This window comes from Buttiauxella warmboldiae (assembly GCF_003818135.1).
GTDB classification, from domain to species: domain Bacteria; phylum Pseudomonadota; class Gammaproteobacteria; order Enterobacterales; family Enterobacteriaceae; genus Buttiauxella; species Buttiauxella warmboldiae.
In genome coordinates this window covers 1-57,671 of the sequence record NZ_RPOH01000033.1, presented here as the reverse complement: position 1 = coordinate 57,671, position 57,671 = coordinate 1, and the positions used below count along the sequence as shown (strand labels likewise).

The window sequence follows — 57,671 nt, the reverse complement described above, 5'->3', positions numbered from 1 at the left end:
TGTCTTGTCGGTGCCGCTGCGGCTGATGCCATGGGCGCCGCAACGGAGGTCCGTACCCGCCAGCAGATCCGTGAGTATTTCGGCGGCTGGGTGACCGGATTCGAAAAACCGCCCGCCGATACCTTTGGCCGCTGCAACGAGGCCGGGATGTGTACGGACGACTTTATCCAGGCAAAATATATTATGGACGCGCTGTTAAAGCACGACCGCCGGGTCAGTGATGAAGCCATGCGCGAAGCCTTTCAGCGCTGGCTGGAATACCCGTTTTATGCCAACTTTACCGGCCCCACCACCCGTGCCGCGATGAGAGCCCTCTTTAACGACACGCGGGGTTCACTGCAGGGGGAGCTGGAAGGCGAGAAGCAGTCCGTCGCGATTATTAACAGAGGCAATGCCGAAGCCACCAACGGCGCGGCAATGAAAATATGGCCGGCTGCCGTGCTGCATCCCGGCAATACGGAAAAGGCCATCCGCTGTGCGCTGGATATCTGCCGTTTCACTCATAATAACGTCCTGGCGATGTCAGGGGCGGCCGCAATGGCTGCAGCCACCAGCGAGGCGTTACAGAGCGTGACCAGTGCAGACAGTATTATCGCCGCCGGGATTTACGGCGCAGACCGGGGCTATGCGCTGGCCATTGAGCAGGGCGCTATGATGGTGGCCGGGCCGTCCGTTGCCCGCCGGATTGAGCTTGCCGTCAGCCTCGGTAAACGTCACACCTGCTGGGAAACCGCCATTGTCGACATCGCGGATATCATCGGCTCCGGCCTGCATGTCAGCGAGGCGGTACCGGCAGCCTTTGGTCTGTTCGCCTGCAGCCCTGATTCAGCCGTGGATGCGGTTATCTCCGCCGTGAACATCGGCAATGATACCGACACCGTCGCCACCATGGTGGGCGCACTGACGGGTGCCTTCCACGGCGTGGCGGCTTTTCCTGCCGATTATTTAACCACCGTAGACCGTATGAATCATTTTAACCTGGCTGAACTTGCCAGACAGATTACAGGGTAGCGTAACGCCCTGCGGGGACGGCAGCAGCCGCCCCTGGCTCACCGGCTTTTATTGCAATATTCGATGTATCGCTAGTATTGACTGGCATTAAGGCCAGCTCATTGGTGGATGCAGGACACTGCATGATAGCGAGCCACCGCAGCCGGGAGCAGGTACTGGGCAGCCTGTGGTATATTTTCCCGGCTACGACTGGACCTGGCGCGAAGTGGCTGAGTTTGCTGGATGTGAAACTGAACCCCCCTGCGTGTCAGCAGGGAAGTGCGCCAGGCTGGTATTCTTGACGACTCACAGCGCCGTCTGCATGTAATTTCCCCGAAAAAATTACGCATCCTGTTATAAACCAGTCATTGCAGTTAATCCTCCAAATATCGTATGGATAGCATTTCAACACATGATAACTCATGTTATAAAAATCATTATAATCAACCAATTACATAAATAAACCGTTTGTTTTCAAAGCTAAAAATGCGTATTCTTTTCCTAACGAGACAGCCCATGACCTTACGGGGCTATAACTGTTCCACAGGTTCAGACAAGGTCACCCATAACCCCGCATCCGGCACTGAAAATCGGGGAGGTTGCATCAAAACCGGGCCGGTCGCTTCACATTACCCTCATTGCCTGCGCCAGTTCAGCGCACGATGAATGTTCCACTGCGCCAGTCAACAGGCTACCTGAAACAGCGGCGCGTCACTTTGGAGGCGAAGCAAAACAAAGTGACGCCGACGCACACCGCTGCGCCAGCCGCCGTTTTATCAGGCTTATCGTTATATTTACCCTCTGACGCCGCAATTTCTGCGTCAATCAAGATAAAAAGGAGGAATGAACAGTACCGGAGGCGGATCACGACGATCCGGGGGCATTCCTGCTGACGCAGGCGGCCTGCACACCATGCAGCACCGTACCCCGCTATACCTCAACTCTTGCCTTCCGGCGCACCGGTACCGTTTAGCATGGCGCAATCTTCTCTGCCAGTGCATTCCCCACGCGCCGGAAATATTGCTACCGCATCAGGCAGAGGAGTCAGCATGTCACGTCTGGCGCAGGATATGAAAAAACTGGCGCACCGCGCGGGCGGTAGCCATAAAACAGTCCACGACCGCGAACAGATGGCGCAGCGTTTTGCGCATCATCTGCTGGCGCAGAATATACAGATAACCCGAACCGACCATATTAAGGCCAGGCATATCGCAGGATATATCCATGAACGGCTGGCGCAGGGTATTTCGCTGCGAACGCTACAGAACGAGATGGCGATGGTACGCACAATTCTGACCGAAGCCGGACGAGCACAACTCAGCCAGTCTGAATTAATCAGCAACCAATCACTCGGTATCAGCGGAGCCAGCCGCGACGGAACGCACCGTGCTATTCCGGATGCGCTTTACCAGCAGGTACTGAAGCAGATACAGCAAGCCGATGCAGGTCTCGCGGCCAGCCTGAGACTGGCACGGGTCATGGGACTACGTGGTCAGGAAGCAGTACAGTGCTGCCAGTCGTTGAAAACCTGGGACAAACAGCTGGAGAAAGGGGCTGAACGTCTGCCTGTGATCTTCGGCACCAAAGGTGGACGGCCGCGCATGACGCAGGTGATTGACCGAAAAGCAGTCCGTCAGGCCGTGAAAGAAGCACTGGAGATTGCCAGGGAGCGTAACGGGCATCTTATTGATAAACCAGATCTGAAATCCGCAATGGACTACTGGCACAACCATCTCCGTGATGCAGGGTTGACGGGCGAATACTCGCCCCATTCCCTGCGCTATGCCTGGGCACAGGACGCGATCCAGTATTACGAAGAGCAGGGTCTGAGCCACAAAGAGGCGCTGGCGGTGACATCAACGGATCTGGGACATGGGGATGGGCGGGGAAGGTATATCGAGCAAGTTTATGGCAAAATATAATTAGCTCGATATCCATCTTAAAAAAAATAAAAATAACGACATAACTTCTCGTATCAACCATTTTAAATGCTAGTGTTTTCTCTTTGTGAGATACCAAATAATTGCAGATATTGCTAAAACTAAAACAGAAGAGATCCCAAAGGAAATAAAAGGTGCTATAACTTTATTTATTCCACTCCATTTATTAAGAATTAGTGGATTAACTGCAAACTCAGCAAAACTTGTAACACCAACCAAACCGAAGACAAATGTCAACCAATAATTGCTAGAGTTCCTTGCTGAATCTGATCTATATTTAAGTTCGTCCATACGAAATCTAGCCATCTCTTTTGCAGAAGCAATTAAACCCTCTGTCCCAAAAGATTTAATGAGATATGAAAGTGTATCCGAAACTTCCCCAGATATACTACTGTGATGAACATTATTTTCTGTTTCTGCTAATGTTGTATATGAGATGAATAAATGCTGTTCAGATGGAGGGTTATTAGCCCAAGAGCATGCCCTAGAAATACTCATATTATGATATTCAACCTGCTCAACTCTTGCCTGATTTTCAAGTATTCTTGACGAGGTATTTTTGTCGTCCCAAATATCATCTGACTCATTCTCTCCTCTTAACCAAGTCCATAAGTAAATGGATCTATTGGCATGTAGACAATAATCATTAAACTTCCGTAAATCTGGCGGCAAGGAATTTTTATTTTCGCTGACATCAGCTCTATTCAATAACTTAGCCAAAGCTTCAGAAAAATTTTTCAACAAAACATTCTTATCCTGAGGTTGCTTATCGAAACGCAAAAGAGAAACAGAAGGTCGCCCGTGCCAGAGGTAACTATATGACTTATTTTTATTAGTTTTATATTGTGGAACCAACATGCAACTAATAACGTTTGAATATATAGAACGACATATTTCAATCGTAGATTCCCATGATTCATTCTCCTCTGTTCCTGCAATCTGGTGCAAAACCCATTCTCTATGATTATCGAACGAAAATGTGCAACCTTCTTTTTCCAAAGACTCCGTTAATACTTTCATGCTATCATCTCGCATCTTTTGTTTTAATTTCCTTATTTTCCTCCCATCCAGACAATTTCCACCAATTGAAAAAACATCTTCAAAACTATTTTCTAAAACAGCTTCACCATCCAACATTTGAAGTTTCGCATCAATCCATATTTTATCAAAATATCTTTGATTCATATTTATAATTGATGATAAGAAACTGTCATCATCAATCCCATTCCATTTGCCATCAAATTGAAAATAAATAATAACGATTCCATCACGGTACATCTTTACCCCCGGGTGCATAAGGTACTGCTCATTATTTATCTCCAGAACAAAGGGAGGTAATGATGTTCTTATGTAAGCCTGATTATCATTCACGAGCCTATTTTCATGGAAAAACAATTCGGAATGAATCATTAAATCAGGAATTATTCCTTTTGGTATATCATCGTAAAAATTTATTTCCCATGAAGAATCCCAATTTCTTCCTTCTGGATTCAAATTACTATATTTTATTTGATGATTTTCATTAAGATATAAAAACTTAAAATCTGAAAAACAAACACATTTAGAAAACCCTGACTTTAGCAGTTTATTAGCAGTCTTCAATAAATCTACCGAAGGAATTTCAAAGCCTAACGAGTAATTGTAAAACACATTTGCTTGATTAATAAAAAGGCATTTTTTGCATTTATTGTTAAGCATATTAAAAAACATAATCAAACCCGCTAATTTTTATAAAAATTTTATATTAATCGTGCAATAAACCATTACATATCAAGGTTCATCCACTCCTCATACTTCCTCGGCGAAAACGGAGTGAGCGCCATTGTTGTTCCGGCAATCCAACCATCAACCATATTCGCCCACTGCTGCAACATGTAAGCACGCTGCTGCGCGTATTTCGCTTTGTTGTAAACTGCCCTCACCCCTCTTTGCTCATGCGCGAGGCATTTCTCTATCCAGTCTGATGGATACCCAGCCTCATGCAATAAAGTGCTGGCGGTTCGTCGCATGTCATGGACGGTAAAATGCTCCAGCGCCTTCCCCTGCGACTGTGCAACTTTTACCGTCGTGGTAATAACCCCGTTGAGGGCGGCATTAGACAGCGGTTTATTGATGCTATAGCGCCCGGCAAGTAAGTAAGGACTTCCTCCTGCGCACATTTGCAACCCTACCAATAGGTCGCTAGCCTGACGTGAAAGATAGATGACATGAGCCCTACCACCTTTCATACGATCAGCAGGTATCGTCCATTGATGGGTACTGAAATTCACTTCATCCCACGTAGCCTGAGTAAATTCACTTTTGCGCACCAGCGTCAGAAAAATCAGCTTCAGGGCCAGTTTTAGCGTAGGCATACCTGCAACGGTATCCAGCGTATTAAAGAAAATTCCAATCTCCAGCGGAGAGAGGCTCCTGACACGAGGGAGAAATGTGGCTATCGAACTTGCCTTGATATCCTGAGCAGGGTTCTTAAAATCATGCCCTCGATTTTTGGCATAAATGTACACGCTACTGATGATCTCACGCACCTGCACTGCCGTGGCATTTCCGCCACGATCCAAGATACGATCACACAGAGTCCGAACCATTGACGGCGTAATCTCCGCCATTCGCTTATTACCCAGAACTGGAATGATATCCCGATCAATAACTGCCTGCTTCATGGCTCGCGTACTGTCTGCCAGCGCAGCATGCTTCATGTAGTTGACGGTAAAAGTTGCGAAGGATTCAGCGTTTCTGACTCGATTTTTACCGTCACGTTTCTTTGCAGCAGGCGACACGCCTGACTTGAGCAGTTTTTTGGCGGTATTGAGTTGTTCACGCGCTTCGGCCAGCAAAATACCGTCAGCGCCATACTTACCAATTGTCAGCGTCTCACGTCGGCCATTAATCCGATAATCATAACGAAATGAAAGTGTTCCGGTGGGAGACACGGCCACGTAGAGCCCATCCCGATCGGGAATTTTGTAGGTTTTTTCCTGCGGTTTAAGTTTTCTAAGCTGGATATCGGTAAGCATATGCCCTCCTGAAATACCGTCAGAATCGAATAACTAACTGTACGTAATTCACCATAGAGAACTGTCTGCTTTTTCAACGATACCGTCAAATTTACCGTCAAAAAATGTGCGCTACATAGAAAATTCATGAATGCACAAAAAGAAAAACCCTCTGTAAAAACAGAGGGTTGATTGTAGTTTTACCTGTTCATGAAAATTCAGGAAGGGTTATCGGCTTATTCCCACTCAATAGTCGCTGGCGGTTTACCAGAAATATCGTAAACCACACGGGAAATACCGTTCACTTCGTTGATAATACGGTTGGAAACGCGGCCAAGGAAGTCGTATGGCAGATGTGCCCAATGCGCGGTCATAAAGTCGATGGTTTCAACCGCACGCAGTGAAACAACCCAATCGTATTTACGCCCATCGCCCATTACACCAACCGAACGCACCGGCAGGAACACGGTGAACGCCTGGCTAACTTTGTTGTAGAGATCGGCTTTGTGCAGCTCTTCAATAAAGATGGCGTCGGCGCGACGCAGCAGGTCGCAATACTCTTTCTTCACTTCGCCCAGCACGCGTACCCCAAGGCCCGGGCCCGGGAACGGATGGCGGTAAAGCATGTCGTACGGCAAGCCCAGCTCCAGACCAATTTTGCGCACTTCGTCTTTGAACAGCTCACGCAGTGGCTCAACCAGCCCCATCTTCATCTCTTTCGGCAGGCCGCCCACGTTGTGGTGAGATTTGATAACGTGCGCTTTACCGGTTGCAGATGCAGCAGATTCGATAACGTCAGGGTAAATAGTCCCCTGCGCCAGCCATTTCACTTCTTCCAGTTTCAGCGCTTCTTCATCGAACACTTCGACGAACACACGGCCGATGATTTTACGCTTCGCTTCTGGATCGTTCTCGCCCGCCAGCGCGGACAGGAAGCGCTCTTCGCCTTCAACGTGGATGATGTTCAGGCCGAAGTGGTCGCCAAACATGTCCATCACCTGCTGGGCTTCGTTCAAACGCAGCAGGCCGTTATCCACGAATACGCAAGTCAGACGGTCGCCAATGGCGCGGTGCAGCAGCATGGCGGTAACGGAAGAGTCCACGCCGCCGGACAAGCCCAGAATCACTTTATCGTCGCCAATTTGTTCACGCAGGCGAACAATTGCATCTTCGATAATTTTTGCCGGCGTCCACAGCGCTTCGCAGCCGCAGATCTCCAGAACAAAACGCTCCAGCAGACGCAGGCCCTGGCGGGTGTGGGTCACTTCCGGGTGGAACTGCACGCCATAAAAACGTTTTTCTTCGTGCGCCATAATCGCGAACGGGCAGGTTTCGGTACTGGCAACGGTCACGAAATCTGCAGGGATGGCGGTGACTTTATCGCCGTGGCTCATCCAGACATCCAGCAGCGGTTTGCCATCCGCACTTAAAGAATCTTCAATGCCGCGCACCAGCGCGCTGTCAGTTTTCACTTCCACCTGTGCGTAGCCGAACTCACGTTCGTTAGAGCCTTCCACATGGCCGCCAAGCTGCATCGCCATGGTCTGCATGCCATAGCACACGCCGAATACCGGCACGCCTGCTTCAAACACGTACTCAGGAGCACGCGGGCTGTTCAGCTCGGTGGTGCTTTCCGGGCCACCAGACAGGATGATACCGCTTGGGTTGAAATCACGAATCTGTGCTTCCGTGACATCCCATGCCCACAGCTCGCAGTAAACGCCCAGCTCACGCACGCGGCGCGCCACCAGTTGGGTGTACTGAGAACCGAAATCAAGGATAAGTATGCGATGTTTATGGATATTTTCCGTCATTAACGCTAATTCCGAGGCAAGTGAAACAGATGAAGTAAATCGCCCGGCGCAGGGCCGGGCGAGAAGGATCAGGAACCCATGCGATAGTTCGGGGACTCTTTGGTGATCGTCACATCGTGAACGTGACTTTCCTGAATACCCGCACCGCTGATGCGTACAAATTCAGCCTTAGTGCGCAGCTCATCGATAGTGCCACAGCCGGTCAGCCCCATGCATGAACGCAGGCCCCCCATCTGCTGGTGAACGATCTCTTTCAGGCGCCCTTTGTAAGCCACGCGGCCTTCAATACCTTCCGGCACCAGTTTGTCCGCTGCGTTGTCCGTCTGGAAATAACGGTCCGAAGAGCCTTTAGACATCGCCCCCAGAGAACCCATACCGCGGTAGGATTTGAAAGAACGGCCCTGGTAAAGTTCGATTTCACCCGGAGATTCTTCGGTCCCTGCCAGCATCCCGCCAACCATCACCGCAGAAGCGCCCGCCGCGATAGCTTTGGCAATATCGCCAGAGAAGCGGATGCCGCCGTCAGCGATAACAGGAATGCCGGTACCTTCCAGCGCTTCAACCGCGTCTGCAACCGCAGTGATTTGCGGTACGCCCACACCGGTAACGATACGTGTGGTGCAGATGGAGCCAGGGCCGATGCCCACTTTCACCGCACTCACGCCAGCATCAGCCAGCGCACGCGCGCCGCTAGCGGTTGCTACGTTGCCGCCAATAATTTGCAGGTCAGGATATTTAGCGCGAGTTTCACGAATACGTTGCAGAACGCCTTCGGAGTGACCATGAGAGGAGTCAATCAGCAAAACATCGACACCAGCGGCCACCAGAGCGTCGATACGCTCTTCGTTGCCCGCACCTGCGCCAACTGCTGCCCCAACGCGCAAACGGCCCTGGTCGTCCTTACAGGCGTTAGGTTTACGTTCTGCTTTCTGGAAGTCTTTTACGGTGATCATACCGCGCAGATGGAAGTTGCCATCGACAACCAGCGCCTTCTCAACGCGTTTCTCGTGCATTTTAGACAGCACAACCTCACGCGCCTCGCCTTCTTTCACGGTAACCAGACGCTCTTTCGGGGTCATGTAGACGCTAACAGGCTGGTTCAGATCGGTAACAAAGCGAACGTCACGGCCGGTAATGATACCGACCAGCTCGTTGGCTTCTGTCACAACAGGGTAACCCGCGAAACCGTTACGTGCGGTGAGCTCTTTAACTTCATGCAGAGTGGTGGTCGGCAGCACGGTTTGTGGGTCAGTCACAACGCCACTTTCGTGTTTCTTCACGCGTTTGACTTCGAAAGCCTGGCGCTCAATCGACATATTTTTGTGGATGAAACCAAGTCCACCTTCCTGAGCCAATGCAATGGCCAGACGGGCTTCCGTTACGGTATCCATAGCTGCGGAGAGCATAGGGATATTTAAACGAATAGTTTTGGTCAGTTGGGTGCTGAGATCGGCCGTGTTAGGCAGAACTGTAGAGTGAGCTGGAACGAGGAGAACGTCATCAAACGTCAGTGCTTCTTTAGCGATTCGTAGCATGGCAATATCTCAACCTGGGGTGAATGAGAACAGATAAAATATTGCCGCGGCATTATACAGAGCGTAATCGATTGCATCCACACTTTTTTTAGAAAACTCCTTGCCATGTACGCGATGAAAGATACTATTGACCGAATAACTTGCTGATTTAGAGTTTGATCCAGGTCACATGTCAACGATAAATACCCCTGCAATTTTTACCGTCAGCCGCCTGAATCAGACGGTCCGCATGCTGCTGGAACAACAGATGGGGCAGGTCTGGATCAGCGGTGAAATTTCCAACTTCACCCAACCGGCTTCCGGCCACTGGTATTTCACCCTCAAGGACGATACCGCTCAGATTCGCGGCGCGATGTTCCGCAACAGCAATCGCCGCGTGACCTTCCGCCCACAGCATGGGCAGCAGGTTTTGGTGCGTGCGACTCTTACGCTGTACGAACCACGCGGTGACTACCAGATTATTGTTGAAAGCATGCAGCCTGCGGGTGAAGGACTGTTGCAGCAGCAGTACGAAGAACTAAAACAGCGTCTCACCGCCGAAGGCCTGTTTGAGCAAATTCATAAACAGCCATTGCCAACGCCTGCGCGCCAGATTGGGGTTATTACTTCAAAAACCGGTGCCGCGCTGCATGACATTCTGCATGTGCTTAAACGCCGTGACCCTTCCCTGCCGGTAATTATTTATCCCACCGCAGTCCAGGGCGCTGATGCCCCGATGCAAATCGTGCGCGCCATCGAACGGGCAAACTTACGCAAAGAGTGTGACGTGCTGATTGTCGGGCGCGGCGGCGGTTCGCTGGAAGATTTATGGAGCTTTAACGATGAGCGCGTTGCACGGGCGATTTTCGCCAGTGCGATTCCGGTCGTTAGCGCCGTAGGGCATGAAACTGACCTCACGATCGCCGATTTTGTGGCGGATGTCCGCGCACCAACGCCTTCAGCCGCCGCAGAAATTGTCAGCCGTAATCAGCTCGAATTATTGCGTCAGCTACAGTCTCAACAGCAGCGTATGGAAATGGCGATGGATTACTATCTCGCCCAGCGTACGCAGCATTTCACCCGCCTGTATCACCGTTTGCAGCAACAGCATCCGCAGCTGCGTCTGGCGCGCCAGCAAACGACCCTTGAGCGTTTACAGCAGCGTTTGACCGTGGCGATGGACGCAAAACTGCGCCGCAGTTCGCAACAGCAGCAGCGCCTGATGCAGCGTTTGAACCAGCAACAACCACAAGCTCGAATTCATCGCGCGCAGACTCGTTTACAGCAGCTGGAATATCGTTTATCACAGGTTGTTACCGCGCGACTGAGCCACACTCGTCAGCGCTTTGGCACAGCTATCGCGCAGCTTGAAGCGGTCAGCCCGCTGGCAACGCTCGCGCGTGGCTATAGCGTAACAACGGCGACAGATGGCAAAGTGCTGAAAAAACCAAACAAGTGCAATCCGGGGATACGCTTACTACGCGTCTGGAAGATGGTTGGGTGGAAAGCCAGGTCACCGGCATTACGCCGGTGAAAGCGGTACGCAAGCGCAAATCGCCAGCGAAAAGCTAGAAGTTAGCTAGCAACGGGCACGAATTCGACGCGTTTCTTCGATATCAATCCGTGGCCGTTCTGGCAGAAATAGTCGATGGCGCCGCAGGCTTTTAAAACTTCCAGCGGCTTATGGCACTCCGGGCAGCGGGCTTGCAGATGAAAATCCTGCTGGCAGGATTCGCAGCGCGCGCCTGAATCTGTTTGCTGTAGCTGTTTTTCACATACCGGGCATTTAGTTTCCATCATCACTCCTTAACAACCATTCGCTGAACGTCTTGATCCTGATGATAAAGACAAACATGCCATTAAGCATCAACAACGCTCCGTTCCTGTCTGCCTTTACCGGGTAATTACCGCCCTGTCTCCGATCGGGTGATATACTACAAAACATTCCTGGCGTTGATTTTCCTCTGGAGTTTGCAATGAAAAAATTAATTTTACTCGCACTGTCGCTTATTCCACTGGCCTCATTCGCAGCGCCTCCTCAGCCCTTCAATTTCAGCTGCGGAAAAACCGGTGGCGTGTACAGCGATGGCAAAGGTGGAGTCTGGGTCGATGGCCAGAAAGCCGCCGTGAAACAGAGCAGCCCAACCTACTGGGAAGCCACCAGCGGGAAAACCGTCATTAGCATTATGCGCACGGCTGATGGAAATCCTGAAATCTCCTTCACGCGCCCAAACCGCGTTCATGGGGTTTGTTTAGCCGAAGATGAGGTGAGTTTTGCCCCTGCCGCGCAGAAAAAAACGTCCGCAACATCAGGCCCATCATTCTCTTGCGCTGCAGTCACTCAAGGCAGCATGGAAGAGCTTATTTGCCAGAGCGGCACATTGTCTGCCCTTGACGTTAAGCTGGCTGCAACCTATAAAAAGGCGCTGGTGAAATCCAACAATAACTCTATGCTGAAAGCTGAACAGCGCGGCTGGATTAAAGGAAGAAATGAGTGCTGGAAAGAAGACGATAAAAACGCCTGCCTGCAGGATGCTTATCAGCAGCGTATCAGTGAGCTGCAAAATAAATACGGTGTGAAGTCATAATTATAAAAAAACCCGACGCAAAGTCGGGTTTTTATTTTTCGGAAACAGGTTATCCCCGCAAGCAATTATTTGCTTTTCTTGATGTGCTTGATCAGGCGCTTACGTTTACGCATTTGGTTTGGCGTCAGGGTGTTACGTTTGTTGGCAAACGGGTTCTCCCCTTCTTTGAACTGAATACGGATTGGCGTACCCATCACATCCAGCGATTTGCGGAAGTAGTTCATCAGATAGCGCTTGTAGGAATCCGGCAGGTCTTTGACCTGGTTGCCGTGGATCACCACGATTGGTGGGTTATAACCACCGGCGTGCGCATATTTCAGCTTAACGCGGCGGCCACGAACCAACGGTGGCTGGTGATCTTCTGCCGCCATAGTCATGATGCGAGTCAGCAACGCAGTGCTTACGCGACGCGTGGAGCTGTCATACGCTTCACGAACGGATTCGAACAGGTTACCTACGCCGCTGCCGTGCAGTGCGGAGATGAAGTGCACTCGAGCAAAGTCGATAAAGCCAAGACGGTAATCCAGCGTCTCTTTAACCTGCTCTCTGACTTCGTTGCTCAGGCCATCCCACTTGTTGACCACAATCACCAGTGAGCGCCCGCTATTGAGGATAAAGCCGAGCAGAGAGAGATCCTGGTCAGAAATACCTTCGCGCGCATCAATCACCAGCATCACAACGTTGGCATCTTCAATCGCTTGCAGCGTCTTGATTACCGAGAATTTCTCAACGGTTTCGGTGATTTTGCCACGCTTACGCACCCCTGCGGTGTCGATAAGAATGTATTCACGCTCGTCGCGCTCCATCGGGATGTAGATGCTGTCGCGTGTGGTCCCCGGCATGTCGTAAACCACCACGCGGTCTTCGCCAAGAATACGGTTGGTAAGCGTTGACTTACCAACGTTTGGACGGCCAACGATCGCCAGTTTGATAGGCAAATCGATAGGGTTGAAGGCCTCTTCTTCTTCCTCTTCAGGAATTTCATCGTCTTCAGAGACAATGCCATGTTTAGCATTGAATGCCGCCCAGTAGGCAGCATCTTCATCGATCTCTTCTTCCGGTTCACGCGGATTTTTATCATCGATAAAGGGGATCATAACGTGCTCAAGAAGGGTTGTCACGCCACGGCCATGAGAAGCGGCAATAGGGTGAATTTCACCTAAGCCCAGGGAGTAGAAATCAATTACCGCCTGATCGGGGTCCATACCGTCAGTTTTGTTGGCCACCAGGAAGGTAGGCTTCTGACGAGAACGCAGGTGCTTAGCAATAGCTTCGTCGGCAGGCATCAGCCCTGCACGCGCATCCACCATAAACAGCACCACATCGGCTTCTTCAATCGCCAACAGCGATTGTGCAGCCATGTGGGTTTCCACACCATCTTCCGTGCCATCAATACCGCCGGTATCAATAGCAATAAATTCGCGACCTTCCACTTCAGCACGACCATACTTGCGGTCGCGAGTCAGCCCCGGGAAATCCGCGACCAGCGCATCTCGGGTACGCGTCAAGCGGTTAAACAACGTGGATTTTCCGACATTAGGGCGCCCGACGAGCGCAACCACAGGTACCATGATTAAAACCTCATAACTCAAAATTCATCATCAAACGACGTTAAATCACATCGTTTCTAAAAACAGCAAACGGCTCCCGGACTACGGGAACCGTTTTGCACTTATTACTTCAGGCAAGTTTAGCGCTTGAGAGCGTATAGCGTACCGTCTTTTGCCTGAATCAGCAGCTTGTCGCTGGCAACAACCGGCTCGGTCTGGAAACCGGAGCTGTCCACTTTTTGTTGGGCAACAAAGCGACCATCGTCAGCATTGATCCAGTGCATATAACCTTCGCTGTCGCCGACAACCAGATAGCCGTTGTACAGAACAGGAGAGGTCAGATTGCGGTGCAGCAAATCGCTTTGCGTCCACAGCGTCACGCCGCCATCCGCGTTCAACGCCACAACGCGGTCATTCTGATCGACAAGGAAAATACGGTTCGCATCAACGATAAAGTCGTTTACCGAACCCAGTTCACGTTTCCACATCACCTGGCCTGAACGTAAGTCCAGCGCCGTCAGGTTGCCGTTATAGGCCAGGGCATAAACCACTCCGTTAACGATAACGGGCGTAGTATCAACATCGCTCAGGCGGTCAATTTCCGTAGCGCCGGTTGCCTGAGAGATACGCTGTTGCCAAATCATCTGGCCCTGCTTCATCAGCACGGCGCTAACGCGGCCGTTATCACCACCCACAATAGCCGCACCAAATGCCACCGCCGGAGCGGATTCGCCACGCAGAGACAGCGCTGGCATATCCAGGTTGACGGTCCATTTCACCGCGCCGTCAGCCTCGTCGAACGCCTGAAGCTGACCGTTGCTGGTGTGTACCAGAACTAAACCATCGCTGACCACCGGGCGAGAGAGTACTTCACCTGCGGCTTTGCTTTGCCATGCGATACTTCCGTCAGAGGTGTTAAGCGCATAAAGCTGGGCTTTCTCACTGCCAACGTAAACATGTGCGCCATCAACCGTTACGCCACCAGAAAGCTGTGCTGGCAGGTTGCTGGAGTAGAAATTGGTCTTTTCAGAAAGATCGACAGACCAGATCTCTTTACCATCGTCCGCGTTAACGGCTTTCACGGTACCACGACGATCGGCGGCATAGATATTGCCATCCAGCCAGGCTGGATGCAGATTGGAGTAGAAATCACCAATACCGCTGCCAACGGAGGTGCTCCATGATTTTTCCGGTTCGAACTGGTTTTCAACCGTCGGCAGTGGAGACATCTTTACCACGTCTTCTTCACCGCTAAACAGCGAACAACCGCTGAGCAGCGTCAGAGAAAGCAGCCCTGGTACAAATAGTTTACGCAATTGCATCGGGTCCCTCTTAGCTCGACAAATTATTAATTTTCATCTGCATCATTTCACGCAGGGCCGGAGATGCGTCGGTTTGCGAGCCTTTGCTCCACGCATCGCGTGCACCTTGCTTATCCCCTTTGCTGAGCAGCGCTTCACCGCGTAAATCAGCAACAATGGCTACCCAACCTTCGCCTTTAATACCGTCGAGGGTTTTCAGCGCCGCATCTGCTTGCTTTTGTTGTATTTGAATACGTGCCAGACGTGCATTGATCAGCGCCTGCAAATTTTCATCGCCGGTATTGGCAAGACCCTGCTGCAGCTGCGCTGCCGCTTTGGCGAGGTCGTTGCTATCCGCGTACTTCTGAGCCAGCTCCAGCGATGCCAGAGCGCCATAGGTATTTTTGGTGTCGGCGGCGAATTTCTCAGCGGCGTTCAGCGTGGCAGGATTATCGGCACGCACAGCCTCTGTCACCGTTTGATATTCCAGCGAAGACGCCATGGCGCTTTCAGTCTGCTGGCCGTTCCAGTAACGCCAGCCAACCAGTGCGCCAATACCCAGCACCACGCCAACCACCAGCGCTTTGCCGTTTTCCGCAAAGAAGCGTTTTACCGCATCAACCTGTTCGTTATCGTTTTCGTAAATTTCCACGCCGTCCTTCTCCTTAACGATTAATCTCCGGGAAAATTAACCCAGTAGCGCCTGCAAATGAGCCACCGCGTTGGTTTGTTCAACGGTAGTTTGCTCACCTGTGCGCAGATCCTTCACGACAACCTGACCATTGGCAACTTCAGTTTCGCCCAGCACCAGAGCCGCGCGCGCGCCCCACTTATCTGCACGAACAAACTGTTTCTTAAAGTTGCCGCCGCCGTAGTTGGTCATCAGCTTAATAGCCGGGACCCGGTCGCGTAATTGTTCAGCTAACAGCATGGCCGCCGCTTGCGTGCCCTGACCTGACGATATCAGGTAAATATCGACAACAGATTCTGCTTTAAATTCAGGATTAATAGCCTGAACCAGTAAAACAAGACGTTCCAGCCCCATGGCGAAACCAACTGCCGGTGCTGCACGACCACCGAGCTGCTCGACCAGACCGTCATAACGGCCGCCAGCGCAAACGGTGCCCTGAGAGCCCAGGCTGCTCGTCACCCATTCGAAAACGGTACGGTTGTAGTAATCCAGACCGCGCACCAGGCGCTGGTTTACGGTATACGCGATACCGGCAGCATCCAGGTACTGACACAGGCCTGCGAAGTGTTCACGCGAATCTTCGTCCAGATAATCGCCAAGCGTTGGCGCATCATCTAACAGTGCCTGCACTTCAGGATTTTTGGAATCCAGCACGCGCAGCGGATTGCTGTACATGCGGCGCTGGCAATCTTCGTCTAGCTTCTCTTTATGCTGCTCAAGGAACGCCACTAGCGCATCGCGGTAGTTAGCGCGTGCTTCCAGCGAACCAATAGAGTTCAGCTCAAGGCTGACGTGCTGGTCAATACCCAGCGCACGCCACCAGCGCGCCGTCAGCATGATCAGTTCAGCATCAATGTCCGGCCCTTGCAGACCAAAGACTTCAACACCGAGCTGGTTAAACTGGCGATAGCGTCCTTTTTGCGGGCGCTCATGGCGGAACATCGGCCCGATGTACCACAAGCGCTGTTCCTGATTGTACAGAAGACCATGTTCGATACCGGCACGCACGCAGCCCGCGGTGCCTTCAGGACGCAGGGTCAGGCTATCGCCATTGCGGTCCTCAAAGGTATACATCTCTTTTTCAACCACGTCGGTCACTTCACCAATGGCGCGTTTGAATAACGGGGTCTGCTCTACAATCGGCAAACGGATTTCACTGTAGCCGTAGCTGCCGAGCACCTGTTTCAGAATGCCTTCAATGCGCTGCCAGATGGCGGTTTCGCCAGGCAGGTAATCGTTCATGCCGCGGATGGCTTGAATGTTTTTTGCCACGTTTATTCTCTACCGAATTGATACAAAAAATGAACCCGAAATCAGACGGATTGCTTTCACAAAGCGTCTGGCGGGTTCAATCATACACGGGAAGCCGAATGCTTCCCATGTTTCGCACTATTTTTCCAACTGCTGGATGCTAATCCGCTGCGATTCATCGAGCATGGACGCCTTGGCACGAATACGCGCTTCAAGCTGCGCAATCATGTTGTCGTTATCCATTCGCTCGCGCTGGCGCACGCCGTCTTCATAGAAACCGCTTTTCTTATTGCCGCCGGTCACCCCTAAAGTGGAAACCAGCGCTTCCCCCGGACCGTTCACCACGCAGCCAATAATCGAAACGTCCATCGGCGTGATGATATCTTCCAGGCGCTCTTCAAGAGCGTTCACCGTACCGATAACATCGAACTCCTGCCGCGAACAGGTTGGGCAGGCGATAAAATTAATCCCGCGAGCGCGGATGCGCAAAGACTTCAGGATATCGAAACCGACTTTGATTTCTTCAACCGGATCGGCGGCCAGCGAAACGCGCAGCGTGTCGCCAATACCTTCTGAAAGCAGTAACCCTAAACCAATCGCGGATTTTACCGAGCCGCTGCGCATACCACCCGCTTCGGTAATCCCGAGATGCAGCGGCTGATCGATCTGCTTAGCCAGTAAACGGTAAGATTCTACGGCGAGGAAAACATCGGAGGCTTTTACGCTGACTTTGAATTGATCAAAGTTGAGACGATCCAGATGATCCACATGACGCATCGCTGATTCCAGCAGCGCCTGCGGCGTTGGCTCGCCATATTTTTCCTGCAGATCTTTTTCCAGCGATCCGGCGTTAACACCGATGCGGATCGGAATATTTTTATCACGGGCACAATCGACAACGCTGCGAATACGCTCTTCGTTACCAATGTTGCCCGGGTTGATACGCAGACAATCGACGCCATACTCAGCCACTTTGAGAGCGATTCGATAATCAAAGTGGATATCAGCGACCAACGGAACATTAACCTGCTGTTTGATGAGCCTGAACGCTTCTGCCGCGTCCATGGTCGGCACTGATATCCGCACGATATCCGCTCCGACTCTTTCCAGCGCTCTGATCTGATTAACAGTGGCTTCAACATCCGTGGTGCGGGTGTTGGTCATCGACTGAACGGCGATCGGTGCCCCGTCGCCGATTGGCACATTCCCAACGTAGATCCGCCTGGATTTTCTACGCTGAATAGGGGCTTCATTATGCATTACAAATCTCCACAATTACGCGTCATGCTGGCTGCGATTATTCAGCACTTACCGTCAGACGTGCAACCTGGCTAGTTCTGATAAAACGACTCAGATCGACAGGTTTGCCCTGGAACTGAATCTGCACTGCCGCCGGAGCGCCAATTTTCAGCTTATACGGCGCCTGGCCGGCTAAATTTAAATTGCCATCTTTACGCTGCATACCGCTGAACAATTTTTTACCCGTCGCATCGGTCACTTCCAGCCAGCAATCGGCGTTGAAGTTCATCACCAGCGCATTTGGGTCAGCAACAGCCGTATCCGTTACCGCAGCCTGGTCGGTTGGCAGAACGGTATTGGATGCCGGTGGCGTAGTTGTCTGAGCATTATCAACTGGAGCCTGGCCTGGTGCTACCACAGCGGAAGAGTCCGCCGGGGTAGTTTGTTGAGCCGTTGCTGCCGGTGCTGGAGTTTGAACGGCATCAGCGGTAGCCGTTTCTGGCATAGCCGGAGTCTGCACAGCGTCAGCCGTTGAGGACTCGCTGGTGTTCAAAGGTACCGACTGTGAATGACCGTTGCTGGCAGAAAGTTCAGCTGAAGATTGATTGGCCATGGTCGAGATTTCTTCCTGCGCTGCCTTATGGTTTTGCCACCACCAGGCGCCGGTCAGACCGACAACAACAAACAACACAAGCCAGGTAAAGCTCATCAGCCAGCCGTCACGTTTCTTACGGCGTTTCCCCAATGAAAAACTCTGCATCGGAGCGACTTTCGCCGCTCTGATCGGCGCTTGTTTTTCCATCATTGGCAACAGTTCTTCTTCCGGAATATGCACCAGACGTGCATAAGAGCGGATATAACCACGCAGGAAGGTCGACGCTAACTCGGCAGGTGCCTTGTCATCTTCAATATCCCGAACGGTAGAAACTTTCAGGCACAGGCGTTCTGCCACGGCTTGTTGGCTAAGACCGAGTTCTTCACGGGCAACACGTAAACGTTCACCCGTGGTTTTTGCTGCATTTGATTCGTGAGTGGCTTCAGTATTCATTAGCTACAACTGCTGGGACTGTTCGATTGAGGAATTAGCAGGAGCCTTGCAGCACAGCGTTTCCGCCTTACCACACTCCTGCTTCGCGAAACAAATCTGTGTTCTGAAGGCTTAGCCTTCAGGCAACATAACCTTCAGCTCAAACTACTTGTTCACCGAAACAAAGGGCTTGGGGTGAACAACTTCATCACCGGTCAGTTAACCATAGACACCATTTTTAACGTTGTCAGTCAATTGCGACCAGTGATGGCGTAAATAGATGCGCCTAAACTATTGTTGTACCGCTACATACTGCCTTAAAGTCCGGTGAAACGCACCGTAATTATTAATCTTAAAGGCACCGGCTAAACCTGCATAACCGCAAGCAATCACACGCTGTTTTTTGTACCATGCAGCAACCCTGCCGCATGGTAGAACGCGGATAACGCAAACGCTTATCAGACCGCTTTAACTTCAATAGGTTCACCTTGCATACGTTTACGTAACGTACGTTTGGTGCGGTCAATCACTTCGCCAGCCAGCTGACCACAAGCCGCGTCAATATCATCGCCACGCGTTTTACGCACGATGGTAGTGAAGCCATAACTCATTAATACTTTTGAGAAACGGTCGATACGGCTGTTGGAGCTGCGGCCATAAGGCGCGCCCGGGAACGGGTTCCATGGGATCAGGTTAATCTTACATGGCGTATCTTTCAGGCATTCCGCCAGCTGATGGGCGTGCTCGGTGCCATCGTTGACGTGATCGAGCAGCACATACTCCACCGTCACACGCCCCTGGTTGGCATTGGATTTCTCCAGATAACGGCGAACCGCCGCCAGGAACGTCTCGATGTTGTACTTTTTGTTGATCGGCATGATCTGGTCACGAATATCATCGGTCGGAGCGTGCAAAGAGATGGCCAGCGCCACATCAATCATGTCACCCAGCTTATCCAGCGCCGGCACCACGCCTGAAGTAGAGAGCGTTACGCGACGTTTGGAAAGCCCAAAACCGAAATCATCCAGCATAATTTCCATTGCCGGAACCACATTATTCAGGTTCAGCAACGGCTCGCCCATGCCCATCATCACCACGTTAGTGATCGGACGAACGCCGGTCTTCTTCTGCGCGCCGATAATTTTCGCCGCGCGCCATACCTGGCCGATAATTTCAGAAACGCGCAGGTTACGGTTAAAACCCTGCTGGGCCGTGGAGCAGAATTTGCATTCCAGCGCGCAGCCAACCTGAGAAGAGACGCACAGCGTGGCGCGATCTTCTTCCGGGATGTATACCGTTTCAACCAGCTGATCGGCAATTTTAATCGCCCATTTGATGGTGCCATCGGCAGAACGCTGTTCTTCGGCCACTTCAGGCGCGCGGATTTCAGCGACTTCTTTCAGTTTGTTACGCAGGACTTTGTTGATATCCGTCATTTCATCGAAGTCATCACTGCAATAGTGATACATCCATTTCATGACCTGATCGGCGCGGAAAGGTTTTTCGCCCATATCAGCGAAGAACTCACGCAGCTGCTGGCGGTTAAGGTCCAGCAGGTTAATTTTTTCTGACTTGCTGGAAGCGACTGAAACGGAGGTCTCAGGAGTGACAATTTGCTCTGACATAATTTCTTCCGGCCTCGTTGTTACACGTTACGGCCCCAGGTGGATTAAAAAGATACGCCCCGGAGAGCGGGCTCGTCCGGGGCGCAGCATTGTACAAATTCTATGGCGCAGATGCCATGACTGAAAGCGATGTGCCAATAAATAAATGTAACGACCGCTTAACAGTCAGCGCGAATTAACGCGTGCGCGGGCAAATTTCACCTTCGGCGAAGAAGTAGGCGATTTCACGGGCAGCAGATTCTACAGAATCAGAACCGTGGGTGCCGTTTTCAGTGAAGCTGTCGGCATAATCTGCGCGCAGCGTACCCGCCAGAGCGTTAGCCGGGTTGGTCGCCCCCAGAATATCACGGTGGCGCTGAACGGCATTTTCACCTTCCAGAACGCTAACCATGATGGGGCCGGAAGTCATAAACGCTACCAGACCATCAAAGAAAGGTTTGCCTTCGTGTTCAGCATAGAAGCCCTGAGCCTGCTCGGAGGTCAGGTGCAGCATTTTCGCGCCAACAATCTTAAACCCTGCGGATTCAAAACGAGCATAAATATTACCAATAACGTTTTTTGCCACCGCGTTTGGTTTGATGATGGAAAAAGTACGTTCAATAGCCATGATTACCTCTGTGTCTGTTCTGTTTGCCCGGCCCCCTGTCATTGTGCAAGCTGCAGGGAGATCCGGTTATGATTTGGCGCTGATTATAATGAGCCAGGCGCGCGTTGCCTATGGATGCAGATAACATTTTCTTAAAATAAGATGAATATCAGCAACACTTTAGCTCGGGCGCTTAAAAATCAGACTATCGCTCTACTGCACAATCCGTGTAAACAGCGCAATTCATCCGGTCACACCTCTCGCGCCTGAGCAGGGTCGCTTGTCGGTTTGGGAAAAAACGCCGACAATCGGTTAATCAATGATGAACCGGAGGCAACCATGTCCACCACTTTCTTCGTTGCGGGCGACTGGCTCGCAGAACATATTCATGATGCGGACATCCAGATAATTGATGCCCGCATGGCCCCTCCCGGCCAGGAACACCGTGACGTGCCTGGCGAATACCGTGCGGGACATCTGCCTGGCGCGGTATTTTTCGATATCGAAGCTCTGTCCGATCGCACCAGCCCTTTGCCGCATATGATGCCGCGCGCGGAAGCCTTTGCCGTCGCCATGCGCGAATCAGGGATCTGTAGCGATAAACATCTGATTGTTTACGATGAGGGGAATCTGTTCTCTGCCCCGCGTGCCTGGTGGATGCTGCGGACTTTTGGCGTGGAAAAGGTATCGATTCTTGCCGGTGGCCTGGCCGACTGGCAGCGCGAAGGGCTGCCGCTTGAGCAAGGTGATGTGGCTCTGCCTGAAGGTGAATTCGGGATCAATTTTGACCCACTGGTCATTAAGCGCCTGACCGACGTTTTGCTGGTGAGCCACGAAGGTACCGCGCAAATTGTCGATGCCCGCCCTGCTCCACGTTTTAACGCGCAAGTTGATGAACCGCGCCCGGGTTTACGGCGTGGGCATATTCCCGGCGCGCTGAACGTTCCCTGGGGCGATCTGGTGGAGAATGGTCAGTTAAAAACCACCGACGAACTGAGTGAAATTTTCGCCCGCCAGGGCGTGAGCTTTGAGCAGCCGATTATCGCAAGCTGCGGTTCAGGCGTCACCGCTGCGGTAGTGGTGCTGGCGTTAACTACGCTGGGCGTGAATGGCGTTTCATTGTACGACGGCTCGTGGAGTGAGTGGGGCGCACGCGCTGATTTGCCTGTCGAACCCGCACCGTCTCTGTAATGGAAAGCCGCGCTCGATAAGAACGAGGTAATCCACGCTGCCGCAAAGCGGCGGGGATTGCCTCGTTGGGCCAGGCTCTGGTTATACCAATCGGTTTATTGCTGCTGCGGGCCACAGCCTAGATCGTTAAATAATGCGGTTGGTTTTAAAATCGCGCAGGAAGCTTCCCCAGCGGCGCTCGTAGAATGGCGTAATGTGCGCCATCATAAAGTGGCTAATGCCCTTCTCGCCTTCAACAACCTGGCAAATATCAACGGGTTCATCGCCCGGTAAAGTATCGGTCGCAACGCTGCCCGCCTGGCGAATAATCGCTTCAACATCCCCTTCGGCTTCAATACCAATCAATAAGTTAGGCTGCTCGTCTGCCCGCTCTTTGATGGAACAAATAAACGCGCGCTTCACGGTTTTCAGGTTTTTAAACAGCGTGGTGAGTGAATCGACCATTTGCGCCGGGGGTTGTGCCACCTCGGAAAGCAGCAAAGAGGTGCCGCCGTCCAGCACTTCCTGCTGGGTTAAAGGGTCGCTTTCTTCGCTGATCAAATGGGTGATTTCACGCGGGGTAAATTCTTTGCCAGTCGGCAATTTCGCGTTCAGGAACAGCGTCGCGCCCTGCGTCATTTCAAATAGCGTGCGCACTGGCATCACGACAAATGCCTGCTCGTGGCTGATAGCTTGTTGCAGCGCTTCAACTGAGGTGAAAAATGGAATGACTGAGGTGCCATCGTCTTTTTCCCAGTGCTGCAATTCGACTGAACTGTCTGGATCAAGCGCTTCATCTTGTGGTGCTTCGCCTGGTACCCAAACGGTGGATTCCAGCAACACGCGGAAAAAGGCCGGGCGGTGAGCCGGTTCAGTAGCAGCCTGCTCAAGTAGGGTTTCGAGTTCGTTTTTGGGTTCTGACATGTTAGTTCCAGGGAAAGGATTTTGTCCCTCTGGTAAAAGAGGGACAAAATAAATTACTTACCAGTCAACAGATTAGCAATTGCACGCACGCCAATGCCCGTTGCGCCCGCAGACCACTGCTCAACCGCGCTTTTGCGGTAGGTTGCCGAACAGTCAATGTGCAGCCAGCCTTCGCGATAATTCTCCACGAAGTGAGAGAGGAAACCTGCCGCCGTGCTGGCCCCCGCCGGGAAAGAGGCGTTAGAGGTGTTGTTGAGCTCCGCAAAGTTAGACGGCAGCTGGCTACGGTGGAACTCGGCCAGCGGCAGGCGCCAGAACGGCTCATTTTCCGCCGTAGCGCTTGCCATCAGGCGGTTTACCAGCCCATCGTCAAAGCTGAACAGGGCATGGTAATCGTTGCCCAATGCGGTTTTCGCCGCACCCGTTAGGGTTGCACAGTCGATGATAAGCTCAGGTTTTTGTGCGCAAGCGTCAATCAGGCCATCGGCCAGCACCAGGCGCCCTTCCGCATCGGTGTTCATCACCTCAACGGTTTTGCCGTTGCGATATTTAATGATGTCGCCCAGTTTGAACGCGTTGCCGCTCACCAGGTTATCCGCACAGCACAGGAACAGCTTCACGCGCTTATCCAGACCGCGAGTGATAGCAAACGCCAGCGCGCCGGTAATGGTGGCCGCACCGCCCATATCAGATTTCATGGAGTCCATGAACGCGCTTTGTTTCATGCTGTAGCCGCCGGAATCAAAGGTGATGCCTTTACCGACCAGACATGCGTAAACCGGGGCATCCGGGTTGCCCGTTGGGTTGTAATCCAGCGCCAGCAATACCGGTTGGCGCTCAGAACCACGGCCCACGGTGTGAATACCCATGTAATTCTGCTCGCGCAGATCTTCGCCTTTGGTAATGCGGTAAGAGACTTTGTCGCAGGCCACGTCACACAGCAGGTCAACAGCGCGGGAGGCCAGCTGTTCCGGGCCCAGCTCTTCGGCTGGGGTGTTGATGGTGTGGCGAACCCAGTCGATGATTTTCAGGCGGTTATCCAGCTCTTTTTGCTGCGCATCGCCAAGCTGCGCCCATTCAACTTTGCGCTCGCCTTTTGGTGCGCGATAGCCCTGCCAGAAGGCCCAGCTTTTTTCGACATCCCAGCCTTCGCCCGCAAGCTGTACGTGCTTTAAGCCCTGCCCGTCGATTTTACGCGCCGCGCGCTGGATTAACCCGAGGTCATCTTTGCCTGTCAGGTGCAGGGTAATCCCTTCATCGTTAATACTGTAAGCGGCTTTTTCGCCCCAGCGCGCATCGGCAGGCAACGTGGATAGCGTGATTTTCATGGCTTCTGACATTTTCTTTTCCTTATACTTTTCAGCTCATGCTTCATAGAAAAACGGGCCGCCAGAGGCAGCCCGTTTATTTTTATTCTGCTTCATCTAACCAGACTAACAGAATCGCTTCCAGAATTTTTTCACTGGATGCGCTCGGGTCATCGTCAAACGCTTCCAGATCGCAGATCCACTGATGCAGATCGGTAAAACGCACCGTTTTCGGATCGAGTTCCGGGCGGCTGTCATACAGCGCTTCACCGATTTCGCGGCTGTCGGTCCATTTCAGTCCCATTAAGCCTCCTGTTAGTGCTCACGCGCGTGGTTGATGGTGTAACGCGGCATTTCAACCACCAGGTCTTCATCCGTTACGCGAGCCTGGCAGCTTAAACGGCTTTCCGGCTCCAGCCCCCAGGCTTTGTCCAGCATGTCGTCTTCGTCTTCCGTGCTTTCAGCAAGAGAGTCGAAACCTTCACGCACCACGCAGTGGCAGGTGGTGCAGGCACAGGACTTTTCGCAGGCGTGCTCAATCTCGATACCGTTGCGCAGGGCAACGTCAAGAATGGTTTCACCGACATTCGCTTCCAAAACTGCACCCTCTGGACACAGGTCCTGATGAGGCAGAAAAACAATCTTTGGCATGTTAAACCTCGTCCACGGAGTGGCCTTTGAGCGCCTTACGGATTGATTCATCCATACGACGAGCGGCGAAATCCTGGGTTTGTTTGTCTACGTTTTTAATGGCTTGTTCAATCGCATCGATATCGTCACCGGCAGCGGCGGCATCAAGCGCCACCATTGCCGCATCGATAGCGGCGCGTTCCGCCGCGCTTAACAGCGCGGCATCGGCAGCTAATGCACCCTGCAGGCTTTCCAGCACCCGGGCGGCATCAACTTTTTGCTCAGCCAGCATGCGCGCTTTCACATCATGCTCGGCAAAACTCATGGAATCCTGAATCATGGTGGCGATTTCGCCATCGCTCAGGCCATAAGAGGGTTTCACCTGAATCGAGGCTTCAACACCGGTAGATTTTTCCATGGCGGTGACACTTAACAGGCCGTCGGCATCAACCTGGAAGGTGACACGAATATGCGCCCCGCCCGCAGGCATCGCCGGAATGCCACGCAGTGCAAAGCGGGCCAGAGAACGGCAGTCCTGCACCAGTTCGCGCTCGCCCTGCATCACGTGAATCGACATCGCGGTCTGGCCGTCTTTAAAGGTAGTGAAGTCCTGCGCGCGCGCCACCGGAATGGTGGTATTGCGCGGAATGACTTTCTCCACCAGGCCGCCCATGGTTTCAAGACCAAGCGATAGCGGGATCACATCCAGCAGCAGCATTTCGCTGTCCGGCTTGTTGCCCACCAGAATATCCGCCTGAATCGCCGCGCCAATGGCGACCACTTTGTCCGGGTCGATGGAGGTCAGCGGCGTGCGGCCAAAGAATGCGCCGACGCGTTCACGCACCAATGGCACGCGAGTAGAACCGCCCACCATCACCACTTCCAGCACTTCATCGGCTTCTACGCCTGCGTCTTTCAGCGCACGGCGACAAGCCAGCAATGTCCGTTTCACCAGCGCGGCAATCAGCTCGTTGAACTGCTCGCGCGTTACCGTACCTTTCCAGCCAGCCACTTCTACGGTTGCCGTTTCGGCATCGCTCAGGGCGATTTTTGCCACAATCGCCGCATCCAGTAACTGACGCTGCACGCGGTCGTCGCTGCGGTCTGCCACACCGGCTTGCTCACGCAGCCAGTCGGCCAGCAGATGGTCGAAGTCATCGCCGCCCAGCGCGGAATCGCCGCCGGTCGCCAGCACTTCAAACACGCCGCGGCTTAACCGCAGAATGGAAATATCGAAGGTGCCGCCGCCTAAATCGTAAACGGCGATAACGCCTTCTTTGCCAGAGTCCAGGCCGTAAGCGATAGCCGCTGCGGTCGGTTCATTGAGCAGGCGCAGCACATGCAGGCCGGCCAGACGCGCGGCGTCTTTGGTGCCCTGACGCTGTGCGTCGTCGAAATAGGCAGGAACGGTAATCACCACGCCGTCAAGCTCACCTTCCAACGCTTCGGTTGCACGCGCGCAAAGGGCTTTGAGGATATCGGATGAGATACGAATGGGGTTTAACAGCCCGGCCGGAGTGTCGATCATCGGCAGGCCGTTTTCACTCGCCTTGAGCGAGTATGGCAAATGCGGGTAACGCGTCTGGATATCGGCAAGCGAACGGCCCATCAGGCGTTTTACCGAGCTAATCGTGTTCGCAGGATCGCTTGCTGCTTGCGCACGCGCATCCCAGCCCACATTCAGGCCCTGTTGCTGGTAGTGCACCACTGAAGGTAACAGGTGACGCCCTTCATGGTCCGGCAGCGTTTCAGCCTGCCCGCTACGCACGGTGGCCACCAGCGAATTGGTGGTGCCTAAATCGATACCCGCCGCCAGCTTGCGCTGATGCGGTGCCGCACTCAGGCCCGGCTCACTAATTTGTAATAACGCCATTTTGAGCTTCCAGTTAAAAATCGAGCAGCTTTTCTTCGAGTTGTTCTATTTGGCTGCGCAGTTTATCGAGAAAACGCAGTTTACGTACGGTATCTGCCGCCTGCGTCCAGTCCTGGTTATCCAGTTGCTGCACCATTTGCGCGATGCGGGTTTTCACCATCGCATTGACGTTGGCGCTGAAGGATGCCAAGCGGTCGCTATCTTTAGCCTGCTCGATAGTATCAAGCTCTTCGCGCAGTTCGAGTTGCTCCATCAAAAACGCGGTGTCGCGCACGGTATGCTGCTCGTTAGCCAGATCAAAACCGTTGAGGGAGAGAATGTACTCGGCGCGCGGCAGCGGATAACGCAGCGTTTGCCAGGCCTGGTTGATGGTCGCAGATTGTTGGACCGCCAACAGCTGTTCCGCCTGTGGGCGGCTGGCGTATTTATCAGGGTGGAACTGGCGCTGCAGCTCCTGGTAACGGGTAGCCAGCCGCTCAGTGTTAAGGGCAAATTCTGGCGGTAACCCAAAGAGGGTGAAGTAATCCATAACAGACTCGGGGTTAACGTGGTAAAGCGTGATACCCCACGGCTGTGGGGTATCAGCTGAAATCAGACGTGGAAGCTTTCGCCGCAGCCGCACTCATCTTTAACGTTCGGGTTAGTAAACTTAAACCCTTCGTTGAGACCTTCTTTCACGAAGTCGAGTTCGGTGCCGTCCAAAAATTGCAGGCTTTTACCATCGATGACCACTTTCACGCCTTTGTCTTCAAACACCGTGTCTTCTGCCTGCGGCTCGTCAACAAATTCAAGAACATAAGCCATACCAGAACAGCCAGAGGTGCGAACGCCCAAACGTAAACCAAAACCTTTACCCCGGTTGGCTAAAAAGGCATTCACACGAGCGGCAGCACTGTCGCTAAGGGTAATCGACATACAACAACCTCAATTGATTTTTCTTCATTCTTCGAGCTGCAGGGGCATTGGCTGCAACTCAAATTATTTTGAAAAGACTATTTAGCTTCACGTTTGCTTTTGTAATCCGCAATGGCCGCTTTAATCGCGTCTTCTGCAAGGATTGAGCAGTGAATCTTCACCGGCGGCAGTTCAAGCTCTTCTGCAATGTCGGTGTTTTTGATGGCCTGCGCTTCATCCAGAGATTTACCTTTAACCCATTCGGTCACCAGCGAGCTGGAAGCAATGGCAGAGCCACAGCCGTAGGTTTTGAAGCGAGCGTCTTCAATAATACCTTCATTGTTGACTTTAATCTGCAACTTCATCACGTCGCCACAGGCCGGTGCACCCACCATGCCGGAGCCAACGCTGTCATCGCTGTTATCAAAAGAGCCCACGTTGCGTGGATTTTCGTAGTGATCGATTACTTTTTCGCTGTAAGCCATTTTTAATTCTCCTGAATCCGATACCGATTAATGATGAGCCCATTCGATGGCGTTAATATCCACGCCCTGCTTAAACATTTCCCACAGCGGAGAAAGGTCGCGCAGACGGCCAATGGACTTACGTACCAGTTCGATGGTGTAGTCGATCTCTTCTTCAGTAGTAAAACGACCTAAAGAGAAACGGATAGAGCTGTGAGCCAGTTCATCGGTCATCCCCAGCGCGCGCAGCACGTAGGATGGCTCGAGGCTTGCTGAGGTACAAGCAGAACCGGAAGAAACCGCGAGATCTTTCAGTGCCATAATCAGCGACTCACCTTCAACGTAGTTAAAGCTGACGTTGAGAATCGTTGGCACGCCATTTTCCAGATCGCCGTTCAGATACACTTCCTCCATATCTTTCACGCCGTTCCACAGACGGTTACGCAGCTGGCGCAGACGGGACATTTCTGTCTCCATCTCTTCTTTTGCGATACGGTAAGCTTCGCCCATGCCGACAATCTGGTGAACCGGCAGCGTACCGGAACGCATGCCGCGTTCGTGACCGCCGCCGTGGATCTGAGCTTCGATACGAATACGTGGTTTACGACGCACGTACAGCGCGCCGATCCCTTTCGGGCCATAGATTTTGTGGCCGGAGAAAGACATCAGGTCCACTTTCAGCGCGCTCAGATCGATAGGCAGCTTGCCCACGCTCTGGGTCGCATCAACGTGGTAGATAATGCCACGCGCACGGCACATTTCGCCGATTGCCGCAATATCCTGCACCACGCCGATTTCGTTGTTCACGTGCATGATGGAAACCAGAATGGTGTCGTCACGCATCGCCGCTTCCAGCACGTTCAGGTCAACGATACCGTTGCTCTGCGGCGCCAGATAAGTCACTTCAAAACCTTCACGCTCGAGCTGACGACAGGTGTCCAGCACCGCTTTGTGTTCGGTTTTCACGGTGATGATGTGCTTGCCTTTCTTCTGATAGAAGTTAGCCGCACCTTTAATAGCGAGGTTGTCTGATTCAGTTGCGCCGGAGGTAAAGACGATTTCACGCGGGTCTGCACCAACCAGTTCAGCGATTTGGTTACGGGCGATATCAACAGCCTCTTCCGCCTGCCAGCCGAAACGGTGGGAACGAGAAGCCGGGTTACCGAAGGTTCCGTCCATAGTCAAGCACTGCATCATTTTCTGCGCAACGCGCGGGTCAACCGGCGTAGTCGCAGAGTAGTCGAGATAAATCGGTAATTTCATTGCTCTTTAAGCTCCGTACATCACTTCAATACCAAGAACCAGGCCGTAAGCTGTCGCCGGGTTCGGGTGCCTCGCACCCGAGCCTGATTCTAAAAATTCGTTTTATTTATGCGCGCAGTTTGACGTCGATCGCGTCCTGGGTGCGCGTACTGCGATGGTTTTCGCTGTGCTGACGGCCGGAGACATCCAGCACTTCCTGGTTGTTCACCAGCTCACCCAGGGTAATGTTATTTAAAAAACCGGTCAGGCGGTCACTCAGATCGCGCCACAGTGCGTGAGTCAGGCACTTATCGCCGCCCTGACATCCCCCTTTACCGGCGCAACGCGTCGCATCAACAGACTCATCCACGGCGCTGATGACTTCACCCACCGCGATGCTATTGGCTTCTTTACCCAGCAGATAACCACCGCCAGGACCGCGTACGCTGGCAACCAGCCCATTTTTACGCAGGCGGGAGAATAACTGCTCCAGGTAGGAGAGAGAGATTCCCTGACGTTCAGAAATATCCGCCAGCGGTACCGGGCCTGATGCGGAGTTCAACGCAACGTCAAGCATTGCGGTCACGGCATAACGTCCTTTCGATGTCAGTCTCATGTCTTACTTAACCTCAAATAGCCCCTCGAAGCGGGGGTTTTTTATAAATGTGATTGTCACATAGCAGGTCGCAAGTCTGACATTCCTGAGTAAATTGGTCAACTATTTAACCCACCAATTTACTCAAGTATTATTTGCCGGATTTTTTCTCGTTATCCATCGAAGAAAGCATCCCGCGCAGGATGTTAAGTTCCTGAGTTTCCGGGCGTGCGCGGTTATATAAGCGACGCAGCTTGCTCATAATCTGGCCCGGATGGCTGGCCCGAATAAAGCCGGTTTTCAGCAAGACCTGCTCCAGGTGAACGTAGAAACGCTCGAGATCGTCAGCCGACGGATAGTGAGTCAGGTCTTCAACCACTGCCGCTTCTTTACTCTCTTCCTGGGTCGCAAGCCAGGCGATTCTTACTTCATAAGCGAGGATTTGCACCGCCATCGCCAGGTTCAGCGAGCTGTATTCCGGATTCGCCTGAATCGCAACGTGGTAATGGCATTTCTGCAATTCGTCATTGGTCAAACCAACACGTTCACGGCCAAACACAATAGCGACAGGCGCATGTTGCGCTTCAGAAATACTCTTTAGACCACATTCGCGCGGATCGAGCATCGGCCAGGGCAGCGTACGGGAACGGGCGCTGGTGCCAACCACCAGGCTGCAACCTGCCAGCGCTTCATCCAGCGTATCGACAATTTTGGCCTCACCGATAACATCACTGGCACCTGCGGCGAGCGCAATAGCCTGAGAATCAGGTTTAACCAACGGATTAACCAACCAAAGATTGGTCAGCCCCATGGTTTTCATGGCTCGAGCGACAGAGCCCATGTTGCCGGTGTGGGAGGTTTCAACCAGCACTATACGTACGTTTTGCAGCATTATTGACTCATTGCCTGAAAAGATTATCGCGATATCCTATCATAACCCTGGGACATATTCCGAACGCTCTGCTATACTCCGCCGCGTTTTCCCGTTCTTTAACATCCAGAGAGAGACCGATGCATCCGATGCTCACCATCGCCGTGCGCGCTGCGCGCAAGGCGGGCAATTTAATTGCCAAGAACTACGAAACCCCTGACGCTGTTGAAGCGAGCCAGAAAGGCAGCAACGATTTTGTGACTAACGTAGATAAAGACGCCGAGCGTCTGATTATCGAAATTATCCGCAAATCCTACCCGCAACACACCATTATCGCTGAAGAATCAGGCGAACTGGCGGGTACCGAGCAGGATGTGCAATGGGTTATCGATCCTCTGGATGGCACTTCAAACTTTATCAAACGCTTGCCGCACTTCGCGGTATCTATCGCCGTTCGTGTTAAAGGCCGCACCGAAGTTGCTGTGGTTTATGACCCAATGCGTAATGAGCTGTTCACAGCCGTTCGTGGTCAAGGCGCACAGCTGAACGGTTACCGTCTGCGCGGCAGCAATGCACGCGACCTCGACGGTACTATTCTGGCAACCGGCTTCCCGTTCAAGCACAAGCAACACGCGACTCCTTATATGAACATCGTGACCAAACTGTTCACGCAGTGTGCTGACTTCCGTCGCACCGGTTCAGCCGCGCTGGATCTGGCCTACGTTGCGGCTGGCCGCGTTGACGGTTTCTTTGAGATTGGCTTAAAGCCATGGGATTTCGCAGCAGGTGAACTGATTGCTCGTGAATCCGGTAGCCTGGTGTGTGATTTCACCGGCGGCCACAACTACCTGACCAGCGGCAATATCGTTGCAGGTAATGCGCGTGTTGTTAAAGCGATGCTGGCAGCCATGCGTGATGAATTGAGCGAAGCGCTGAAGCGTTAATCTCAAATGGCGGGTGACGCTGCGCTTAACCGCCCTACGCTTTTGTAGGGTGGAGAAACAAAGTGTCATCCACCAAAAATGTTTAAAACGGTCTAATCCCACGCATGACTGGTTGAGCACTCAGCCACATCACCCCCGCTGCTAATACCAAAATTCCCCCACCTGCAAACGCCAGTGTTGCCCAGGCCACTTGTCGCCATAAAACCGGGGCTTTATTCCCGCTTAAACGCACCGCCAGCCTGCGGAAGCTGTGAACCAATAATGCCAGGCCAGAAATAGTGACCGATGTGCCCACCGCCATCGTCAACGCAGACAAAATACCCCACGTATAGACGCCAATCACCTTGCTGAACAGCAGTACCATAATGGCCCCGGAACACGGGCGCATTCCCATCGACAATACAATCATCGCCCGCGCTCGCCAGTCCTCGCCCGCTTCAAGTTGCTGTTCAGTCGGCAAATGCTGATGGCCGCAGCCACATTTTTCATCATGAACATGATGCGGTGTAAAAGAGATAAAGCGCACCGGCTTACGCAGCACGCGTCGCAAATTGCGTAATGCGCGCACGCACAGCATCACACCTAAAATGCCCACCAGCAGATAGCTGCCCTTCTCCAGCCAGAAGCTGCTCATATGCAGCTGGCGCGCAGGGAGCGCAAGAATGCCCAGCACCACCGTTACCAGAACAATCGCCACTCCCCCCTGTAGTAGCGATGCGGCAAACGTCAGCCTGAGGCTGCTTTTCAGGCGCGATGGGTGAGTGGCAAGCCAGGTGGTGATAACCACTTTGCCATGCCCTGGCCCTAACGCATGAAGCACGCCGTAGATAAAGCTAAATAACAGCAGCGACCAGCCGGCACGCGCAGGGTTTTCGGCAACCGCGCGCAGCAGCGCGCTCATTTGTTGGTTGATGGATTTCTGCCACATTGCGCTGTTGAGGATAATTTGCGGCCAGTAATACCAGAGGCTGTAGAATGCTGCGGCGCAAACCAGAAAAAAGAACGCCAGCGGCCACAGGTGAAGCCAGCGGCGGGAATGGGGTTTGGCTGAAGGAATTACTGACATTGCACCGTCACCTGTTGAGCAAATTGTTTACCCAGCTCCATGTCTTCCGGCGGCGCGTCAGCTTTATCTAAAGAGAGCGCGAACGCCTGCATGGCTTCCGTAGGCCTGGGCGTTTTCACCGCGATGTTGCACCATGCGGCTAATGTTTCCGGCAATTTGGCATCGCTATTATGGTCGTAACTCATATCGACAAAATAGCTCGGATCGAAGGTGGCGAACCGATAGCTTTGACCCTTTAACGGCTGGGGATGCGCCAGGGGTAAAATAAAAGTCAGCACCGCCTGGTGCCCAACGCGGGCGAGTCCATACTCTGGCGGCAAGTTGTTAAACATTACTTTTTTGCCGTTATGCCAGAATTCAGTGAAGTAGTGCTGCCCCAACACGTTAGCCATCACTTCCGCCGCCAGCTTCTTCCAGACCGGTGAATCGGGTTTGGCATTACCTGCGTCATACAGTAGATCTGCTGAAGTAATTTCATCCATCGTCCACTGCATTTTCAGGCCGTTGAGCTGGCCGTTGTCGGCCATTACCGTGGTCGCAAGGGTAATAAAACTGTGCGGATGAGCCAGGGCCTGCGGGCTAAACAGCGCGCTACTCAAGGCGAAAAACGCAATTATGTTACATATTTTGCTGCTCATTATTCTCTCAGGATTAAAATTCTGTGAGCCAGTCAGAATTCCGTAATTAAAAAGCTCAAATCTGCCGATCCGCGGCAAAAGCTTTAGCTACTCTTAGCATTAATTACTTTGACTCGGTTATGCGGATGATGACACTGCTCTCCTCACCACCATCTGTACTCTCTAGTCCGCAGCGCCGCTGCCACCTGCTGCTGCTGCTTTATTTACCGGACCAAACCGTCACGCCAGAGATCTTAGCCCGGCTCAACGGGGTCGATGACACCAAAGCCCTGCAAGATATAGCCGACACCGCCGATGAAATCCAGCGCTATCACCGGCTGAGGCTTATCACGCAACAGGACGGCAGCTACCGGATTGAAGGCGCGCCTCTGGATAAACGCTTGTGCTTATTGCACTGGTTGCGCCGTGCGCTGCGTCTGTGCCCGCACTTTGTGCAGCAGCATTTTACCCCAGCGCTTAAAACCCGGCTTAAACAGCAAGGCATTCTGACGGCTTTATATGACGAGAAGAATCTGCAAGCGTTGATTAGCCTGTGTGCACGCCGTTTACAGCGCCAGTTTGATGCCCGTGACGTGCAGTTTTTGACGCTATTTTTGCAGTATTGTTTGCATCAGCACCATGCGGGGATCACACCAGAATTCAGCGAGCAGCAACGTGCGTGGACGCAAATCCGCCCGGAGTTTATGGCCGCGCTCGAGATTGCCCGCCACTGGAAACGCCGGGTGCGGCAATCTGCCAATGAAAACGAACAGCTATTCCTGGCGCTATTATTTCAGTTGCTGCGCATGCCCGATCCGCTTCGCGATAACCACCAGCAAGACCTGCGCCTGCGTTCAGCCATTGCCGAAATGATTGCGCGTTTTCGCGACCAGGCGGGAATGTCATTCAGCGATGAACAAGGACTGAGCGACCAGCTCTACATCCATCTCGCCCAGGCCCTCGATCGCTGCCAGTTTGGGATTGGCATTGATAACAGCCTGCCGGAAGAAATCACACGTTTATACCCGCGCCTGATGCGCGCCACCCGTGCGGCACTCACCGGCTTTGAGTCGCACTTTGCCATGCGTTTTTCAGATGAAGAAGTGGGCCTGGTGGCGGTGATTTTCGGGGCGTGGCTGATGCAGGAAAACGATCTGCATGAGAAACAGGTTTTGCTGCTCACCGGTAACAATACCGAACTCGAACAAAAAATTGAACGGCAGCTACGCGAGCTCACGCTGCTGCCGCTGAATATTAAACATTTGACGCTGCACAGTTATCAGCAGGAAGGCGCGCCAAAAGAGGTGGTGTTGGTGATCACCCCCTACTCCACCACTTTGCCGCTTTACTCTCCGCCGCTTATTCACGTTGAGCTGCCGCTGGGTGAGCACCAGCAGCAGCAAATTCGTCAGATTATTGAGCGTTAACGCAATACGAAACCGGGCGTGGGCGAATCAATAATGCGGGAACCGCCACCAAAGCCATAATCCAGAATACCCCGCCCTGCATATGCTGATAAAGGTAGCCGGAGAACATGGTCATAATCGCAATCCCGCCGCCCATCGCCACCGCAGAATAGACGGACTGGAGACGTATGACCTCGCTTCCCTGTCTTGCGGAGATATAGCGCATCGCCGCCAGGTGGCAGAGGGTGAAGCTGCCGCAGTGCAGGATTTGCGCGGCAATCAGCCACGGCAAATCGGAGGTGTAGGCCATCAGGCTCCAGCGCAAAATGCCCGACACGCCGGAAAGCAGCAGCAAATCACGCGCGCTCCAGTTACGGAACAGCTTGTTGCTCAGCGCAAAAATCACGATTTCCGCCACCACGCCCAGCGACCATAAATACCCGACAACCGAGGCGGAATAGCCCGCACCTTGCCAGTAAATAGCGCTGAACCCGTAATACGCCGCATGTGCTCCCTGCAGCAACGTGACGCAGGCCAGGAAGCGCCAGGAGCCGAGCACCAGTTTCTTCCACGCCTGCCAGCCTGCGCCTTCGCTGTGCCTCGCTTCGCCTTGCGGCATCACCGATGGGCGCAGCATCATGCCGATGAGCATCGACGCGACGCCAATGCTCAGCAGCACCAGAATCGCCTGGTAGCTAAACAAGCTCACCAGTTTCCCCGTCATGGCAGAACCAATCACAAACGCCAGCGATCCCCACAGACGCACGCGCCCGTAATCCATGGTGATTTGCCGCTGCCAGGTTCCCGCCAGTGCATCAGTAAGCGGCACCAGAGGCGAGAAGAACAGGTTGAAGCCCACCATGACAATCAGCAGCCAGGCGGCGGTTTGCCCGAACCAGAAAGCGGCAGCGAAAAGTAAAGTGAGTAAGGCAAGGAGGCGTAAAGCAAAAACCAGGCGAGAAGGGTCGGTCACACGAGGTGCCAGAAGCAAGCTGCCGAGGAAACGGGCGATTAATCCAGCCCCTAACAACAATCCTATCGTTTCAGGTGGCAGGCCCACTCCGGCAAGCCAGACGCTCCAGAATGGCAGAAAAATCCCGTAGCTAAAGAAATAGGTAAAATAACTGAGCGCCAGCCAGCGCGTTGAATGCAAAACCATGATCCCTCCCGTTCTGGAGGCGTTAGTGTGTCCGAGCGCAGGCTGGCTTGCAAGCAATCATTAACAGTTTAATAACATGCAATAATTACGTGGTTTTATCATCACGCGACAAAACCACAATCTCCATTTTCAGGCTCGTTAACTCCTCACGCCGCAATAGAACCAGCCCGGGCTGCCCGGCAATATTATGAGCGTTCACCGGGTGAGTTTGTGGCTCAAGACAGATAAAGGACCCATCTTGCGGGCGAAAGACCATTAAGTATGGCGTGGGGCAAATAAGCTGTATGCACATATCGTCGCTCTCAACTCGCGCCGTTCCACTCCAGCCGGAATACCCAACGTTCAGCCACTGGTTGTCCGGTTTTTTTGCATTGATGAAATTGGCTTGCGGCGTTAGCTCTCCACGCCACGGGGTCGGTAAATGGTTTTCCCCCTCCGGCCAGAAACCGGTTGCGCCAAACTGTACGCGCGTGGAAGGCGTGAGAGGGAAAAAAGGATGAAAACCCAGACCATAGACCATTGGCTGACTTCCCCGGTGGGTCAAAACCAGTTCGGCAATCAAGCGCGGCCCTTGCAGGCGATAAGTCAGCTTTGCATGATAATCAAACCCGCAATCATGCTGGCTGTTTAGCGTCAGCACGGTTTTGTGAAGATCATAACTTTCAACCAGCCAGGTTTTCAGCCAGCCGTCGCCATGCAGGAAAAACTGCGAATCCGCCGGACTTTTTGGTAATTCGACGGTTTCACCCTGTAGCTGAAAAGCATTTCCCGCCACGCGATTAGCCAGCGGTAACATGGGAAACAGCGCCTTCTCGCCAGCATACAGAACGGGTTGTTGATGGGTAAGCGAATCCAGATGAAGAATTGCCGCCCCTTGCGGGGCGACGATTAAGCGTAAATATTCGTTTTCAAGCGTCAGCTCTTCCATCGCTTAATGCACCACTCTTTCAGCACGCGCTTTTGCCGCAGCACCATGTTGCTCCGCCATACGTTTTTCCAGCGCTTCCAGGCTCACGCCTTTGGTTTCCGGCACATAATGGCGTATGTAGACAAAACCGGCCGCACAAATCACACCATACAGCAGGAAGCTCCCCGCCGCGCCCAGTCCTGCATTCAATAACGGGAAAGTGTAGGTCAACAAGAAACAAGCCACCCAGAGTGCCAGAGTGCCCAAAGACATCGCAAGTCCACGCACGCGGTTCGGGAAAATTTCAGACAGCAGAACCCAGGTAACCGGTGCCAGCGTCAGGGCGTAAATCGCAATCGCCGCCAGAACCAGAATCAACACCGGCAGCCCCATAATACCAAGCCCGTAAGCCGCGCCAATTAATGCATAGATGATCGTCAGGCCTGCGGCACCAAACAGCATCAGTTTACGGCGACCAATTTTGTCCACCAGCGGCAGCGCTGCGAGGGTAAAGATAAGGTTGACCAAACCGGTTGCGACAATTGATTTCAGCGTGCTGTTGATATCAAACCCGGCGGAGGCGAAGATCTCCTGCGCATAGTTAAAGATCACATTAATCCCGCACCACTGCTGGAACACGGCCAGCACCATCCCAATAATAACGATTGGCTTGACCTGCGGCTGCCACAGCGCGCCCCAGGAGACTTTTTGTGCGTCTTTACTCAGCGTTTGCAGAATGTCATTCAGCGTATCGTCTGCATATTTCTGGTTACCAATACGTTTCAGCATCTGGTGAGCGCGTTCATTTTTACCGGCACGCGCCAGCCAGCGCGGTGATTCCGGCACAAAAAACATCAACACTAAAAACGCCAGCGCCGGAACCAGCTCCGCGCCAAACATCCAGCGCCAGCCAACCTGCCCGTTCCAGGTTTGAGTGATCTCCTGCATTGTCGCTGTACTGGTTACAGGTTCGGCAATCAGCAGGTTGATAAGCTGTGCCGCCAGGACCCCAATCACAATAGTGAGCTGGTTGATAGCAACAAACTTACCGCGCTTTTCCGCGGGGCTGACTTCCGCGATATACATTGGGCTGAGCGCTGATGCGAGGCCAATCCCTACCCCGCCGACGATGCGAAACACCACAAACATGTCGAAGTTGCTGGCCATGGCTGTGCCCCAGGCCGATGCGGTAAACAAAATCGCCGACAGAATCAGCGGCGTTTTACGCCCAAATTTATCGGCACACCAGCCAGAAATTAACGCGCCGAAAATACAACCAACCAGCGCAGAGCTCATCGCCCAACCAGATTGGGCGGGATCGGTAATCGAGAAGTAAGCTTCGTAGAACGGTTTCGCCCCCCCAATAACCACCCAGTCATAACCAAACAGCAAACCTCCGCAGGCTGCGACCAGACAGATTGTCCAGACATACCCCATACGTAATTGTGTCTGTGCAGTGTTCATCATGTTTCCTCGTTAAAATCCTGTAGAGATGCAGAGGAGCGGGATTTATCTCCCGCCGTTTATTGTTATTTCAACGCTCAGGCAAACACGCCGCGCTGCATTGCCAGCTGCAGCAGGTGCGCTTTGTCATGAGCCGGGTTTTGTGACAACAGGGTTTTCAGTGCTGCTTCAAATTCGCTGATTTCCCCAAGCCCCAGATGCCCAAGCGCTGCGACAAACAGACAGTGCTGCCGATGTACTGATTGACGATCGGCATCAAGCGCGACCAAATCGGGCAGGGAGACGGCAAAGAAATCGGGTTCAGAGAGGTCATTCAAGTGCGTATCAGCCCAGGCGATAAAGCTGCGGAATTGCTGCTGTGCCTGCGTGTTGTCACCCAGACGTGCCTGCGCCATCGCTTGATAGAACAGGTAATCGACAGGCTGATCGTTGTAGTAACGCCCGGCCTCCAGAGTGGAGCCACCTGCAAGAGCGCGTTCGAAATACTGCTGCGCACGTTCCGGCTGTTGCAGCTGTTGCGCACACCAGCCAAGCAGATACCAGATATCGTTATCGCTCTGGCCGACTAAGCGCCCTTCACCGAGGTTTTCCGGGTAGCTGAGCGCTTGCTGAAGTAACGCCTCCGCTTTGCCAAAGTGTTTATCGGCAATACACGCCAGCGCCCGGCGCTGCAGGTTAATCAGATACTGCCCGGTGACTTTCCCTTCTCCACCTTCCCACGGGTGAAACTTTCGTTGTGCCAGAACCTGCGCGGCGGCATCAGTTTCACCGTGAATATTCCACAGGCTGAGCAATTCAGCGGTCAGGTCATCACGTTTCAGCACCACCTCGCGGCGAGCGGTAAGGTAAGCCAATCGCTGTTCGGTAGAACGGCCATTGAGTTTTTGTAGATAATCGAGTTCGAACAGGAAACGTGCATTGTCCGGCTCCAGATCCACGGCTCGTTGCAGATACTGCTCCGCCAGTTGGGCATCGTGTTTTTTATTCCAGGCATGGATCCCCATCACGCGCTGAACAGCAGCGAATTCAGGAAGCTGCTGTGCGGTAAACTGCCAGCAGACGACCGCTTCCTGATAACGGCGTTTGCTGTACCAGAAACAGCCCAGCAGATATCGCGCAAAACCAGCGTGCGGCAAACGCTGTAGCATTTGCACTTCGTCCAGCGTGTTCGGGAAGAGAACTTTGCGGGCAAAATTATTCTGCGCCTGCTGCACAAAAGCATGTTGCTGTGCGTGGTCGGTTTCCAGTGCCGCGCGCCACAGAAGCGGCATTGCCTCTTGTGAGTCCAGAACGCGCAGCAGCTCTTTTGCCGCCGACTCCCGGCCTAAACTCACTAACCATCCAGCCAGCACGCTGGCATTCACACCACGTTGCCCGGTGATACGCACCAGTTCAGCCCGGTCAGTTTCGCTTTGCGTGATCGCCCAGCGGGCATAGTGCAGAACATAACTTAGCGGGTATTCCTTGAGCTGCTGCGCAACCCAATCCAATGCCTGTTGTGATGCGCCAGTTTGCTGCAGCACCAGTGCTTTTAGCCCCATTGCCAGATTATTGCTGGCATTGAATTTCAGGCTTTGATTCACAAATGCCAGCGCCTGCACGGCTTCATCTTTGCGCAGCGCCAGGCGAGCAAGCGCGTAAAATGCGGCATCACGGCAATTGCCACTCCAGCTCGCTTTAAAGTAATCGTCAAAAGCCCCGGCGCAGTCGTCCTGCCTCTCTTTTGCCGCCCCACGCAACATGCTGGCATCACCGTTTTGCGGATTTTTGTTCAGACGGTGCGCACGTTTCAGCGCGGCGTCGGCGTACTGTTCGGCAAGCGCCCAGTTTCCCCGGTTCAGCTCGAGCTGACCTAATGCCACGTTACAACGGTAATCCTCCGGGTCCAGCGCCAGCGCTCGTTGGTAATAATCAAACGCTGAACGGCTGGCGTGCAGATACTGCTCGAGATGCTGGCCGATAAAATACAACTCGTCACAATTGCTGATGTCCTGCGGTTTAGCCGGAGCACTTGCAGGCTGCGGCAGAGGTAAATCTTCCGGAACATGCTCGCAGTAGCTGAGAATGAGTTTGCCCTGCGCATCACGCAGATTCAGCGTCAGGCGCTGCGGCCAGCGGTCGCTGATAGCTTCCTGCCACGCCTGCGCGGGTTGCAGGGAAAGCCCAGTTTTCCACAATGTTTTACCCGCTGATTCAATTTCTAACGTAGCGTCTGGCAACGGCGCGATGGCATAGAGTCCGAGGTGTAGTTCACCGTTATGGCGCTCAAGTTTCACCACCGCCTGAGTGTTGGCATTTTGCAAAGTGCCCAACTGGCTGTATGGCAGGAAATTCTGCACAAAGACTTTTTCTTCGTAAGGGGCAAGCCAGGTGAAATCCGGCTGGTTATCGGTAAATACGCCGGTCATAAGTTCGATGTACGGGCCATTTTCGTCGGTCAGATTGCGGTCCCATGCCTGGCCGAAATCACAATTTCCCCACGTCCATTGTTTCTTGCCCGGTGAGACATGGTGATCGGCAATATGCAGCAAACCGCCCTGCTCGCCGTGATGGTAAGCGCCGACAAAATCATATTCTGATTTATCCGCCATATATGACGTTGGCACCGGGATGTTTTTGTAGCGAGAGATATCGACGCCTGCGGAATAGTCGACTTTGTAGTAAGTGCCGTGGGCAATCGGGAAGGCGGAAACATCACGTTTGCCGTGATCGAATACTGCGGTAACATCAGGGGGGAATACGCTTTGGTGATCGTCGCCGCCTTTGACTGCCGGATTCGCCCACCACAGAAAATGGCGCGGCGTGGCGTTGCCGTTGAACACTTTGCCGGTGATTTCAATCAGCGCTTTTTCCGGGTAGAGCGTAAATCCGGTCATGACCTGCAAGCCGCGCATCGGTTCCACTTCGCCAAGCCAGACGGTTTGCGCACCGCTGTCATGCTTCTGGAAAGTGACATCCACTGGCATAAAGGTGGTTGGGCGATGGTGCTGCGGCCAGTTAAATTCGATACCGCCGGAAATCCACGGCCCGACCAATCCCACCAGCGCCGGTTTCACCACTTCGTTGTAGTAAACAAAATCGCGCTCCATCACTTTGTCATAGGCGCGGTGAATACGCCCGCCCAATTCCGGCAGCAGCATCACGCGAATAAAGTCGTTTTCAATCCACACGGCGTGGTAGTCGCGCATCTCCTGCTTGCCGGTGAGCGTGTCGATGACGCCGTAGGGATAAACCGCACCGGAAGACCCCTGGTAGACACGGTTTTCCAGAAACATGGGATTCGGGTCCTCCGCACCGGTCGTCCAGGTGGGTAACGCAATCGTCTCTTGCCAGACGTTAACGGCTCCGTACATTTCGTTTCTCCAGTAAACAAACAACAGTGAAATACGTTATGTTTGCAGTGTAGAGAACTCATTCCACCTCAGAACGCTTAATGCTCACACAATAAAGTTAACGGAGTTTAGTGAAATGTATGATTCAGGGCTGAACAACCAACGCGTGCGGCAGCTCAATCGTCAGACTTTTATCAGGCTGGTGTGGCAGCATAAACGGCTCAGTAAATCACAATTTTCTCAGCACACCGGGCTGTCGATTCCGGCGGTGAGCAAGATCCTTGAAGAGCTGGTGCATGATGGAAAACTAAGCCATTCCAGCGAAAACCTGAGTCAACGTGGGATTAATAGCGGCAGTTACCACATTCCGCCGGATGGTGACTTTATTCTTTGCATGAATGTAACGCCCACCAGTATTGAGAGCCAGCTGTGCGACGCGCAGCTGTCACCACAGGGGGAATTTGAACGTCTTCATGTGAACGCTTCCACACCACAGGCTTTACTTGCTGCAATTGAAAGTATCTGGCGAAACCAGAGCAAAATCAGGCCGAAAAAAACAATCAACCTGGCACTGGGCATTCATGGGCAGGTCGATCCGGTAACGGGCGTGTCACAAACTATGCCGCAAGCGCCGTGGCGTGAACCGGTAGAAATTAAATATCTGCTGGAAGAAAAGCTCGGCGTAACCGTCAGGGTGGATAACGACTGCGTGATGTTGGCCCTGGCGGAGAAGTGGCAGAACCCAATGAATCGCCAGGATTTCTGCGTGATAAACGTCGATTACGGTATCGGCTCATCATTTGTGATTAACGGACAAATTTATCGCGGCAGCCTGTATGGCAGTGGACAAATTGGCCACACGATTGTCAATCCCGACGGTATGGCATGTGACTGCGGGCGTTATGGCTGCCTTGAAACAGTTGCCTCGTTAACTGCGTTAAAAAAGCAGGCCCGCATTTGGTTAAAATCGCAACCGAGTTCACCTAAATTCGACCCGGAATCTATCACATCAAAGCAGTTAATTGCCGCATGGCATGAAGGCGATGAACAGGTTCGCCGCTGGGTTGAAAATTCCGCTAATGCCATCGGACTAAGCCTGTATAATTTTCTCAATATCTTGAATATCAATCAGATTTTATTTTACGGCAGAAGCTGCGGATTTGGCGAAAGCTGGCTTGCGACCATCGACAAGCAAATTGGGTTTAACCCGTTTGATCACGGTGACTCACTCAAATCGAATGCAACACAAATCAGCTTCGGGCGGTTAAGCCGGCCGCAGCAGGTGATGGGAATTGGCTATTTGTACGCCGAAGAGTCGTTAAGCCTGGTGTGATTTGGCTATAAAAAAACAAGGGAAATCAATTTATTGATTTTCAGCTGATAACCACAAAGAAGCAAAAACTACGCTTTTTCCTTCTTTGTCAGCGATATCAAACCCCGGCGAGCCGGGGTTTTCACTATTAGGCGAGATTACGCGTAAACCGGAAGACGCGCGCAGATATCCAGAACCTTCTGCTTAGTACGTTCAATAACCGCTTCGTCGTTGATGCTATCCAACACATCGCACATCCAGCCGGCCAGTTCACGAACGTCCGCTTCTGTGAAGCCACGGCGAGTGACCGCTGGCGTACCGATACGGATACCGGAAGTCACAAACGGGCTCTTCGGATCGTTTGGCACGCTGTTTTTGTTCACGGTGATGTTGGCGCGACCCAGAGCAGCATCTGCTTCTTTACCGGTCAGGTTTTTATCCACCAGATCCAGCAGGAACAGGTGGTTATCAGTACCACCAGACACCACTTTGTAACCACGGTCCAGGAACACAGAAACCATCGCTTTTGCGTTTTTAGCCACTTGCTGCTGGTAAGTTCTGAACTCGGGTTCCATTGCTTCTTTCAGCGCAACAGCTTTACCCGCGATAACGTGCATCAGCGGCCCACCCTGCGCACCCGGGAAGACGGCGGAGTTCAGTTTCTTATACAGCTCTTCGCTGCCGCCTTTCGCAAGGATCAAACCACCGCGCGGGCCAGCCAGCGTTTTGTGCGTAGTGGTGGTGACAACGTGCGCATGTGGAACCGGGTTCGGGTAAACGCCTGCGGCGATAAGACCCGCAACGTGCGCCATATCCACGAACAGATAGGCGCCAACCATATCTGCGATTTCACGCATTTTTGCCCAGTCAACCACGCCGGAATAAGCAGAGAAGCCACCGATGATCATTTTCGGTTTGTGCTCTTTCGCCTGTTTTTCCAGATCTGCGTAGTCGATATGACCCGTTTCATCGATACCGTAAGGAACGATGTTGTACAGCTTACCGGAGAAGTTTACCGGGGAACCGTGAGTCAGGTGGCCGCCGTGTGCCAGGTTCATCCCCAGAACGGTGTCGCCAGGCTGCAGCAGCGTGGTGTATACCGCGAAGTTAGCCTGTGAACCAGAGTGCGGCTGCACGTTAGCGTAATCAGCGCCAAACAGCTCTTTTGCACGGTCAATAGCCAGTTGCTCAACCACGTCGACATATTCACAGCCGCCGTAGTAGCGTTTGCCCGGGTAGCCTTCCGCGTATTTATTGGTTAACTGAGAACCCTGAGCCTGCATCACGCGCGGGCTGGTGTAGTTTTCGGAGGCGATCAGTTCAATGTGCTCTTCCTGACGTACTTTTTCTTGCTCCATAGCCTGCCACAGTGGGGCATCATAATCGGCAATATTCATTTCACGCTTTAACATCCGCATCTCCTGACTCAGCTAACAGTAAAATTTTATCGCATAACCTATGGGGTTTTTAGCGACGGGCAACAGTGTAAACCGAAATAGTGCTGCGTGATAGGTCTTGACAGAGGTTTTTACGCAAACGATTGGCTGCGCGTCCTGCAAGGGTTTACAGGCAAAATTTTCCGAGCCTTTCAACGGATATAAATTCATCATCAACGTGCAGAAATTTCATGTTATGTGAATCTCATCATCACCATTCACTCTCCATTTACCATGAAGCGCTTTTTTTTCGGCAGCGCGTCTTATAAGATGCATACAAAATACAACATTTATTTTACCTGCTAATCATATGGAGCTAATCATGCTTGATGCGCAAACTATTGCTGTCGTGAAATCCACCATTCCCCTGCTTGCCGCCACCGGCCCCAAACTTACCGCTCATTTTTACGATCGTATGTTTAGCCATAACCCCGAGTTGAAAGAGATTTTTAATATGAGCAACCAGCGCAATGGCGATCAGCGTGAAGCGCTGTTCAACGCCATCTGTGCGTATGCCGCTAATATTGAAAATCTGGCGGTATTGTTGCCTGCGGTAGAAAAAATCGCCCAGAAGCACACCAGCTTCCAGATCAAACCTGAGCAGTACGACATTGTCGGCGGCCATTTATTAGCGACGCTGGACGAAATGTTCAGTCCGGGCCAGCAAGTGCTGGATGCGTGGGGCAAAGCCTACGGCGTGCTGGCAGGCGTGTTTATTCATCGCGAAGCGGAAATCTATCAGGACAATGCAGCGAAAAATGGCGGTTGGGAAGGCACTCGCGCATTCCGCATTGTGACAAAACAGCCGCAGAGTTCGCTTATCACCAGTTTTGAGTTTGAGCCTGTTGATGGCAAAGCGGTCGCCGATTATCAGCCTGGCCAATATCTTGGCGTGTGGCTCAAGCCTGAGGGTTTCCCGCACCAGGAAATTCGCCAGTACTCTCTGACACGTAAACCTGATGGTAAAACCTATCGCATTGCGGTTAAGCGGGAAGATTTGGGCCAGGTTTCAAGCTGGCTGCATAATCACGCGCAAGTGGGCGATGAAGTGCATCTGGCTGCACCGGCCGGTGATTTCTTTATGGATGTCAGCCCCCAGACTCCGGTAACGCTGATTTCAGCGGGCGTGGGTCAGACCCCGATGTTAGCGATGCTGGATACGCTGGCGAAAACCAAACATACAGCCCAGGTGAACTGGCTGCACGCAGCAGACCATAGCGAGGTGCATGCGTTTGCCGATGAAGTTAATCAGCTGGGCGCACAATTACCACGCTTTGAAAGCCACGTGTGGTATCGCATACCGGGTGAAAACTGCCGTGCGCAGGCAAAATTTGATCGCGAAGGTTTGATGGATTTGCTGGCATTAGAGAGCAAAATCAGCACGCCGGAGATGCAGTTTTACCTGTGTGGGCCGGTGAGTTTTATGCGTTTTGCGGCAGAGCAGTTAGTGAAGTTGGGCGTTGAGCAAGACCGAATCAACTATGAATGTTTTGGCCCGCATAAAGTGATGTGATTTTAAAACAACCTTCATCCCGCCCTTCTCCCTGAGGAAGAAGGGCGGGATGAAGGGGTAAAAATTAAATCGCGGCGTCGTCTTCTTCGCCGGTACGGATACGCACCACGCGGGCAACGTCAAAGACAAAGATTTTACCGTCGCCGATTTTACCGGTTTGCGCGGTACGGATAATGGTGTCCACGCAGGTGTCCACGATATCGTCAGTGACGACAATTTCAATTTTTACTTTTGGCAGGAAATCCACCATGTACTCAGCGCCACGGTACAGTTCGGTATGCCCTTTCTGACGCCCAAAACCTTTCACTTCGGTGACCGTCATGCCGGTGATACCTACTTCTGCCAGCGCTTCGCGCACGTCATCCAGCTTGAACGGTTTAATAATCGCATCAATTTTTTTCATAGTTTTCTCTGTCATCCCCCACTTCATCGATTGCCCAACCTACCACAGACTACTCTTTAAAGTCATTGGCATCGAGCTCATGCCGTGAGAGTAATTTGTAGAATTCTGTACGGTTACGCCCGGCGATCCGCGCCGCCTGAGTCACATTTCCTTTGGTCATTTGCAGCAGTTTGCGCAGGTAGTTCAGCTCAAACTGATTACGCGCCTCAACAAAGGTCGGCAGCGCCGTATTCTCGCCCTCCAGCGCCTGCTGAACCAGCGCCTCGCTGATAACCGGGGCCGAGGTCAGCGCCACACATTGTTCAATCACGTTGACCAACTGGCGCACGTTGCCAGGCCAGCTTGCGGCCATCAGGCGCTTCATGGCGTCGCTTGAAAAGCTGCGCACAAAAGGCTTATGGCGGTCGGCCGACTGGCGTAGCAGATGATTCGCCAGCAGAGGCACGTCTTCTGCGCGCTCCTGCAAGGCAGGGAGTTTCAGGCTCACCACGTTCAGACGGTAGAACAAGTCTTCGCGAAACTCGCCGCGCTCCATGGCTTTGGGTAAATCACGGTGAGTGGCCGAAAGAATACGCACGTCGATATCCAGGTCGCGGTTGCTGCCTAGCGGGCGCACCTTGCGCTCCTGCAACACGCGCAGCAGTTTGACCTGCAAAGGAATCGGCATGTCGCCAATTTCATCAAGGAATAGCGTTCCGCCTTCCGCGGCCTGGAACAACCCTTCCCTGCTGCTGACCGCGCCGGTAAAGGCGCCGCGCGCATGGCCAAACAGTTCGGATTCCAACAGCTGTTCCGGTAACGCACCGCAGTTAATAGCGATAAAGGCTTTTTTGCTGCGCGGGCTGGCATTGTGGATCGCCTGGGCAAGGATCTCTTTGCCGGTGCCGCTTTGCCCGTTAATCAATACGCTGACATCCGACTGCGCCACCATACGCGCCTGATCCAACAGGCGCAGCATCACCGGGCTACGGGTAACGATAGTATCGCGCCACAGCTCATCACCCGCGGTAACGGTGTGCTCCAGGGCATCATCAATCGCCTTATAGAGCGCATCTTTATCCACCGGTTTGGTCAGGAAGCTGAACACGCCCTGCTGCGTAGCGGCCACCGCGTCAGGAATAGATCCGTGGGCGGTAAGAATGATGACCGGCATCCCCGGCTGCGCTTTCTGGATTTCGGCAAATAACGCCATGCCATCCATTTCGTCCATCCGCAGATCGCTGATCGCCAGGTCGATTTTTTCGCGGCCTAGCAGGCGCAACCCTTCGGCTCCGCTCTGCGCGGTTGAGACGATGTAACCTTCGCTGCTCAGGCGCATACCGAGGAGTTTCAGCAGGCCAGGATCGTCGTCAACCAGCAGTAATCTTGCGGGTGTGCGTTGGGTCATGGTTTCGCCTCCGGCGCGGGTTTGGTGTTGTCCGGCAATTCTGCGTTCGCAGGTTTGCGGCTGGAAAGCTGGCGTTCAATATCGGTCAGGTTTTCCAGTTTTCGGGTGGTCAGGCTGAGCTGGCTTCTGAGTCTTTGCTGCTGTTCACGTAGCGTATCCAGCTCGTTGTCTGACGCCTGCTGTAGTTTGCTGTAGCGCGTGCGTTCGTCAGACAGCGCCAACAAAGAAGCTTGCCCATCGCGCCAGACCTGGAATAGCGAGCGCACCTGCGAAGGTACCTCTGCGGTCATTGCGTCCAGCTTCACCATGTAGCGGCGGCGCTCGGTTGGGGTAATTTTGGCATTCGCCAACAGGATGCCGCGCTTAAAGGTGTCACCCCAGCTAGCTGACGGCCAGCGTTTCGCCTGGGCTCGAGCCTGGGCTGGCGCTAAACGTTCGGCGCAGTCCATCGCCCGTAGCCAGTACAGCGGATTACTCATCGAGTCGTGACGCTGGTTTTGCCAGATCTCATCACAATCGGTAGAGAGGTAGTCAGCCAGTTGCTGTTCGGGTTCTTCCACCGGCAGCGGATGCTTAACATCTTTGGGCTGCGTATGTTGTACACAACTCGCCAGCAGCAAGGGCAGTAGCAATGCTGACAAAGGGCGAAAAATAGTCACTTTCATTTTTTATTTGTTCTCGGAAAAAACAGGCAACTCAATACGGAAGCAAACATCTGCCGTTTCATCGTCAATCAGATGCAATTCGCCATGCATGCGACGGATACAATCCTGGGCAATACTCAGGCCCAGCCCGCTTCCTTTAACCGCACCTTTGCGCTGGTGACTCCCCTGATAAAAAGGTTCAAAGATCATCTCGCGCTCCGCAGGCGGAATAGGCATCCCGGTATTACCAACATCGATATGTAGGGTATTCCCCGCCTGCGCGCTTCGTAGATAAATGGTACCGGATTCAGCCCCATAGTGCACCGCATTGGAGTAGAGATTATCCAGCACGCTCATTAACAGCATGGGTTCCGCCAGGCAGGCAACCGGGCTTAAATGACACTCGGTACGCATCATTTTAGCCCGTGCAGGCAAACTGTGAGCGGCGATAATCATCTCCGCGAGCGGTGCCAGCTCCACTTTTTCCATCTCCAGCGGGACATCCGCCAGTTTGCGGTTGTAATCGAGCAGCTGCTCAATCAATTTTTGCAGGTGGCGACTGCTGTTATCGAGGATCTCCACCACCTCTTTTTGGTCGCTGGTTAATGGCCCGACAACCTGATCGGCAAGTAATTCAGTGCCTTCACGCATACTGGCGAGCGGGGTTTTTAACTCATGGGAAATGTGACGTAAAAATTCATGGCGCTGAGATTCAAGCCAGGAGAGGCGCTCGCTAAGCCAGACAATGCGCTGCCCCACCGAACGCAATTCGCGCGGCCCTTTAAACAGCGCCGCATTACCCAACGAATGCCCCTCACCAAGCAGGTTGATCATGCGTTCAATGCCTTTCACCGGCCCGATAATCATACGCGTAAAAATAATCACCAGCGCCACACTCAGTAAGAAGAGCACCAGCGCCTGCCAGCCGAAGAACTGCCCGCGCTCGGCAATTTCCTGCTGCAGCTGTTGTCCACGGGAAAACACCGCCGCGCGCGTTGCCTGCACCATTTCAGCATTTTGGGTGGCGAAAGTTTCCAGATGAGCGGCCGCAGCGGTATCAGGCCCGCTGTTTTTACATTGAATTTCGGCAAGATCGTTTAACGACCGGTTTAAGTCTGTGTACAGGTGGTTATCGGGCAGGACGCCGGAGTGCGCTTCCAGCATTTGCATGTAGCGTTTTCGCTGCCCCTGATAGAGCGTGGCAAGCGTTGCATCATCAAGCACGCAGTACTGACGATAGCTACGCTCCATCTCCAGCGCGACGTTGGTCATGGCTTCGCTACGGCGTGTATCCACCAGCGTAGTGCGGTTGGTCAACGCGGCCTGGTCGCTCAGCGCATTCAGGCTTTGCCAGGCCTGCCATGCCAGTACCAGTAGCGGAACCAGTACCAGCAAAAAAGCCACCATCACGAGCTGACGTAGGGATCGCGGGAAAAAGTGCCACTGGGTCAATAGCTTCATCTCATTGGGAGGCGCAATGATGCGATGCTAGCGGGGATCGGCTGGAGTTTAAAGTCTGATTAATCAGAAAGCGTGCTGCAGAAACAACAAAGGCAGAGAATATTCTCTGCCTTTGTTGTGGAATTAGGCGGTGCCTTACTCAACGTGTCGCCCGGAGCATGATAAAACAGTACGAGACTGGCAATAATCAAAAGTCGGACGGCAGGCACCTTGAGTGCATCATTCTATGGTTTATGTAGCACAACCCTTGCGGGGGCTGACATAAGAAGGTGAATGAGCCACTGCGCAGTATTATGCATTATATGTGCCATGTTTGCTAGCATTCTTGCACATCAATGTTTCTGTTATGTTTATTAATGGTAATGATGGTTAAAAACGCTGTGTGTTTTTTGCACACGCTGTCGCTAATTAGCTACACCAATGACTGATGATTTTAATTTCCTTTAAAATCAGTGAAATAAATGTCTCCATCTGGAGACACACAAAATCTCTCCTGTCGGGATGAGGTGACAAAAAAATCCCCTCACCAGAGTGAAGGGATTGTATAGGGTTGGCTTGCTCTGAACTCAGCATTCTCCCCGGGGAAATCAGGATAAGGCAGGATTAACCCAGTTGCTTGCGTGCGTTACGGAAAATACGCATCCACGGGCTATCTTCGCCCCACTCTGCCGGATGCCAGGAGTTGCTCACGGTACGGAACACCCGTTCAGGGTGCGGCATCATGATGGTGACGCGCCCGCTTTCGTTAGTTACCGCCGTAATCCCATTTGGTGAGCCGTTCGGGTTCGCCGGATAGTCTTGCGTCACCTTGCCGAAGTTGTCGATAAAGCGCAGCGCCACCAGGCCTTTGCTTTCCAGCGCCGCCAGATGCGCCGCATCGCGAACTTCCACATGCCCTTCACCGTGAGAAACCGCGATTGGCATGTGGGAACCGACCATCCCCTGCAGCAGCAGCGACGGGCTGGAAGTGACCTCCACCAGGCTGAAACGCGCTTCAAAGCGATCGGAATGGTTGCGTACAAAACGCGGCCACAGGTCGCTGCCCGGAACCAGCTCGCGCAGGTTGGACATCATCTGGCAGCCGTTACACACGCCCAGCGCCAGAGTTTGCGGGCGGTGGAAGAAGGCTTCGAACTCATCACGCACGCGTGAGTTAAAGAGAATGGACTTCGCCCAGCCTTCGCCCGCGCCCAGTACGTCACCGTAAGAGAAGCCGCCACACGCCACCAAAGCCTGGAACTCTTCCAGACCACGGCGACCAGCCAGCAAGTCGCTCATATGAACGTCGATGGCGTCAAAGCCCGCACGGTGGAAAGCCGCAGCCATTTCCACGTGGGAGTTAACGCCCTGCTCGCGCAGTACAGCCACTTTCGGACGTGCGCCTTTGGCGATAAACGGTGCGGCGATATCTTCTTTAATATCAAAGCTCAGTTTAACGTTCAGGCCAGGATCGTTGTCATTGGCTTTCGCTTCATGTTCTTGATCGGCACATTCCGGGTTATCGCGCAGACGCTGCATCTGCCAGGTGGTTTCTGCCCACCACATGCGCAGCGTGGTGCGGCTTTCACTAAATACCGCATGACCATCGGCGGTCAGTGTGAAACGGTCCCCCGCCACGGCTTTGCCGAGGAAGTGAACGCAATCCGCAAGACCGTGGTCTTCCAGCGTTTTCTCAACGGCTGCACGATCGGCTGCTTTCACCTGGATTACTGCACCTAACTCTTCATTAAAGAGTGCAGCCAGATGGTCTTTGCCAAGTGCGGCAATATCCGCTTCCACGCCACAGTGGCCGGCAAATGCCATCTCTGCCAGCGTGACCAACAGACCACCGTCAGAACGATCGTGGTAAGCCAGCAGTTTCTGTTCGGCCACCAGCGCCTGAATCGCGTTAAAGAAGCCTTTCAGTTGTTCGGCACTGCGAACGTCAGCAGGTTTGTCGCCAAGCTGGCGGTAAACCTGAGAAAGCGCGGTTGCGCCCAGTGCATTGTGACCGGCACCTAAATCGATCAGCAACAGGGCGTTATCTTCGACTTGCAGCTGCGGCGTAACGGTGCGGCGCACATCTTCAACGCGCGCAAAAGCGGTGATCACCAGCGACAACGGAGACGTCATTTCGCGCTGTTCGTTGCCTTCCTGCCAGCGGGTTTTCATCGACATCGAGTCTTTGCCCACTGGAATGGTCAGGCCAAGCGTCGGGCAAAGCTCTTCGCCAACCGCCTTCACCGCTTCGTAAAGGCCAGCATCTTCACCAGGGTGACCGGCAGCGGACATCCAGTTTGCCGAGAGTTTAATGCGATTCAACGCGCCAATTTGCGTAGCGGCAATGTTGGTCAGTGCTTCACCAACAGCCAGGCGGCCCGATGCGGCAAAGTCCAGCAGAGCAACCGGCGCACGTTCGCCAAGCGACATCGCTTCGCCATAATAGCTATCAAGGCTTGCTGTGGTGACCGCGCAGTTAGCAACCGGGATCTGCCACGGCCCAACCATCTGGTCACGCGCAACCATGCCGGTCACAGAACGGTCGCCGATGGTCACAAGGAACGTTTTCTCAGCCACGGTCGGCAAATGCAGCACACGGTTTACCGCATCTGCGATGGTGATATTGCGAGTGTCCAGCGCATCGCCCTTCGCTTTCAGGGTTTCAACGTTGCGTTCCATTTTCGGCGTTTTTCCGAGCAACACGTCCAGCGGCATATCAATTGGCCGGTTGTCGAAGTGGCTGTCGTTGAGCGTCAGGTGTTTTTCTTCGGTCGCTTCACCGATAACGGCATACGGCGCGCGTTCGCGGCGGCACAGCTCGTCAAACAGCGGCAGCTGGTCTGGGGCAACCGCCAGAACGTAACGTTCCTGTGACTCGTTGCACCACACTTCCAGCGGGCTCATACCCGGTTCGTCGTTGAGAATATCACGCAGCTCGAAACGGCCACCGCGCCCGCCGTCGCTCACCAGTTCCGGCATGGCGTTAGAAAGCCCGCCGGCGCCCACATCGTGAATAAACAGAATCGGGTTGGCATCGCCCAGTTGCCAGCAGCGGTCGATCACTTCCTGGCAACGGCGTTCCATTTCAGGGTTGTCGCGCTGGACGGAAGCAAAATCCAGATCCGCATCAGACTGGCCCGAGGCCATTGAAGACGCGGCTCCACCGCCCAGACCGATATTCATGGCCGGGCCACCGAGCACAATCAGTTTTGCGCCAACGGTGATTTCACCTTTCTGAACGTGGTCGGCACGAATGTTGCCGATACCGCCCGCCAGCATGATCGGCTTGTGATAGCCGCGCAGTTCTACGCCGTTGTGGCTGTTAACTTGTTCTTCGTAGGTACGGAAGTAGCCGGTCAGCGCCGGGCGACCAAATTCGTTGTTAAATGCCGCGCCGCCCAGAGGGCCGTCAGTCATAATATCCAGCGCGGTCACAATGCGGTCCGGCTTGCCGAAATCTTCTTCCCACGGCTGTTCAAAGCCCGGAATGCGCAGGTTTGAAACCGAGAAACCGACCAGGCCCGCTTTCGGTTTCGCACCGCGGCCTGTTGCACCTTCGTCACGAATTTCACCACCGGAGCCGGTGGCAGCACCTGGCCACGGGGAGATAGCCGTTGGGTGATTATGAGTTTCAACCTTCATCAGGATATGCGCATCTTCCTGATGATAGTCGTAACGCCCCGCTTCGTGGTCGGCAAAGAAGCGCCCTACCTGCGACCCTTCCATGACGGCGGCGTTATCTTTGTAAGCCGATAACACGTACTCAGGGTTTTTCTCGAAGGTGTTTTTAATCATTTTGAACAGCGATTTAGGCTGCTCAACGCCGTCAATTATCCAGTCGGCGTTAAAAATTTTGTGGCGGCAATGCTCGGAGTTAGCCTGCGCGAACATGTACAGCTCGATATCGTTCGGGTTGCGCCCCAGTTTGGTGAACGCATCCTGCAAATAATCAATTTCGTCTTCCGCTAAAGCCAGTCCTAAACGGATGTTGGCTTCCACCAACGCATTGCGCCCCTGGGTTAACAGGTCAACGCTTTGCACGGGGGCAGGCTGGTGTTGAGAGAAGAGTTGCTGCGCGTCATTGAGCGCGCCAAATACGCTTTCCATCATGCGGTCGTGCAGCAAAGCAGCCACTTGCTGGCGCTGTGCGTCCGTCAGCGCGTTTGCCGTCACGTAATACGCGACGCCGCGTTCCAGGCGCTTAACTTTAGCCAGGTCGCAGTTATGGGCAATGTCGGTAGCTTTGGAGGACCAGGGTGAGATGGTACCAGGGCGCGGCGTGACCAGAATCAGGTCGCCGGTCGGGGCGTGGTCGGCAAGGGTTGGACCATATTTCAACAACCGTTGCAGACGGGCGTGCTCTTCAGCCGTTAACGGCGCGTCGAGATCGGCAAAGTGAATATACTCGGCATAAATGTCGTTGACCGGAAGGTTGGCGTCATGAAAGCGGGTCAGTAATTTGTTAATACGAAATGCCGATAAAGCGGGCGAACCACGCAGAATTTCCATCATCAAAGATCTCTCGTCTTCGAAACGCCAGGGGGACGCTTCAGTGGGCGCAAGGGGAAAACGGGCGCCATTATAGAGAATCCACCGCCGCGACGAAACCGTTTGCGTGCAAATAAACGCATTAGTTTTGGCTGGCGAAAAATCAGCCGCAAATGTTGAATATGTTGCACAGTGGCGTTTTGTTAAGCAAAATGCGCCATACCCTGTTGTTAAACCTCTCTTTTTGCAGCCTGTTGTTAGCGAAGACTCGACGCCCCGCAGAAGATTAACTGTTTGAAAAGATTTAAGATTAATTATCTGCTTATCGGTGCCGTAACCGTGTTGCTGGCAGTGGCGCTCTGGCCCTCCATTCCCTGGTTCGGACAAGCCGAAAACCGTATCGCCGCCATTCAAGCGCGGGGGGTTTTGCGCGTCAGTACTATTCAATCGCCTTTGACCTATAGCGACTATCAGGGCAAAAAAATTGGCCTGGATTATGAGCTGGCCCAGCAGTTTGCACATTACCTGGGGGTGAAATTAAAAGTTACCGTACGCCCCAATATTCAGGAACTGTTTGATGACATTGATAATGGCAACGCCGATGTGATTGCTGCAGGCCTGGTGTATAACACGCAGCGCAGCCAACGCTACCAGGCAGGTCCGGCGTACTATTCCGTTTCTCAGCAGATGGTTTATCGCATGGGTAGCCCGCGCCCTAAAACGCTGGCCGGAGTGAAAGCCAACCAGCTGGTGCTTTCTCCTGGCGTATCCTCTTTAAATGCGTTGAAAAAGCTTAAAGAAGAGAAGTTCCCGGATTTAAGCTGGCATATCGACGAAAAGCTCAGCAGTACGGAACTACTGCAGCAGGTTGTTGCCGGGAAGATTGCTTTCACCATTGCGGATTCCGTTGCAATCAGCACCTTCCAGCGCGTTCATCCGCAGCTTGCCGTCGCGCTGGATGTAACAGACGAGCAGCCCGTGGCCTGGTTTAGCGCGCTGGATAGCGACGACAGCCTTTCTGCGGCCCTGCTCGACTTTTATAACCAGCTCAACGGCGACGGGACTTTTGCTCGTCTGGAAGAGAAATATCTCGGCCACGTTGGCGACTTTGATTACGTTGATACCCGCACATTCCTCAAAGCCGTGGATTCTGTCCTGCCTGAGCTGCAGCCCTTATTTGAAAAATATGCCACTGAAATAGACTGGCGGCTGCTGGCGGCGATTTCATATCAGGAGTCCCACTGGGATAGCCAGGCGACCTCCCCCACCGGGGTGCGCGGCCTGATGATGCTCACCAAAAACACGGCGCAAAGTCTCGGCGTAACCGACCGACTGGACCCGGAACAAAGCATTGAAGGCGGGAGTCGTTATCTGAAAGATATGATGACGAAAGTGCCGGAAAGTGTGCCGGAAGAAGAGCGGATTTGGTTTGCGCTGGCGGCATATAACATGGGCTATGCCCATATGCTGGATGCCCGCCAACTGACGGCGAAACAAAAAGGCAATCCGGATAGCTGGGCGGATGTCAAAATGCGGCTGCCGCTGCTGAGCCTGAAACCATATTACAGCAAAACGACCTACGGCTACGCTCGCGGCCATGAGGCGTATGCGTACGTGGAAAATATTCGTAAGTATCACATCAGCCTGGCCGGGTATTTACTCGAAAAAGAGAGGCAGGTGGAGCAAGAAGAGAAATATGCCGCAGCTTATCCGGCAGTGGCCCCCGTGGAGCTGGCTACTCCGGGCTACGGGCCTTTTCCTTTAGGGCCTTTTTCTCCAGACGACGTGCTCGGAAAAAATCGCTTAACATTGCCGAGCACTCTGCTGCCAAAACGCCCTCAGTGACACTCACCTGGTGATTCATACCCGGGTGGCCCAGCACATCCATTAAAGAACCAATCGCACCGGTTTTGGCATCCCGGGCGCCAAAGACCAGGCTGCCGATACGGCCATGCACCATTGCTCCCGCGCACATGACGCAGGGTTCGAGAGTCACATACAGCGTGGTTTCCAGCAGACGGTAGTTTTGCAACACCATTCCGCCCTGCCGCAGCGCCATAATTTCCGCGTGCGCCGTTGGATCGTGGCGGCCAATAGGACGGTTCCAGCCTTCGCCAATGACCTGGTTGTTATGTACCAATACCGCACCAACCGGAACTTCTCCTTCTTCCCAGGCTCGCCGTGCGAGGCTTAGCGCGTGGCGCATCCAGTGCTCGTGGGTAAATTCACTATCTGACAAGAGACTCTCCGGGCAAGATTCGGGCGCGCATTATACCTGGCCGCCCTCTAATGAGAAAGAGGGTTACTCCAGCTGTTGCAACTGCCCCTGTGGCGTAACGCGCCAGCGGTGCTGGCAAAAATAGAGCAGCGGGTTGTCCTGATTGCTGTCGCTATACCCGCTGTAGAGCTGCAAAGGGGTGCCGATTTGCAGCTCCAGCTGCGAAACTTTTTCATGCCCCAGGCAGCGCATGGTGAGTACCCACCCACCGTGTGAACGCTCAATTTGGCTGGCGATAAGCTTAACTTTCGGCAGCCACGGCGTATCGAAATAGACCTGCTGAACCAGCGGCTGTGGTGAACCGGTGATAAGCCATACATCGGCATCGGAGCTGGTGAGATAGTCGGTAAGCCGCTGCTGAACCACCGGAAAGGCGGTGACTCGCCCACGAAACCAGGCCACAAAATTAGCTTCAAGCTGCTTGAGGCGCGTTTCGCTATGCCCAAAGGTCGCGCCCCACAGCAACAGGCTCATCGGCCAGCGAGCGGCGCGCCCTTTAATCAGCAACGCCCCACCTATCACCGGCAGAAGCGGAATGACAAGGAACAGATTGAGAGGTTGATGGCGCAGCAGGTAACGCAAAAAGCTGCCAAACATATCCTGCTGATGCAGCGTACCGTCTAAATCGAAAAAGACTACCCGACGCTCACTCTGAGTGACCAAACCTTACTCCTCTGGATCGTTAAACCCCATAAACCACGTAAACAGGAACCCGGCGATAACCGCTATCAGAAAGCCTAACAGATAGAGCATCACTTTTCCGGTCACAATGGTTAAAGAAGGAAAAACCACG

Annotated in this window: 47 protein-coding genes and 3 pseudogenes (1 of these 50 running past the window's edge); 11 read left to right on the top strand and 39 right to left on the bottom strand. The window is 53.2% G+C overall.

What is annotated here, in order from left to right; all coding sequences use genetic code 11:
- From EHN07_RS09610 to EHN07_RS09600, 3 genes and pseudogenes are all read left to right on the top strand, one after another.
- A protein-coding gene (locus EHN07_RS09610) for an ADP-ribosylglycohydrolase family protein (protein ID WP_124023943.1) crosses the window boundary here: on the top strand, positions 1-1,011 show its 3' portion. 30 nt of this gene lie to the left of the window's left edge; 1,011 of the gene's 1,041 nt are visible here — the last part of the coding sequence; the start codon falls outside the window, past its left edge; its stop codon occupies positions 1,009-1,011.
- A gap of 95 nt (positions 1,012-1,106) precedes the next feature.
- Positions 1,107-1,350 (top strand): annotated as a pseudogene (locus EHN07_RS09605) (Crp/Fnr family transcriptional regulator); the annotation flags it as partial.
- Positions 1,351-2,039: 689 nt separating this feature from the next.
- Positions 2,040-2,912 (top strand): integrase domain-containing protein, encoded by an 873-nt coding sequence (locus EHN07_RS09600; RefSeq protein WP_047610341.1) that lies wholly within the window; start codon positions 2,040-2,042, stop codon positions 2,910-2,912.
- A 69-nt stretch (positions 2,913-2,981) separates the two neighbouring features.
- Here the strand turns inward: EHN07_RS09600 and EHN07_RS09595 are convergent, their stop codons facing one another.
- The 4 genes from EHN07_RS09595 to guaB all read right to left on the bottom strand — a co-directional run bounded on the left by EHN07_RS09595 (position 2,982) and on the right by guaB (position 9,275).
- Complete coding sequence (locus EHN07_RS09595; protein WP_124023942.1) at positions 2,982-4,640, bottom strand: hypothetical protein; 1,659 nt, start codon at positions 4,638-4,640, stop codon at positions 2,982-2,984.
- 53 nt (positions 4,641-4,693) lie between these two features.
- The gene (locus tag EHN07_RS09590; RefSeq protein ID WP_047610338.1) at positions 4,694-5,947 is read right to left on the bottom strand and encodes a tyrosine-type recombinase/integrase; all 1,254 of its coding nucleotides are present in this window, start codon (positions 5,945-5,947) and stop codon (positions 4,694-4,696) included.
- A gap of 215 nt (positions 5,948-6,162) precedes the next feature.
- Positions 6,163-7,740 carry a glutamine-hydrolyzing GMP synthase gene (gene guaA / locus EHN07_RS09585; protein WP_124023941.1) on the bottom strand — a complete coding sequence of 526 codons (1,578 nt, stop codon included), beginning with the start codon at positions 7,738-7,740 and terminating at the stop codon, positions 6,163-6,165.
- Positions 7,741-7,808: 68 nt separating this feature from the next.
- The gene (gene guaB / locus EHN07_RS09580; RefSeq protein WP_124023940.1) at positions 7,809-9,275 is read right to left on the bottom strand and encodes an IMP dehydrogenase; all 1,467 of its coding nucleotides are present in this window, start codon (positions 9,273-9,275) and stop codon (positions 7,809-7,811) included.
- A gap of 169 nt (positions 9,276-9,444) precedes the next feature.
- On the opposite strand from guaB, the pseudogene xseA reads away from it, so the two are divergent.
- Positions 9,445-10,826: pseudogene (gene xseA / locus EHN07_RS09575) on the top strand (exodeoxyribonuclease VII large subunit).
- A gap of 3 nt (positions 10,827-10,829) precedes the next feature.
- Here the strand turns inward: xseA and EHN07_RS09570 are convergent.
- The gene (locus EHN07_RS09570; RefSeq protein WP_124023952.1) at positions 10,830-11,051 is read right to left on the bottom strand and encodes a zinc ribbon domain-containing protein; all 222 of its coding nucleotides are present in this window, start codon (positions 11,049-11,051) and stop codon (positions 10,830-10,832) included.
- Positions 11,052-11,230: 179 nt separating this feature from the next.
- Here EHN07_RS09570 and EHN07_RS09565 point away from each other — a divergent pair, with 179 nt between their 5' ends.
- On the top strand, positions 11,231-11,842 hold the full coding sequence (locus EHN07_RS09565; RefSeq protein WP_124023939.1) for a lysozyme inhibitor LprI family protein: 612 nt from the start codon (positions 11,231-11,233) through the stop codon (positions 11,840-11,842).
- A 65-nt stretch (positions 11,843-11,907) separates the two neighbouring features.
- Here the strand turns inward: EHN07_RS09565 and der are convergent, their stop codons facing one another.
- From der to ndk, 8 genes are all read right to left on the bottom strand, one after another.
- Positions 11,908-13,413 carry a ribosome biogenesis GTPase Der gene (gene der / locus EHN07_RS09560; protein WP_124023938.1) on the bottom strand — a complete coding sequence of 502 codons (1,506 nt, stop codon included), beginning with the start codon at positions 13,411-13,413 and terminating at the stop codon, positions 11,908-11,910.
- Between the two features lie 119 nt (positions 13,414-13,532).
- Positions 13,533-14,714 (bottom strand): outer membrane protein assembly factor BamB, encoded by a 1,182-nt coding sequence (gene bamB / locus EHN07_RS09555; protein ID WP_124023937.1) that lies wholly within the window; start codon positions 14,712-14,714, stop codon positions 13,533-13,535.
- Between the two features lie 10 nt (positions 14,715-14,724).
- Positions 14,725-15,345, bottom strand: coding sequence for a YfgM family protein (locus tag EHN07_RS09550; RefSeq protein ID WP_124023936.1), 621 nt, complete (start codon positions 15,343-15,345; stop codon positions 14,725-14,727).
- Positions 15,346-15,381: 36 nt separating this feature from the next.
- Complete coding sequence (gene hisS / locus EHN07_RS09545) at positions 15,382-16,656, bottom strand: histidine--tRNA ligase (RefSeq protein ID WP_124023935.1); 1,275 nt, start codon at positions 16,654-16,656, stop codon at positions 15,382-15,384.
- 117 nt (positions 16,657-16,773) lie between these two features.
- A complete protein-coding gene (gene ispG / locus EHN07_RS09540; RefSeq protein WP_124023934.1) occupies positions 16,774-17,895 on the bottom strand; it encodes a flavodoxin-dependent (E)-4-hydroxy-3-methylbut-2-enyl-diphosphate synthase in 1,122 nt (373 codons plus the stop codon).
- 37 nt (positions 17,896-17,932) lie between these two features.
- The gene (gene rodZ / locus EHN07_RS09535; protein ID WP_124023933.1) at positions 17,933-18,922 is read right to left on the bottom strand and encodes a cytoskeleton protein RodZ; all 990 of its coding nucleotides are present in this window, start codon (positions 18,920-18,922) and stop codon (positions 17,933-17,935) included.
- A gap of 437 nt (positions 18,923-19,359) precedes the next feature.
- On the bottom strand, positions 19,360-20,526 hold the full coding sequence (gene rlmN / locus EHN07_RS09530) for a dual-specificity RNA methyltransferase RlmN (protein ID WP_124023932.1): 1,167 nt from the start codon (positions 20,524-20,526) through the stop codon (positions 19,360-19,362).
- 175 nt (positions 20,527-20,701) lie between these two features.
- The gene (gene ndk / locus EHN07_RS09525; protein WP_124023931.1) at positions 20,702-21,133 is read right to left on the bottom strand and encodes a nucleoside-diphosphate kinase; all 432 of its coding nucleotides are present in this window, start codon (positions 21,131-21,133) and stop codon (positions 20,702-20,704) included.
- Positions 21,134-21,451: 318 nt separating this feature from the next.
- Here ndk and sseA point away from each other — a divergent pair, with 318 nt between their 5' ends.
- Complete coding sequence (gene sseA, locus EHN07_RS09520) at positions 21,452-22,303, top strand: 3-mercaptopyruvate sulfurtransferase (RefSeq protein ID WP_124023930.1); 852 nt, start codon at positions 21,452-21,454, stop codon at positions 22,301-22,303.
- A 126-nt stretch (positions 22,304-22,429) separates the two neighbouring features.
- On the opposite strand, the gene sseB is transcribed toward sseA, so the two are convergent.
- The 11 genes from sseB to trmJ all read right to left on the bottom strand — a co-directional run bounded on the left by sseB (position 22,430) and on the right by trmJ (position 31,103).
- The gene (gene sseB / locus EHN07_RS09515; RefSeq protein WP_124023929.1) at positions 22,430-23,206 is read right to left on the bottom strand and encodes an enhanced serine sensitivity protein SseB; all 777 of its coding nucleotides are present in this window, start codon (positions 23,204-23,206) and stop codon (positions 22,430-22,432) included.
- Between the two features lie 53 nt (positions 23,207-23,259).
- Positions 23,260-24,546 carry an aminopeptidase PepB gene (pepB, locus tag EHN07_RS09510; protein ID WP_124023928.1) on the bottom strand — a complete coding sequence of 429 codons (1,287 nt, stop codon included), beginning with the start codon at positions 24,544-24,546 and terminating at the stop codon, positions 23,260-23,262.
- 70 nt (positions 24,547-24,616) lie between these two features.
- Complete coding sequence (gene iscX, locus EHN07_RS09505) at positions 24,617-24,817, bottom strand: Fe-S cluster assembly protein IscX (RefSeq protein ID WP_124023927.1); 201 nt, start codon at positions 24,815-24,817, stop codon at positions 24,617-24,619.
- Positions 24,818-24,828: 11 nt separating this feature from the next.
- Positions 24,829-25,164: an ISC system 2Fe-2S type ferredoxin gene (fdx, locus tag EHN07_RS09500; protein ID WP_120065264.1), complete on the bottom strand. Its 336-nt coding sequence runs from the start codon at positions 25,162-25,164 to the stop codon at positions 24,829-24,831.
- A 1-nt stretch (position 25,165) separates the two neighbouring features.
- The gene (gene hscA, locus EHN07_RS09495; RefSeq protein WP_124023926.1) at positions 25,166-27,016 is read right to left on the bottom strand and encodes a Fe-S protein assembly chaperone HscA; all 1,851 of its coding nucleotides are present in this window, start codon (positions 27,014-27,016) and stop codon (positions 25,166-25,168) included.
- Positions 27,017-27,029: 13 nt separating this feature from the next.
- Positions 27,030-27,545 carry a co-chaperone HscB gene (hscB, locus tag EHN07_RS09490; protein WP_124023925.1) on the bottom strand — a complete coding sequence of 172 codons (516 nt, stop codon included), beginning with the start codon at positions 27,543-27,545 and terminating at the stop codon, positions 27,030-27,032.
- Between the two features lie 62 nt (positions 27,546-27,607).
- Positions 27,608-27,931: an iron-sulfur cluster assembly protein IscA gene (gene iscA, locus EHN07_RS09485; RefSeq protein ID WP_124023924.1), complete on the bottom strand. Its 324-nt coding sequence runs from the start codon at positions 27,929-27,931 to the stop codon at positions 27,608-27,610.
- Positions 27,932-28,008: 77 nt separating this feature from the next.
- Positions 28,009-28,395, bottom strand: a complete 387-nt coding sequence (gene iscU / locus EHN07_RS09480) for a Fe-S cluster assembly scaffold IscU (protein WP_015703172.1) — start codon at positions 28,393-28,395, stop codon at positions 28,009-28,011.
- Between the two features lie 27 nt (positions 28,396-28,422).
- Positions 28,423-29,637, bottom strand: a complete 1,215-nt coding sequence (locus EHN07_RS09475; RefSeq protein WP_124023923.1) for an IscS subfamily cysteine desulfurase — start codon at positions 29,635-29,637, stop codon at positions 28,423-28,425.
- A 106-nt stretch (positions 29,638-29,743) separates the two neighbouring features.
- Complete coding sequence (gene iscR / locus EHN07_RS09470; RefSeq protein WP_124023922.1) at positions 29,744-30,232, bottom strand: Fe-S cluster assembly transcriptional regulator IscR; 489 nt, start codon at positions 30,230-30,232, stop codon at positions 29,744-29,746.
- Positions 30,233-30,362: 130 nt separating this feature from the next.
- The gene (gene trmJ, locus EHN07_RS09465; protein ID WP_124023921.1) at positions 30,363-31,103 is read right to left on the bottom strand and encodes a tRNA (cytosine(32)/uridine(32)-2'-O)-methyltransferase TrmJ; all 741 of its coding nucleotides are present in this window, start codon (positions 31,101-31,103) and stop codon (positions 30,363-30,365) included.
- Between the two features lie 119 nt (positions 31,104-31,222).
- On the opposite strand from trmJ, the gene suhB reads away from it, so the two are divergent.
- Positions 31,223-32,026, top strand: coding sequence for an inositol-1-monophosphatase (suhB, locus tag EHN07_RS09460; RefSeq protein WP_124023920.1), 804 nt, complete (start codon positions 31,223-31,225; stop codon positions 32,024-32,026).
- An 82-nt stretch (positions 32,027-32,108) separates the two neighbouring features.
- Here suhB and EHN07_RS09455 read toward each other — a convergent pair whose 3' ends face one another.
- Both EHN07_RS09455 and EHN07_RS09450 read right to left on the bottom strand, forming a co-directional pair.
- Positions 32,109-33,092, bottom strand: a complete 984-nt coding sequence (locus EHN07_RS09455; protein WP_124023919.1) for a nickel/cobalt transporter — start codon at positions 33,090-33,092, stop codon at positions 32,109-32,111.
- Positions 33,083-33,730: a DUF1007 family protein gene (locus EHN07_RS09450; RefSeq protein ID WP_124023918.1), complete on the bottom strand. Its 648-nt coding sequence runs from the start codon at positions 33,728-33,730 to the stop codon at positions 33,083-33,085. Before EHN07_RS09450 ends, EHN07_RS09455 begins: the two co-directional genes overlap by 10 nt.
- A 125-nt stretch (positions 33,731-33,855) precedes the next feature.
- Here EHN07_RS09450 and csiE point away from each other — a divergent pair, with 125 nt between their 5' ends.
- A complete protein-coding gene (gene csiE, locus EHN07_RS09445; protein WP_124023917.1) occupies positions 33,856-35,136 on the top strand; it encodes a stationary phase inducible protein CsiE in 1,281 nt (426 codons plus the stop codon).
- Here csiE and EHN07_RS09440 read toward each other — a convergent pair.
- The 4 genes from EHN07_RS09440 to EHN07_RS09425 all read right to left on the bottom strand — a co-directional run bounded on the left by EHN07_RS09440 (position 35,123) and on the right by EHN07_RS09425 (position 41,998).
- Positions 35,123-36,274 carry a 3-phenylpropionate MFS transporter gene (locus tag EHN07_RS09440; RefSeq protein ID WP_124023916.1) on the bottom strand — a complete coding sequence of 384 codons (1,152 nt, stop codon included), beginning with the start codon at positions 36,272-36,274 and terminating at the stop codon, positions 35,123-35,125. The two genes, csiE and EHN07_RS09440, sit on opposite strands and share 14 nt — an antisense overlap.
- A gap of 85 nt (positions 36,275-36,359) precedes the next feature.
- Positions 36,360-37,202, bottom strand: coding sequence for an aldose 1-epimerase (locus tag EHN07_RS09435; protein ID WP_124023915.1), 843 nt, complete (start codon positions 37,200-37,202; stop codon positions 36,360-36,362).
- 3 nt (positions 37,203-37,205) lie between these two features.
- Complete coding sequence (locus EHN07_RS09430; protein ID WP_124023951.1) at positions 37,206-38,645, bottom strand: sugar porter family MFS transporter; 1,440 nt, start codon at positions 38,643-38,645, stop codon at positions 37,206-37,208.
- 77 nt (positions 38,646-38,722) lie between these two features.
- Entirely contained in the window at positions 38,723-41,998 is a 3,276-nt protein-coding gene (locus EHN07_RS09425) for a DUF5107 domain-containing protein (RefSeq protein WP_124023914.1), read from the bottom strand.
- A gap of 115 nt (positions 41,999-42,113) precedes the next feature.
- Between EHN07_RS09425 and EHN07_RS09420 the strand changes: the two genes are divergently transcribed.
- Positions 42,114-43,310: an ROK family protein gene (locus EHN07_RS09420; protein WP_124023913.1), complete on the top strand. Its 1,197-nt coding sequence runs from the start codon at positions 42,114-42,116 to the stop codon at positions 43,308-43,310.
- Between the two features lie 137 nt (positions 43,311-43,447).
- Here EHN07_RS09420 and glyA read toward each other — a convergent pair whose 3' ends face one another.
- On the bottom strand, positions 43,448-44,701 hold the full coding sequence (glyA, locus tag EHN07_RS09415) for a serine hydroxymethyltransferase (RefSeq protein WP_124023912.1): 1,254 nt from the start codon (positions 44,699-44,701) through the stop codon (positions 43,448-43,450).
- Positions 44,702-45,047: 346 nt separating this feature from the next.
- Here glyA and hmpA point away from each other — a divergent pair, with 346 nt between their 5' ends.
- Entirely contained in the window at positions 45,048-46,238 is a 1,191-nt protein-coding gene (gene hmpA / locus EHN07_RS09410; RefSeq protein ID WP_124023911.1) for an NO-inducible flavohemoprotein, read from the top strand.
- A 64-nt stretch (positions 46,239-46,302) separates the two neighbouring features.
- Here hmpA and glnB read toward each other — a convergent pair whose 3' ends face one another.
- From glnB to purL, 5 genes are all read right to left on the bottom strand, one after another.
- Positions 46,303-46,641 carry a nitrogen regulatory protein P-II gene (glnB, locus tag EHN07_RS09405; RefSeq protein WP_002438074.1) on the bottom strand — a complete coding sequence of 113 codons (339 nt, stop codon included), beginning with the start codon at positions 46,639-46,641 and terminating at the stop codon, positions 46,303-46,305.
- A gap of 49 nt (positions 46,642-46,690) precedes the next feature.
- Positions 46,691-48,028 carry a two-component system response regulator GlrR gene (gene glrR, locus EHN07_RS09400; RefSeq protein WP_124023910.1) on the bottom strand — a complete coding sequence of 446 codons (1,338 nt, stop codon included), beginning with the start codon at positions 48,026-48,028 and terminating at the stop codon, positions 46,691-46,693.
- On the bottom strand, positions 48,025-48,693 hold the full coding sequence (qseG, locus tag EHN07_RS09395) for a two-component system QseEF-associated lipoprotein QseG (protein WP_124023909.1): 669 nt from the start codon (positions 48,691-48,693) through the stop codon (positions 48,025-48,027). Before qseG ends, glrR begins: the two co-directional genes overlap by 4 nt.
- Before the next feature lie 3 nt (positions 48,694-48,696).
- Positions 48,697-50,133, bottom strand: a complete 1,437-nt coding sequence (locus EHN07_RS09390) for a sensor histidine kinase (protein ID WP_124023908.1) — start codon at positions 50,131-50,133, stop codon at positions 48,697-48,699.
- Between the two features lie 603 nt (positions 50,134-50,736).
- Positions 50,737-54,624, bottom strand: a complete 3,888-nt coding sequence (gene purL, locus EHN07_RS09385; RefSeq protein ID WP_124023907.1) for a phosphoribosylformylglycinamidine synthase — start codon at positions 54,622-54,624, stop codon at positions 50,737-50,739.
- Positions 54,625-54,894: 270 nt separating this feature from the next.
- Between purL and mltF the strand changes: the two genes are divergently transcribed.
- Positions 54,895-56,445 carry a membrane-bound lytic murein transglycosylase MltF gene (mltF, locus tag EHN07_RS09380; protein ID WP_124023906.1) on the top strand — a complete coding sequence of 517 codons (1,551 nt, stop codon included), beginning with the start codon at positions 54,895-54,897 and terminating at the stop codon, positions 56,443-56,445.
- Here the strand turns inward: mltF and tadA are convergent.
- The 3 genes and pseudogenes from tadA to EHN07_RS09365 all read right to left on the bottom strand — a co-directional run.
- Positions 56,336-56,839, bottom strand: coding sequence for a tRNA adenosine(34) deaminase TadA (gene tadA, locus EHN07_RS09375; RefSeq protein WP_124023905.1), 504 nt, complete (start codon positions 56,837-56,839; stop codon positions 56,336-56,338). The genes mltF and tadA overlap by 110 nt on opposite strands.
- Positions 56,840-56,902: 63 nt before the next feature.
- On the bottom strand, positions 56,903-57,541 hold the full coding sequence (yfhb, locus tag EHN07_RS09370; RefSeq protein ID WP_124023904.1) for a phosphatidylglycerophosphatase C: 639 nt from the start codon (positions 57,539-57,541) through the stop codon (positions 56,903-56,905).
- 3 nt (positions 57,542-57,544) lie between these two features.
- Positions 57,545-57,671: pseudogene (locus EHN07_RS09365) on the bottom strand (PTS transporter subunit EIIC); the annotation flags it as partial.

Excerpts from the sequence above, each read along its gene's own strand:
- EHN07_RS09600 (WP_047610341.1), top strand. The coding sequence starts at position 2,040 with ATGTCACGTCTGGCGCAGGATATGAAAAAACTGGCGCACCGCGCGGGC.
- EHN07_RS09595 (WP_124023942.1), bottom strand. The coding sequence starts at position 4,640 with ATGTTTTTTAATATGCTTAACAATAAATGCAAAAAATGCCTTTTTATT.
- EHN07_RS09590 (WP_047610338.1), bottom strand. The coding sequence starts at position 5,947 with ATGCTTACCGATATCCAGCTTAGAAAACTTAAACCGCAGGAAAAAACC.
- guaA (WP_124023941.1), bottom strand. The coding sequence starts at position 7,740 with ATGACGGAAAATATCCATAAACATCGCATACTTATCCTTGATTTCGGT.
- guaB (WP_124023940.1), bottom strand. The coding sequence starts at position 9,275 with ATGCTACGAATCGCTAAAGAAGCACTGACGTTTGATGACGTTCTCCTC.
- EHN07_RS09570 (WP_124023952.1), bottom strand. The coding sequence starts at position 11,051 with ATGGAAACTAAATGCCCGGTATGTGAAAAACAGCTACAGCAAACAGAT.
- EHN07_RS09565 (WP_124023939.1), top strand. The coding sequence starts at position 11,231 with ATGAAAAAATTAATTTTACTCGCACTGTCGCTTATTCCACTGGCCTCA.
- der (WP_124023938.1), bottom strand. The coding sequence starts at position 13,413 with ATGGTACCTGTGGTTGCGCTCGTCGGGCGCCCTAATGTCGGAAAATCC.
- bamB (WP_124023937.1), bottom strand. The coding sequence starts at position 14,714 with ATGCAATTGCGTAAACTATTTGTACCAGGGCTGCTTTCTCTGACGCTG.
- ispG (WP_124023934.1), bottom strand. The coding sequence starts at position 17,895 with ATGCATAATGAAGCCCCTATTCAGCGTAGAAAATCCAGGCGGATCTAC.
- rodZ (WP_124023933.1), bottom strand. The coding sequence starts at position 18,922 with ATGAATACTGAAGCCACTCACGAATCAAATGCAGCAAAAACCACGGGT.
- rlmN (WP_124023932.1), bottom strand. The coding sequence starts at position 20,526 with ATGTCAGAGCAAATTGTCACTCCTGAGACCTCCGTTTCAGTCGCTTCC.
- ndk (WP_124023931.1), bottom strand. The coding sequence starts at position 21,133 with ATGGCTATTGAACGTACTTTTTCCATCATCAAACCAAACGCGGTGGCA.
- sseA (WP_124023930.1), top strand. The coding sequence starts at position 21,452 with ATGTCCACCACTTTCTTCGTTGCGGGCGACTGGCTCGCAGAACATATT.
- sseB (WP_124023929.1), bottom strand. The coding sequence starts at position 23,206 with ATGTCAGAACCCAAAAACGAACTCGAAACCCTACTTGAGCAGGCTGCT.
- pepB (WP_124023928.1), bottom strand. The coding sequence starts at position 24,546 with ATGTCAGAAGCCATGAAAATCACGCTATCCACGTTGCCTGCCGATGCG.
- iscX (WP_124023927.1), bottom strand. The coding sequence starts at position 24,817 with ATGGGACTGAAATGGACCGACAGCCGCGAAATCGGTGAAGCGCTGTAT.
- fdx (WP_120065264.1), bottom strand. The coding sequence starts at position 25,164 with ATGCCAAAGATTGTTTTTCTGCCTCATCAGGACCTGTGTCCAGAGGGT.
- hscA (WP_124023926.1), bottom strand. The coding sequence starts at position 27,016 with ATGGCGTTATTACAAATTAGTGAGCCGGGCCTGAGTGCGGCACCGCAT.
- hscB (WP_124023925.1), bottom strand. The coding sequence starts at position 27,545 with ATGGATTACTTCACCCTCTTTGGGTTACCGCCAGAATTTGCCCTTAAC.
- iscA (WP_124023924.1), bottom strand. The coding sequence starts at position 27,931 with ATGTCGATTACCCTTAGCGACAGTGCTGCCGCTCGTGTGAATGCCTTT.
- iscU (WP_015703172.1), bottom strand. The coding sequence starts at position 28,395 with ATGGCTTACAGCGAAAAAGTAATCGATCACTACGAAAATCCACGCAAC.
- EHN07_RS09475 (WP_124023923.1), bottom strand. The coding sequence starts at position 29,637 with ATGAAATTACCGATTTATCTCGACTACTCTGCGACTACGCCGGTTGAC.
- iscR (WP_124023922.1), bottom strand. The coding sequence starts at position 30,232 with ATGAGACTGACATCGAAAGGACGTTATGCCGTGACCGCAATGCTTGAC.
- trmJ (WP_124023921.1), bottom strand. The coding sequence starts at position 31,103 with ATGCTGCAAAACGTACGTATAGTGCTGGTTGAAACCTCCCACACCGGC.
- suhB (WP_124023920.1), top strand. The coding sequence starts at position 31,223 with ATGCATCCGATGCTCACCATCGCCGTGCGCGCTGCGCGCAAGGCGGGC.
- EHN07_RS09455 (WP_124023919.1), bottom strand. The coding sequence starts at position 33,092 with ATGTCAGTAATTCCTTCAGCCAAACCCCATTCCCGCCGCTGGCTTCAC.
- EHN07_RS09450 (WP_124023918.1), bottom strand. The coding sequence starts at position 33,730 with ATGAGCAGCAAAATATGTAACATAATTGCGTTTTTCGCCTTGAGTAGC.
- csiE (WP_124023917.1), top strand. The coding sequence starts at position 33,856 with ATGATGACACTGCTCTCCTCACCACCATCTGTACTCTCTAGTCCGCAG.
- EHN07_RS09440 (WP_124023916.1), bottom strand. The coding sequence starts at position 36,274 with ATGGTTTTGCATTCAACGCGCTGGCTGGCGCTCAGTTATTTTACCTAT.
- EHN07_RS09435 (WP_124023915.1), bottom strand. The coding sequence starts at position 37,202 with ATGGAAGAGCTGACGCTTGAAAACGAATATTTACGCTTAATCGTCGCC.
- EHN07_RS09430 (WP_124023951.1), bottom strand. The coding sequence starts at position 38,645 with ATGAACACTGCACAGACACAATTACGTATGGGGTATGTCTGGACAATC.
- EHN07_RS09425 (WP_124023914.1), bottom strand. The coding sequence starts at position 41,998 with ATGTACGGAGCCGTTAACGTCTGGCAAGAGACGATTGCGTTACCCACC.
- EHN07_RS09420 (WP_124023913.1), top strand. The coding sequence starts at position 42,114 with ATGTATGATTCAGGGCTGAACAACCAACGCGTGCGGCAGCTCAATCGT.
- glyA (WP_124023912.1), bottom strand. The coding sequence starts at position 44,701 with ATGTTAAAGCGTGAAATGAATATTGCCGATTATGATGCCCCACTGTGG.
- hmpA (WP_124023911.1), top strand. The coding sequence starts at position 45,048 with ATGCTTGATGCGCAAACTATTGCTGTCGTGAAATCCACCATTCCCCTG.
- glnB (WP_002438074.1), bottom strand. The coding sequence starts at position 46,641 with ATGAAAAAAATTGATGCGATTATTAAACCGTTCAAGCTGGATGACGTG.
- glrR (WP_124023910.1), bottom strand. The coding sequence starts at position 48,028 with ATGACCCAACGCACACCCGCAAGATTACTGCTGGTTGACGACGATCCT.
- qseG (WP_124023909.1), bottom strand. The coding sequence starts at position 48,693 with ATGAAAGTGACTATTTTTCGCCCTTTGTCAGCATTGCTACTGCCCTTG.
- EHN07_RS09390 (WP_124023908.1), bottom strand. The coding sequence starts at position 50,133 with ATGAAGCTATTGACCCAGTGGCACTTTTTCCCGCGATCCCTACGTCAG.
- purL (WP_124023907.1), bottom strand. The coding sequence starts at position 54,624 with ATGATGGAAATTCTGCGTGGTTCGCCCGCTTTATCGGCATTTCGTATT.